Here is a 57671-nt window from a genome sequence, read left to right as displayed (position 1 = left end):
TTCACCGCCGCGACATCGCCGAGAATATAGAGTGTCACGATACCGGCATCGATTTTCTCGTACGCCGTAACCCGCACATCTGCCGTCTTTGCCGCTGCATCCGCTGCTGCAATAAGTGCGGGCAGCCCATATGTCTCAATCATGCCCAGCGATTGCAATGGCTGTTTCCTGTTCATATTGACTCACCTACGCTTTCTCACAGCTTAATCGGTTTCCCGGCGATTTCCGTCACCACCTCGGCGAAGGCTTCAGCTGCAGCCATGCAGGCGGATTGACTGCCTGTCAATAAACCACCGGCGAAGTTCGTTTCTGTAGGCGGTCCATAAAAGGTGCACAGCCTCACATCCGCAGCCTTCAGTGCGGCATCTAACCCGCAGACCGCTTCAAGCGGCGGTGCAATTAAGTAAGCTAACGGTTCGCCCTCCGATATATGGGCAATGCCGGATAGATAAGAACCTGTTCTGGAGATGACATGCGCGTAGTAAGCATGCGTTCCTTCCGCATTCAAGGCATAGAAGCAAGCTCCGCTCCGCATCAGCTCTACTGCCGCTTCTAATCCGCTCGTCACTTCGGCCGGCGATGCGCCGCCAATCATGCCGATAAACTCCCCCGACAACGGGCCTGAGGCGTGTGAGGAACCGGCATAGAACGACTTGGCATACACCACTTCAACTGCCGCTTTCTTCGTCGCTTCGTCCATTGCGGTATAACCCACATCATCGATGGTAGATGTAAGGAGCCCGATGCTCCGTATGCCGGGTCTGAGACCCAGCTGTGCAGCCAGTCCAGCATCTACATTCGGAATGACCCTGACAGACAGCGGAATGGCACGTATAGGTCGCCGTTGCAGCTGTGGTTGCGATGGCCGAATCACTTCACTCACCTCCAAGCTTGCCGGTGGGAAGTCACCGACAGACAGAAAGAGCCTAGGATGAAAGCGTGCTCCGCGCGCGCTCCCTGCCTAGGCTCCATTGCCTAACTGACTATGCTTTTGTTATCAAGATATGCCTGTGGCTGCGGCCCTATTCCTTCACCGAGCCCATGACCAGTCCTTTTACGAAGAATCGTTGCAAGAACGGATAGACAATGAGAATCGGCAGCGCGCCGATGAAGATCTGTGCCGCATTGATCGTCTTCTGAGACAATAAATCCATCTCCTGCTTGGAGAAATTCATGGAGCTCATATCCCGTGACACGATAACGGTCTGCAGGTAAGAAGCGAGAGGATATTCGCCTTTGTCACTAATATACAGAATGCCGTCAAACCAAGAATTCCAATGCCACACCATCGCGAACAGTCCGAGCGTCGCCAAGGCCGGCAGCGAGACAGGCAGATAGATGCGAAACAGGATGCCAAAATGACCTGAGCCATCGATCAGCGCCGCTTCCTCCAGCTCCTTCGGCACACCGCGGAAGAAGTTCATCAGCAAGATAATGAGCCACACGTTGACGATTCCCGGCAGCACGAGCACCCAGAAATTATCCATGAGGTGAAGCTTCTGGATGACGATGTAGAAGGGCACAAGCCCACCGTTGAAAATCATCGTGAACACGAACAGCCATGCATAAACCGAGCGTCCTTTAAACTGCAAGGTTTCCTTCGAGAGCGGGTATGCCGCCAGACAAGCGACAGCTAGAATGCCGATTGTGCCGATAACGGTACGCTTGACCGAGACCCACAGCGAGTGAAGGAATACCGGGTTATCGATGGTTTTGGTATAGGCGACCGTCGAGAAATCGACCGGCCACAAGCCGACCAAGTTGCCGTCAGCCGCCGATTTCGCGCTGAACGAAATCGCGAACACATGAATGAGCGGTATAATGCAGGCGAGCGACAATAGAACCAGGAGACCGGTATTGAAGATGTTAAATACGCGATAAGGCACCGTTTTGTGATACATCTCTCTGCCCCCTCCCTAGAACACCCGGTAATTGGCCCATTTGGAGGCTAACCGGTACGAAATAATAATCAGGATCATGCTGATGACGGATTTGAACAGCCCCACTGCCGTCGCAAAACCGAACTGTCCATCGAGAATCGCGGTACGAAAAACGAAAGTATCGATTATATCGCCTTTATCCAGCACCAGCGGATTGTAGAGGTTGAAAATCTGATCGAAGCCCGCATTGAGTATGTTGCCGAGCGACAGCGTGCCCACCACAATCGCGATCGGAATCAGCGATGGAATCGTAATATGCAGCGTCTGCTTCCAGCGGCTCGCGCCGTCCATCTCTGCGGCCTCGTAGAGCGAAGGATTGATGCCGGCCAGTGCGGCCAGGAATACGATCGTGCCGTAGCCGAATTCCTTCCACACCTCGGACACGATGACGGTGAAACGGAACCAGTTGCCATCTCCGAGGAAGAAGATCGGCTTGATCCCAAACAGCTGACCCAGCACGCGATTGACGAACCCTCCGTCGGAGGAGAGGAACTCCACGAGGATGCCCCCGAGAATAACCCACGAGAGGAAATGGGGCAGATAGACTAACGTTTGCACCGAGCGGTTCAAGTGCCGCTGGCGGATTTCATTAAGCAGAATCGCAAACGTAAACGGCGTGATCAAGTTGAAAATGATTTTGAGCAAGGCGATAAAAAAGGTATTCCAGATGACCTGCAAGCTATCCTCGCGTTCAAACAGCGCTCGGAAATTATCAAGCCCGATCCAATCGGATCCGCTGATGTGCAGCCATGGCTTGTAATCTTGAAACGCCATCACAATGCCGCCCATCGGCAAGTAGTTGAACACGATGAGAAACACAAGGGCAGGCAGAAGCATCACATGAAAGTACCATGTTCTTTTGAGATAACTAGTCATCATGTACCTCCTAATGCGATTGTTAAGTTATTCCAGCGGGACGCAACTCCCCGCACCAGCCAGCAAGTTTAAAAAAAGAGCAGCCGGTTGCCCAGCTGCCCCGGAGTCGGGTTATTTGGTGCTCTTGTACCAGTCGTTGACTTCTTGCGTCATTTTGTCGCCGCCAGCGGATTTCCAGTCTGCGACGAATTGGTCGAAGCTGTCCAAGCCCTTCTTGCCATAGATAATTTCGTTGAAGGTTTGCAGCTCGATCTTCTTCAGGTAGTCCAGCTTGGATTGCATCGTTTGCGTCGCCGGACCTGTGAACAAGTCCTTGAACGAGATATCCGGCTGCGATAACAGCACTTTCGCTGCAGCAGGCGTTTCCGGCCCGTAGTTATTCTTCACTTCTTTCTCCAGCTTCGTCGATGCCTCGCTTCCGTCAGCCAGCTTCAAGAGTGCTTTCATCTGAGCATCCGGAATACGCGCGCCGTCTTTCACGAGCCAATAGCGGTTGATGTTTACTTCGCCGCCAGGGATTTTGTCTAGATACAGCGGGTTGTTGTTAGCGTCTAGATCGTAGTCATAACCCTTGAATACGCCAAGATCCCAATCGCTGCCCGTTTGCGGATCAGCCAGATGATCAAACAGGTAATTCTGGTAGGTGAAAATCGCTTCCGGATGCTCCATGTCCTTATTGATCAGCGTTACGCCGCTCGTAAAGTTTGTGCCATGGCGTCCTGCTTTGCCGTCCGGTCCAGTAGGAAGTGCATATGGCTTCCATACTGCTGAAGGTACGTTCTTCGCTGTGTCCAGCAGCGGCCAGCCGCTCATCCAGTAAGGTCCCGGAATGATGCCCGCTGTTCCTGCAACCGCAGGCTCCGCAGTCTTATTCTCATCCCAGATCGCTGCCTCGCTCGGAATATAACCTTTATCACGCCACTGCTTCAGCTTCTGCAGCGCTTGCTTGGAAGCCGGATTAACGGAGCCCCACTCCAAGCTGCCGTCAGCCGCTTGATTCCATTGTGCCGGGATTGTGCCGTAAGCGCCGAAGATCCAAGATGGATCGCCCATCCAAGTATTCATGGTCGACTTGAAGCCGATGGACAAAGGTACCACTTTATCCGGCTTCAGACCGTCCGGATTCTGATTCTTGAACGCATCCATGATTTTCTCCAAATCATCGAGCGTCTTCGGTGCTTGCAAATTCAGCTTATCCAGCCAGTCTTGGCGGATCCACAGCAGGTAATCGTGGTTGTATGCGTAATCAAGAACCGGAATGCCCATCTTCTTGCCATCGCGGATGTAAGGATTCCAGACGTTCGAGTCGAGGTTCATCGCGGTTTTCCACTTCTCGTTCGCATACTGGTCGAACAGCTCGCCTACATCGCGGAACGCGCCGGTTTCGATTAAATCCTGTGCCAATTGAGAGTCGCCGACCGTCACGACATCCGGCAGATCCTGACCGGAAGACATCGACAGTCTGAGCTTCGTCGCAAAAGCATTATTCGTATCGGTTACGGACCAGAGCGAATCGATCTTGATCCCCAGCGTATCTAGTGCCCACTTGGTAGAAACGTTATTCTCGATAGATTCACCGTTCTTAAATTTCAGTGCAGGATCAACGCCCCATACAGTAGAGATGGTAACGGCCGGGTCGTATTTGTCTTTATATGCGCTCTCCGGCTTCGCCTCTTCGGTCGTGTTCGCTGCTGTGTTGTTCGTCGCATTGCTCTGCTCCGTGGAAGCCGCATTCTTGTTCCCGTTAGCGTTGCCGCCGCTCTCGTTATTGCCGGAGCAAGCCGCCAAACCGGAAGCCATCAGCATAAGCGCGGATGCTGCGAATATCCCCTTTTTCCATGTGGTTGTCATGTTCTTCCCCCTACGCGTTGATGTCTTACAAGATTAATTATAGGGAAGTATAAGTGCCGAACCTATGATACTTAGCGAAGATTTCTGCACCTTTGCCAACCTTTCTGCACGCTTAGTCCCGATATTCATTCGGTGTCATGCCATAATGCTTCTTGAACATTTTGCTAAAATATTGCGGGTTCTGATAACCCAGCTCCGAGGTAATCTCGTAGATTTTCTTATTGGAATGCTTCAGCAGGTAGAGTGCCTTCTCCATCCGGATCCGAATGATGAAATCGCCAAGACTCTCTCCTGTCTCGCTCTTGTAAATCTTCGAGAGATAGACCGGATGCAGATACACTTTATCGGCAATCGTTTTGACCGAAATATCAAGCCCAATGTCCTGCGTAACGAGCTCCTGCACCTGCTTAATCATATGGCTCTTCGTGTAGCGATCCGATTCAGACATTTCTTGCTTCAGCTTCTCCAGCGAAAGAAGCGCCCATTTGCGCAGCCGATCCGGTGACTGCAGCACGCTCTGATTCAGCATGAGATCGAACTCCAAACCTTCAATTTGATGGCTCAACAGCCCTTGCTTATGAACGAGGTAGAGATAAGCATTCGTGATGCAGAGATACACTTCGTACAGATGCTCCATCGTAATGAATGCTTTCTCCGCTTCCAAATAACCAAATACTTCGCTAATCTTCTCTTCAGCCGCCGTCCACTGCTTCGACTCTAGCAAATGAATGAGCGTTGGGGGCTTATATAATGCCTCAATCGATTTCACCGAATAACGACTCTCCGGGTAATCCTCTTGAAACAGAATCATTGCCTCGTTCGTACGTCCATGCTGGAGCAATGCACCAAGCGCGCTGCGATAAGCGGCCGAGAGCTTGCTCGGAAATTCGAACCACGGGCTGACGACAATGGAGATGTCGCCTTTGAGATGGGTGCGCACCTGCATGCCGACTTCACCAGCGAGCTTCTCCATCTCTGCCCGCAGCGGCCTGATCTCACCGGAGATCAGGAGAACGAGACAATCGTGAGGCGCTTTGCTGTGCCATACGTGAAACGATGAACCCAGCACTTCTTCGGCGATATTACCGACCGCAAATTCAATGAGCCTTACCGACTGCGGATCATAATCGGCAAAATGGCTGCCCAGCTGAATCAGCATAAGGAACGAAGGCGCGTCCAAACTTATCGGAAGTGCATACTGACGGAGTTTTTCACCGATGGTCTGACTCGATAGCTGCCTGCCGAGCAGCAGATCGCTCATGAGGTTTTCTTTGAGCACGGATTGATCCGACTTCATATCGTAGAGCAGCCGGTGATAGCGGTCGGCTTCCTCCCACTCATCCTTGAGCGATTCGATTGCTCCCAAAATGCTACGCATAAACTCATCATCATCTACAGGCTTCAGTATATAATCGGACACCTGCAGCTGGATCGCCTTCTTCGCGTATTCGAAATCGGAGTAGCCTGTGAGCAGAATTCGCCTCATATCCGGCCAACGCTCGCTTACCAAGCGAACAAGCGCAAGACCGTCCATCTCCGGCATTCGAATATCGGTCACGAGGATATCGATCGATTGACTCTCCATAATCGCAATGGCTTCCATGGCAGACGCCGCCGTATAGACAGCACGAACGTTAAGCGCTTCCCAAGGAATCGTTTTCTTTAAGCTTTCTGTCACATAGGACTCATCGTCCACGAGCAAAATTTCAATCATGCCCTCCGATCTCCTTTCCGTCACTGTGCTGTTTGGGCCAATGCAGCGTTACGATGAGGCCGCCATGCTCGCCATTGGTAATCGTCATTCCCGCTTCTTCACCATAGCGCAGCTGCAGCCGCTGATTGACGTTCCATAATCCGCAGCCGGTCTCTTCGCCCATGGGCTCATCTAACTTATTCATGAGTGATCGGATCCCCGCTTCATCAAGCCCTTTGCCGTTGTCCTCGACGCGAATTTGGATTTCTCCGTCCTCCTCCTTCGCTGTGAGACGAATAATGCCTTCACCTGCTCGGCCTTCGATGCCGTGCAGGACGGCATTCTCCACAAGCGGCTGAATGAGCAGCGGCGGAATGTCCAGATGGCGCAGCCAAGAGGGGAGCTCCACCTCAAAATGCAGCCGGTTCATACGAAGCCGCTGAATCTCCAGGTAGCTCGTCACAAAATCCAGCTCCTCCGCCAGCTTGACTTCGCCTCGCTCCTGCCTCGTGGTATAGCGGTAGTAGGCCGATAGATTTTGAGACATGGCCACAATCGCCTTGTAGTTCTCTAATTTCGCCATGCTCGATATAAACGAGAAACAGTTATAGAAGAAATGCGGATTGATTTGCGATTGCAGCTGCTTCAGCCGCGCTTCCCGCACATGGATTTTCTCTAGATAAACGGTACCGAACAGCTCCTGAATTTGCGCTACCATGGAATTGAACCGCATGAAGACGTAGCTGAATTCGCCATTTCCTTTGGGCACGAGTCGAACGGAATAGTCCTCTTGCTTGAGCCGTTGGAAGCTCTGAATGAGCCGCTTCATCGGTACTTGAACCTGCGCGTACAAGAGATAAGCCATCACGCAGCCCATAATGAGCAATGAAACCAGCGTGGCATAGAACAAATGGTTCGACTTCTGAATCGGGCCAATGACGTCGCTATAAGGGATATAGTCGACCAGGTACCACTGCGTCACCGGCGACTGCTTCGTATTGACCAAATACTTGATGCCCTTCAGCTCAATCGTCTGATTGCTGATATCCATCAGATGCTGCTGCTCCAGCTTGCCTACCAGCTCCTGCGCCACGCTCCGGTCTGCCGTGTTGTTAAAAATCGTCCCTACGTCCTGCTTGTAGAAGAACGGATTGCGCCTGCCGTCGCTGTTGAATTCATCCAGCATGCCAACGATATTGCTGCTATTGAAGCGTACCTCGATAATGAGATCGGCATCCTCAGGCTGATTCATCGCATAATACGGCGTAACGGTTAGCAGAGAGAATTCGTAGCTGTTCGTGGCATCCGGCGAATCCTTCCTCACATGCCAGCCTTGCTTCAGACGTTGTTTCAGCGCCGTATCGTCATAGCTTCGCACATCATTGACGGTGATGACGCGGCCAAGTCTAGGCGAGTATATGTAAAGCGAGCATTTCCAGTTGATAGAGCTCTCCTGCGTGCTTATCTTCTGTTGAATTCGTTTCACTAAATTAATCATATCGAGGTCCAGAGAACCTCCTCCGATCGGAGCCATGTCCCTCAGCTCAGAAATATCAGGATCGCGCACGAGCAAATTCGGCCATAACGTGACAGAGTCCATATTCGCGTCCACCTGCGATTGGAAGAAGTCGAGCTTGCTCGTATTCGACTTATTGAGCTCATTTCGCAGCACATCCGTGCTCGTCTGATTGGAGAGGAAATAGAGTCCTGCAATCAACACGATTAGCACTGCCAGTGTGATGACGATTTTGCTGAACAAATTCATTCTTGGCATTGCGCGTCCCATCCTTGCCTTAGGTGTAATGACATGCTTCAACATTATAATGGAGCCGCGGCTTGGTTGTCTCCAAGCTTGCGAATAAACGGGGAAGAGGATTCCCCTTCAAACCCGTTGCAGGGCTGAGAGAATCCTCTTGTTGGGCTAAGTTACCTCGTCTAGCAAAGCGTTGCCTAGTAACCTAGTTCAAGAAACCTTCCAATGCAATGGTCGGCTTCATATCCGCCTGCCAAGCACCAAGATTGTAGCCGCCGTTGTAGCCGGGAGTCGCCTCGGGCTCCCAGTAGAAGACGCCTAAGCCTTTGCCGCCCGAGATGCCCCGAATCTTGGTTTTGATATCGGTAATGAAACTCTTTGCCGTTGACGGTGAGCTGTAAGCCATGCCGATTTCACAAATCATGACCGGCCCCTTAAGCGATGCGCGTAGAGCATTACTGCTCCCACATTTATTGTAAGCGCTTAATCATGATGGCTTATAGGATGTTATTTAAAGATTACCAATGTTTTCATAAACAGCTGCGTGCTAGCGTTTGAGTACGTTCCAGATCACTTGGGCAGCCTCAGCTCTTGTTGCCGGTGCTTGCGGCGCAAATTTGCCAGCCGTTTGGCCTTGAATAAGCCCGAGTGCAGAAGCTTGGTCGATGGCTGTTGCAGCCCATGCCGAGACGTCGGTTTGATCGGCGAAAGGTTCAGCGGATTCCACTTTGGTCGGCGAAGCGTTTAGCACTTCATAAGCTCGCATCGTTAACACGGCCATTTCTTCCCGTGTGATCGGGTTGTTCGGGTCGAATGATTCCGCGCTTCTACCGGTAATGACTCCAACTTGAGCTGCCTTTGCCACATAAGGGGCAAACCATGCTTCTGCCGGTACGTCGGTAAACGACACCGCTGCGCTTGAAGTGGCAGCATCCGTGAGCTGGAGCTTCAATGCTTTCACAAGTAAGGCTGCAAATTCTGCGCGTGTAATCGTACGGCTAGGCTCGAAGCGGCCTTGAACCGTGCCATTCATGGCTTGTTTGGCCGCCAACTGGCGAATGGTCTTGTAAGCCCAATGCTGTGGCGACACATCCGTGAAGGATTGCTCTACTTGCAGCAGCGCGTACTTGCTGAAATGGTGAATATCTGCCGTGATGCTACCCGTTGCTGCTTCTCGAGTGCCTCCGATATATTCCATTTTGCCGTCATCTGCAAGGTAGAAGATACCGGCAATTTCTGGATCGGTGATGCCTGCAGACGAGAAATGAATGGTGAGTGGTTCTTTGAACTGTGTCAGGTTCGTTTCCTTGCCGTCCTTCAAACGGATGGACAGCTTGAATGCGTATACTTGGCCGATCAGCGTGATGTTCGCCTGGTTCTGTTTCTCTAAGAGATCTGTCTGTTTGCTGACCGCATCCTTTTCCAAAGGAGCAAGTGTCAATGTGATCGTGCTGTCTGCCGAACTGCCTCCAAGTGCCGCCAGCTGCTGGAACACCGATGACGGAATGGTCAGCGTGAACTTCTCTGCATTCAGAGTAAGCGGGTGAGTTCCCAGCAGCTCTGCCGTTTGGGACGGAAGGGTTACGGTCGTCTTGCCTATCGGAAGAGCGACTTCTACCTTACCTTCAGCGTTGGCGGACAAGCCGCTCGCCGTGATGGTGAATACTGCTGAATCGTTTGTTGAAGTTACCGGCCCTATTACGGGGCCAGCTTCTTGAGCTGTTTGTACCGTTGTTGACGGACCTGTTGATGTCCAAATCTCATCATCCAAGCTCGCTTCCACTTTGAAGCTATAGGCTGTATTCGCGCTTAGACCCGTAACGGTGTATTCCGTTGCGCTTCCGGCGGTTACCGTGGTCAACAGTTTCCCGTCCTTGTAAATCTTGTAGCTGTTAATTTGATTTGCATCAGCTGCACCTGTCCAAGTCAGCTTCACGCTGCTGGTTCCAACATTCGAAGCGGTTACTGCCTTCGCCTCTGTCCACCCGGCAACAGGCGTTTCCCTATACAGCTCGAAGGAGTCGATCCAGCCCCAAGTATCGGCAGGCGCATCCACCGTTAGTCCAATAGTGACTTGACCATTCGTCACTTGAATGCTGCTGAGCTCTGCATCGTTCCAATTCTGCCAGCCCGTGTTGACGATATTGTCGCTTTGCACCGCTTCTGCACCGAAGTCTTGGGCAGACAGATGAATGGCATTGTCCCCGCCTCCGCCGGAAATCTTCGCTTTGAGCAGATAGGTGCCATTCGTTAAGCCGGTAACAGTTTGCGACATCGTGAAGTCAAATGCTGCGCTTGCATAATAATTGACCGCTTTCGTGCCTGCATATGCATTCGCCGCATCCGTCTTCACTTTTGCTGCCTCGGTTGCATCTGTGACGGTCCAGCTTGCAAAAGCTGTGCCATCCTCGAAGCTGCCGTTATGCAAGAGATTACGATTAGTCGTTACGGTAACCGGAACCTTCACAGCAAGCTCTGTACCTGTTATCTGTCCATCGATCACGAATGTACCGATTCGGCTCAAATCATCCTGTTCGATTGCGGACCACTCTACAGCCGCCGGCTCAATACTGCCATCGTTGTAGAGCACATCTGCTGCTGCAGGCAGCAGCGTCGATACCGTTTCTGCCGATTCATTAACCGGGACGCTGATCCCCTCGGGGTTCTTGGCTGTCAGTGCGGTCTTCGTATCGAGATCCCCCGGCTCGAACTGAAATGCATCTAGCGATGGCAGAACATTGCCTTGAAAATCAAACAGCGCCTGATTGTCCCACGATGCGCCTTCGCCGCTTTTCCAGCCTGCCTGGTAGTGACCTTCACTGTCCTTCGGAACCGGAATCCAAGCCGGCTCCCAGTAGAAGACACCTGCTCCTTTACCGCCCGGCACATGCGCTACCGTGTTCATCACGGTGGTGAGCACTTGCTTCTGCCCCTCTACCGTTGCAGGGAAACCCGCTTCATCCGCTTCCTTTTGCGTGAAATTGTTCGGGTAGCCATCGCCGTCCTCAACTGTAAATCCGTAGGAGGTCTCGGCAACGATCACTTGCTTGCCGTATCTGTCCGCCATATCGTTCAGGTTATCCTTCAGCGTCTGGAACGGACCATGCCAGAACGGATAGAAGGACATGCCGATGACGTCATAATCGACATCCGCCGTCTCCATCGCGTCGAAGAAGCTGCGGAACACCCAGTTATTGCCGCCCTCAGCCAGATGAAGCATGATCTTAACCTTATGCACCGCAGGAGTTGTGTCGCGCACCGCTTGAATGCCCTGTTTCAGCAAAGCGGTCAGCTTGCTATAGTCCGAAGTGGAGCCGTCCGGAAGCAGCATGCCCGGATTGATTTCATTGCCGATCTGCACCATGTCGGGGTAGGCATCCACAGCCTTCAGCCCGTTCATGACGTCTGCCGTGTAATCATAGACGGCTTGCTTCAGCTCGTCGAAGCTCAGATTCGTCCATGCCTCCGGTTTCACTTGCTTGCCCGGATCTGCCCAGAAATCCGAGTAATGGAAGTCGAGCAGCAGCTTCATGCCCTTCGCCTTCACTCGCTGTGCCATCTCTATGATATGGGCTTTGTCATTATAGCCGTCTGCATCTACCGGATCGTTCCAGATGCGCAGCCGAACGTAGTTCACGCCATGATCCTTCAGAATGTCCAGCAAATCGCGCTCGATGCCGCCCTCGTAATACTTGCCGCCGGCATCTTCAATGGCTTGAAGGCTTGAAATATCCGCACCTTTGATAAACGGTTCATCGGATGGGACCGTTGGTTCCTCTGGCTCCTCCACCTTCACCAATTCCACATCGTCAAAAAAGCCCCATTTTCCCGCCAAACTATTCACCTCGAAACCAATTGTCGCTTGTCCGTTAGTAACTTGGATCTCCTCGACCGTGTAAGGCGTAATCGTGCCCCAGCCGCTGTTGGTGATATCCGTTGTCAGCTTCTCACTGCCGCAGAAGTTGTCCGCGTACAGCTTGAAATTGTTATTGCCGGCGTCTCCGGAAGACCATGCCTTCAGCGTGTATGTACCGTCCGTAAGTCCGGACACCGTCTGGCTCAGCTTGAACGCGTATGCACTGCCGTTCCAATAGCTCGCCGCGGATGCTCCACTGTGCTTATCGCTTCCCGAGATGGAAAGCGTCGAGGCCGGCCCCGGCTCCGAGCCGTCAAATGATGTATAATCCCAGCCATTCAGTCCATCCTCAAACCCGGGATTTGTCAGCGCATTCGCGGCAGCTGCCCCTGCTTTCCCCGGAACAGCAACAGCCGAAATGATCATAGAAAGAAGCATAATGACGGCGGTCAAGGCCGAGAGCCCTTGTCTCCACCGGTTCAAACGAAATGGATGATATGAACGATTCAATCCAATTACCTCCCCTGATGAATGTCCTACACCTTCAATTATAGGGAAGGGCTGCTGCGGAACGTATGGCACGAAACGAACATATCTACAGTTTTGACAAGCAGTTGTGTTCGGCATCTGGCAGTCCGTAACTCACACAATACGCATCTGGCATATCTCACTTTAGCGCTCGCTGGAGATTGGTTTGTTTGATCGCTGAGAGTTCGACTTCGGAACTCTCGGCTTTCCTTAACGCCCCAATAACAATAAAAAGCCGAGCATCATAAATGCTCGGCCACCGCTTAGCGGAATCTTGGTTATCATTCTAGTCTATCTCGGCTAGTCTATCTCGGGCTACTGAATAGCACGAATCCCCGGCCAATGCAGCCAAATATCAGTCATCGGCGCTCTCCAATCCTGCTTGTGTTCGATATGAGAGACTCGGAAAAAAATCGCATATCTCGTATTAGGGGATGCGTTCGCAGCGACGGTGTGCGCGAGCTGATAGTGAACGAGAAACACGTCACCGGGTTCTCCTATCGTCTGAACCGGTTCCGGCAGCTCGACTGGAGGCATGCCATTAAACAAAGCATCCGGTGTATGCTCGCGGAAATATTGCTCATAGGTCGTATGCGTGCCCGGCCAGACCGTAAAGTTCCCGGCAAAAGGTTCGCGAACCGGACTAAGCAGCACACCGACTAGCATCGAGAAATTGCCGATCGTCCCTTCCTTGACCCCATTGGTCGGCGTGTACATGCCGTCCAGGTGAGGCCCGTGAATGGTAGGCGGATCCTGCAGCGTAGGAAAACGCAGGGCAATCTGGCCGCCGGTAATCGGATGGGACATCCCTTCACCGAGCAGTTCTTCTACGTAAGCCTTAATCGGTGTGTCGTTATACAAACCGGTAATCGGCGGCTTGTCTGAGAGCTCCGGACAGTAGGACTGCGCTCGAAATGTAGGCATCAGCTCCGGCGGCATCCCTTGGCCAACGGAGTGATTAATATGCTTTACAGCGTGGTCAGTCATGACTTTAGGAATGGCGCCTTTGATATGAATATAACCTTTGGTGAGCATGGACTGTTTCTGTTCGTACGTGAGTTTCATTACGATAGTTCCTCCTTATCGCGATTCGTTTCACGAGGCCCTTCTTACACTTCCAGATTTATACATGTCGCCCTCGATACCCATCATAAAGGACTAGCGGTGTTCTGCCAATAGTATAGGCATTATTTATGATAATCACAGTCCAACGAATGGTCATCCACCATGCCGCAGGCTTGCATATACGCATAACAAATGGTCGAGCCGACGAACTTAAAGCCGCGTTTCTTCAGATCCTTGCTCATGGCATCGGATTGCGGAGTAGTTGCCGGAACCTCGCTCTTAGTTGGCCATTGATTCCGAATGGGAACGCCGCCGATGAACTGCCAGATGTAGCTATCGAAGCTGCCGAACTCCTCACGAACCTTTAAGAAACATTTTGCATTCGTGATGGCCGATTGGATCTTGAGCCGATTTCGAATAATACTGTCGTCCGTCATCAACTCGGCCACCTTGGCCTCGTCGTATGCCGCCACTTTATGGGGATCGAATCCGTCGAACGCTCTTCGATAACCCTCGCGTTTCTTCAGCACGGTATACCAGCTTAATCCAGCTTGTGCTCCTTCCAGTACCAACATCTCGAACAATTTCTGATCCTCATGCTCAGGAACTCCCCACTCATAATCGTGGTAATCGATATATAAAGGGTCCTCATTGACCCAGGCACAACGTGCTGTCATATGCTCTAGCTTCCTCTCGTAGTCGGCGCTCAGTTAAATGTGTCGCTCGTTTGTATGCCAAAATCATAATCAACCGTATTCCTCTCCGCCCATACAGCCGACAGTCGATATCTATAATACCCCGGCTCCATAGGAAGGCTATAACGAAATTGATTAGGTTTGCCTAGCAATACTTGCTGGCCATCGTCCGTGTACATAGTTAATGTAAACTCATCTGGATGAATCGGAAACTTAACCGAGATCGTATCACTCCATATCGCCTTGATTGCTTTATCTCGGATCATCTTGTTGTATGCAGTCGGCTCAGGTGGATCCGAACAAACCCCGTCTGTTTGCGAGCCGAACCAGCAATAATGAGCTGCTATATAATCAATATTGAAACCTTCTACGGTAATTATCGGCCTCACAGGTTCATCAGGCAATTGCGAGCCGGATGAACATCCCGTCAGCATAATAGCCAGCAAAGAAGCACACAGCACCAAGAACAACTTCCGCCTCATTCCCTCTCCCCCACACTACTCAGGTTGTCTTCTCATTTAGAGACGCAGCTCCGGCCAAAAGGTTACTGAAACAACCCATTGGATCACGGAGCAAGTTTGGGAGTGCACTAGGCAGCAAACTCTATTGCGCATATAGGAATGTTGCATATTCTGCAGCATTTTCAAGTAAATCAGGAGGTTTATAGAGGAATGTTGCCTATTATGCAACATTCCTGCTCCAAAGCAACTGCTAGAGGTCCCATGGCCTTTAAATGCTGCATTTTCTGCAACAAATTGCCGCTTGAGGCCATTGGTGAGGTTCTAATGCTGCATTTTCTGCAACATTACACTTGTTGAACTGCCGTCTCACACGAAAAAGTCCGCCACCTCATGTGTGCTCCACACTTGTGATGGCGGACTTTCTACAGAAACAACTTAAACGCCTTGAATCACGCTGCGAATGAAGGCTACTTCTTCCGCATTCAATGGATTGCCGGCTCCTTGCGCGTTGGACTCTACCTGCTTCGCATTCTTAAAGCCTGGGATGACGCAGGTGTTCGGAGATTGAGCAAGCGCAAACTGAATCGCTACCCGCACTAAGTCTTGGACTTCCATACCGAATCGTTCCTTGATCGGTTGAAGACGCTCGCGGATCTCCAGCAATCGCTCCTTGGTATAGGAGGAGTTGGAAGCCCGAATATCGCCTTCGCCGAATTGCGGCGGGTTCTCCGGATCGAATTTGTCGAGAAGCAGTCCCTGCGCAAGCGGCCCGAACAATACCATCCCGATATCCTGCTCATCTGCCCATTGGAACAGATTCGTTTCGGGCTTATCGAATTGATTGCCGAAAGCATTATAGTGGAACTGCAGCACATCCGGACGCGTAACCGGGCAGACGCGCATAAAGTCGCTGTATCCGTAACCGGATTGCCCGATGACGCGGACCTTGCCTTCCTTTTGCAATTGACGCATCGTATCGGCCGCTTCTTCCAGATACAGATCATTGGGTCCGAAATTCGTATTATGGAAGAAATGAAGATCCAGATAATCCGTGCCTAAATTCATGAGCGACTGCTCTAGCTGATGACGGATGTGAATCGGGTGCATCGCGTTAGGCGCTGTTCCGCGGAACCAGCCGACTTTGGACGCAATCACGACTTGATCGCGCGGAACTTCTTGCAGAAAACGTCCGAGAACGCGCTCCGAGTGGCCGTCTCCATAGACATCTGCCGTATCAAAATGATTGATCCCAAGTTCAAAAGCACGGTTCAAACCGGCAATTGACGCATTGTCATCATTACCTGTCCAACCTACTGCCTCACCGTCACGCCACGAAGGTCCGCCGATTGCCCAGCAACCTAAGCTTACTTCGCTAACCCGTAAACCGGAACGACCAAGAACACGATACTCCACTGGATCTACTCCATTCATCAATTAGATAGGATTGGTTTGAACCTCATATGAAACTATATACAAGTTGCAGACAGCTTGGAAGTACGCACTTTATGTTCAGCTACTTCCTTTAAAGTAACTACCCGTGGAACGAATGAAATCCCCAAAATGCAAGATTTACAGATTACCCTTAGTTGCTAACAGCGAGAGCCATTGAGGTAATGCCGCTAATGGATTCATGCGCCAGTTACAGAAGTTTGCAAGCTCTTGCTCGGATAGATGCTCTCCTTCGTCTGTTGAATCGTCCACCCAGAATGAACCGTCCTCCTCAACCATTTCTTCGATTCGTCCAATGCTCAGATTGGCGGAAATCATCGCGTTCATCAAGTCCTGCATGCGCCACTTATAGGTGGGTACATCGCCGTGCGGACCTGTGAAATCGTAGGGCCTCTCTACTTTCACGGTATCTCCCACTGTGATGCCAAAAGGACGCATGAACGGATGGATATCGAACATCAGATATGTACCACAGGGCTTAAGTACGCGCTCAATGTTGCGATACATCGTTTTCAGATCATGAATCCAAACATGAACGCCGTTTGAGGTGTACACGAAGTCATATTCATTGCTATTAATTGTAGATAAGTGCATGGTATCCTCGCAGATAAAGTCAATATCCCAGTTATGCGACTTCGCGATTGCAGCAGCATGTTCCAGCTGATTTTCTGAAATATCACATGAGGTCACTTTTGCCCCCATTAAATGAAAGGCGAATACGGCATGATTGTCGCCGCTTGATGGAACCAGCACCTTTTTGCCACTTAAATTTGGTATAGCCTCTTGCAGCATAGAGTAGGTCACACGGTGAAACGCTGTCTCCGGGGACCGAATAATCTTTGCTATGGCTTCCGGTGTTCTGTATTTCAAATACCAAGTCTCCGCCCAATGATTCCAACTGTCTTTAATTACGTTCACTGGAATTCCTCCTTTGTTGCCAAGCTTCGTTTGCAAATGAATTGCATTTATTAACTTTATTTGGATAATCAATCCAATGATTATACTTCGCTACCTAAGAAAAGTTTCCTTCCAGTAAAGCCCCGTTCGTATTCGAACGGGGCTTTACTGCAATAATTCCGTATGGATTTCCTGCTTCTGGATAAAATATGCAAATCAGCCATCCAATCCGATCTGCATCGTTCAGTAATAGAGGAGGAGTTCGACCGTGAAAATATCACCTACAGGAAATGCGCAAGCAGACTTGTATCTCGATATTCAGGAAAACGAACAGCTGTTTAAACGAATCTTTCTGAACTGCTCAGACGTCTCGTTTCGAGAAATCACGGCGGATGGCAAGGTGCGACTGCTCTTGATTTATGCCTCTGGCATGGTTAGTACGGAAGAACTCAACATGAATATATTAAAGCCGCTCTTCTACGAAGGGCTGCCGCAAGGGTTGGATTCCGTTGTCAGTATCTCGCAAATGCTCGAGCAATCGCGGATCTCTTTATTGCACCTCATGACGATTTCGAATGCCGGCCAAATCGCAGAATGCGTCTTGCGTGGACATGTAGCAATCCTGGTTGATGGCGAAGCGTCGGCTATTGTAGCAGACGTCTCCAATTTCGAATCTCGTACAATCGGCGAACCCTCGGAAGAGGCGACGCTTCGCGGCTCCAGAGAAAGCTTCACGGAGCTGTTGACCACCAATACGACGATGATGCGACGTATTTTCGCCACGCCGGACTTGAAGATGGAGCAGCTGACGCTCGGCAAATATACGAAAACCGAAGTCGTCATCACTTATATTGAAGGCGTCGTTGACACGTCCGTTCTGAACGAAGTCCGCAAAAGGGTCGAGCGCATCCGCATTGACGGCATTCTGGAATCGGGCTATATCGAAGAATCCATTGAGGACACGCACTTATCGCCTTTCCCGCAACTATTGAGCAGTGAACGACCCGATGTCGTTGCCGCAGGGCTTCTCGAAGGCAAAGTGGCGATCTTGACGAACGGAACGCCGATCGCGCTTGTAGTGCCCATGACATTCTGGGCCGGCTTACAGGCGCCGGACGATTATTTCGAGCGTTTCCTATTCGTCTCGCTTAACCGATGGATTCGCTATTTGTTTGTCCTTGTCTCTGTTTTCCTGCCATCCATCTATATCGCGCTGACCAATTTCAATCCGGAGATGGTTCCCGCCAAGCTCATGCTGAGCATCGCCGCCCTGCGGGAGAAAGCACCTTTTCCGACAGTGATCGAAGTGTTCATGATGGAATTCGTATTCGAAGCGCTGCGGGAGGCGGGAATCCGTCTCCCTCGGCAAATCGGCCCTCTCGTCAGCATCGTCGGCGCCTTGGTTATTGGGGAAGCAGCCGTTCGGGCAGGTATCATATCTGCGCCGATTGTCATTATCGTACCTGCTGCCGGCATCTCATCGTTCGTCATTCCAAGGTACAGCTTCAGCTTCCCCATGCGTCTTCTCCGCTTCCCGATGCTGATACTCGCCGGTTTGTTCGGGCTGTTCGGGATCGCGATTGGAATTATCGCCATTCTCATTCATTTAATCCATTTACAGCCGTTCGGGACGCCCTATCTGTCGCCGGTTGCTCCGCTCAAGAAGGGAAGGCTCAAGGACGTGCTGCTGCGTTGGCCGCAAAAGCTGACCCGAAACACCGATCCCGTTCCCGAGGGGGATCACCTATGATTAAGACCGTTGTTCAAATTGGTTTCGTCATGCTCTTCATCGCGCTAGTCACAACCGGTTGTTGGAATCTCGAGGAGCCCGATCAACGAGCCTTCGTTATGGGCACGGGGATGGACATGAACAAGGATGGCAAATACATGCTCAGCACGCTAATTGCGATACCATCGGGCATCGGCGTACAAGAAGGAGGCAGCTCTAAGAAAAGCTTCCAGGTATTGAGCGCTACGGGCAAGAACAACACGGATGCGGCGCAGAAGCTGCAGGCACAATTATCGCGCACCTTGTTTATAGGCCATCGCGAAATCGTTCTGATCGGAGAGAAGATGGCCGAGCATGGCATAGCTGATTGGATCGACGAATATTTTCGAAACCCCCAATCGGAAGCCAGATCCAAAATTTTCGTGGTGAAGGGCACGCAAGCAAAAAATGTCTTCCAAATCAACTCCATGTTCGATCCCTATATCACGTCAACGCTCTATGACGAGCAAGCCACGCTAGGGCTCAGAAATTTCTATTTCGCTGCCTTTATGTATGATGCCTTGGGCCAAGGCACGCAGCCCTTGCTTCCGGTGCTCACTATGAATCGGAGTAAGCACTATGTCTACTCCGGATTCGCGGTTTTTAACAAAGACAACGGCCTCAAGCTGGCAGCCTATTTGAATCCGGAGGATGCCTTCTATACGAATTGGATCAGGAGAAGAATCAACAATTACTTCATGACTGCCACAGTTCCCGAATTTGGGGGGACGTTCAGTATAAAGCTTAGATCCTTAAATCGGCGAATTCAAACAAGCGTACAAGGTAATCGAGTGAAAATCGATATCCTGCTGTCTGGAGGCGGCGTTCTCGTTGAGAATAACACGAGCTTGGACCCGTCCTTGGTGAGCCATCTCTTGCTGATCCAGAAGTCCTTAAATGAACAAACCTTGAAGAAGGTCGAGCAGGTAGTCGACAAAGCGCAAAAACAAATTAAACTCGATTTCTTCGGATTTGGCGAAATCGTGCATCATCAGCATCCCGCGCAATGGAAATCGCTGCGACCGAAGTGGAACGTGATCTTTCCGCAAGTCGAGGTGTCGGTACGCGTCAATATCCAATGCAAAGATCTGGGTGAAAGCAATGCTTCCATATACCGCTAATGTCAGGAGGGATGCACTTGAGAGAGATGAAATTGTCAGGCGTGCAGGTCATGTGGACTTTCGCGACGGTCGAAGTCGTGCTGTTCATCTGGGGAATGATTACGCCAACGATCAATCTAAACAAACAGGACGCATGGATAGCCATGCTAACCGGCGGCGTTGTGGCGATGGCTTTAACTGCGATCATCGTCCGCTTGTGCATGCTGCATCCCCGGCAAACATTGGTCGAATTTAGTCAGGCTATTCTCGGAAAATGGCTGGGAAGGGCAATCGTACTCCCTTATTTCGCCGTGTGGTTTGGGCTGAATGCGGCCGCGCTTCGCTTGTTTGGCGATTTTATCCATCTCATCATGCTCGACAGAACGCCGGTTTGGCTGATCATGCTGCTCATGACCGTATTAATGACCTACATCACGTACTCTGTTGGCATTATGGGTATCGGAAGATTTTGCGAAATCGCCGGACCTATTATGGTGCTTACTCTGATTGTGGGCTTTAGTCTGAATATCGTCGATATTAAGTGGCATTATATCCTGCCCATCATCACTGATTTCGGAGTGCTCCCCATTATGAAGCATTCGATTCAAACGGCTTCTTTTCTGGGCGAATCCTTGATCTTCTTCAGCATCCTTCCTTTTCTGGAGCACCAGCGACAAGCCTATTCGAAATCGCTGATTGCCGTTGGCATGACCGCTGTGCTGGCTTGCCTTGCAACGACTTTGGTCCTGCTCGTCTTCGGGCCGGATGTATCCGCTAGGATGCGATTTCCGTACTTTATGCTCGTACGCTCCATCAATCTTCTTGATTTCATACAAAACATGGATATCTTCGTCATCTTCATCTGGGTCTTCGGCCTGTTCGCCCGTATCTCGTTATATTTGTTCATCACCAGCTACGAGGCGGCACGCTGGTTCCGCGTGAAGAATTGGCGGTCATTCATTTGGTTCGGAGCTCCGACGATGTTTATTATGGCGCTGTTAATCCCGAACGAGGCGATCTTGAAGTCCGTAAATCTGTATTGGCAAACGATCGCCTTCCCTATCTGTTCAATCGGGATTCCTCTTCTGCTTCTGCTCGTTTCAGCCTTCCGTAAGAAGAAGACGGTGCAAACGTAACCTGCGATAGATGAATTGGCGAAAGGCGGCACTAGTGTGCTGCCTTTTCTCTTTCCCGTACAATCTCAAGTATCCTATCATAGGCAATGTCGAAGGCTTGCTCTTGACTGACTTCAATGTCCGGTATGACGCCTGTTCCTTCCCAATTGCTCTTCGTTACCGGATTAATCGCCCTGCCTTTCGGAATAAACACCTCAAAGTAATGATTGAGGCGATGAACCTCGCCTGGATGAGCCCCGCCGCCAGTAATTTCACCAACCACTGTCGCTCGCTCGATGGCTTGAAGGTCATAAGCAAATTCTTCGGATGCCGAGAAAGTCTGTTTACTGGTGAGTACAAATACAGGTTTATGCGGTCCGAAGCGTTTGCCGGAAACGTACGGCGTGCTCCAGAACGACTGCGTAACGTCAGCATACCTCCAATAGAAATCATTCAGGTGCACGGGAGTCTCACTTAGCAAATAGCTGGATAGGAATGTAACCATATAAGGTGACCAACCGCCGCATTGTCGAAGGTCGATGATCATTCCGCTCGTATTCGCTAGGAAGTTCATAGCACTCACTGCTGTTTCACCTGCTAATTCTGGCGGAGCAAGTGCATGTAGATCCAAGTATCCGATATTTCCTTGGAGTCGTTCCACCTTATAGAAACCGTAATTATCGAAGGCCAGCTCTTGCTTCCTAAGCTCCTCGTTCAATGTAGGCTTATCTTCAGCTAATTTAAAACTCATATGTAAATGTCTATCTTTGCTTATCAGCTGCAGCTGCTTTGTAATCACCTCACAAAAGTCAGCTGTTCCCATGCCAGAGCCTTCAAACTGTAAATTCCTCAGCGCCTTACACATTTCTATTGCAATGTCAGGATAGACGTAAAATTCTAAAAGCTGCTGTTCAAGGGCTGTGATCGTTTCCTTGATTACCTGTCCGTCTATATCTAAGTTGTGGGCCAATGGATACACCTCCGAAAAATATAGTGATTATAACAGCACTTTAAAGTTACTATAACAGATATTTTATTTCAGTTATATACTCTTTGTTTCTAAGGAATTTCACTAGTTAGTACAGCCTAGTATTAATAACAACAGAAAAAACGACAGCCAATAACGGCTGCCGTCTCTTCGTGTTATTTATTCAAATATAACAGAACATCACCAATGTAATTCTCCAGAGGTTGTGCAGTGTCTACTTTCATGCATTCCAGGTGTGATGGCTTCTTGGCTCGGTTGATTACCTCTTGCCATTTATCTTCAGGTATATCGACTGGACCAATCTGCGTAATCATTTGCACGCGATTCCTCAACCGATTGTTAAGCTCATGAACGTCATTTAATACGCACTCGACATACTTGTATTTCGCATTATGTTTGTCCGCCAATGCCGTTCCATTCGCAACCAACACTTCGTACAAGCAAGGACTATCCAGTATAACGCTGTGACCTTGCGAGAGATAGAAATCAACTAACGTCCATTCTATATGATAAGCCACTCCGCCCGTACGCTTGGGATCTACTTCGAGACTCTCTAATTGCAGTCCCTCTAATAATCCGGTTTTTACGATATCATGGTCTAGAATAACGGCTTTCGTGAACTTCGCAATTTCCCTGGCAAGCGTGGATTTCCCCGACCCCGGAAATCCAGACATTTGTAGAAAGAACATGTTTACACCTCCGTCTGCGCTTCTATCCTTGATTGCCCTCGACAGCGATAAGCAGCACCGCAGCAGCCAGACCCAAGCGGCGGTCAAGCTTGTCCTCGTGATCCACGGAGAAATCAAGGTTTAGCTTCTGGACGAACGGATTGAAATTTTGCTTGAACACCCCAACCTTGGTGCCGTTCACCTCTACGTTGTAATGCTGAGGAATCAGATTCGTCAGAAATCTTCGCAGAAGCGCGAGCAGCGCGTTATCTTCCTTAACCAATCCGATCTCGGACTCACTCGGACTCAATATCGCCCATTCATCCTTGAAGATCGACTTCATCCCTTTGCGACGCAAAGAACCGATTTTGTTCCCGGTCTCGACATCGACTACATCGAAGGTTGAAGAAAAATCAATGACGCTTCGCGCTTGAATGGTGATCAACTCTTCTTGCATCGTTTCATCCCCATACAACCGGATGTCTTCCTTGAGCTTAAAGGCTTTCATCTTCGAGAACAGAACCGGTCTCTCATCGATGTCGAAAATATCGATTTTGGCGCCGACCAGAGAAAGGATCTGCTTTCTAACTACGTATTGATGATGATTGAATTTCGGATTCAAGTCCTCGCCCCCTGTATGATGTATGACTCTTACTGATTGTATCAGCAAATGGTAGTTTCCGGTATATGATTCATCCGGAGCGATTTACATAACCTTAACATTCGTAATCGAAACTTCCCTGCCTTTCGGACGTTTAACCCTTTCGGAGGTGAAAATCATGAAAAACAAAATCGCTAAATACCTGCCTATCCTTGCTGTCGCCCTCTCCCTTACCCTTATTGGTACGGCGTGCAGCAACAACAATTCCGGTGAGAACGCTTCTGCAACGAATGCTAATGCTGCCGGTAACAACGCCGCGGCAACGAATTCGGATGCCGCCAACAATGCTTCATCGGCAGACGAAACAGTTACACCGGAGAATGCGCCTGTTGCAATGTCCGGTGTATTCAACGGGGTGAATGACGACAAGACCATTGAAATCGAAACCGGTGTCGGTGCGGTCTCCTATAAGGTCAGCAGTGAAATTGCCGATACGGTAGCCAAGTGGGAAAAAGGCACGAATGTCACGTTTGAGTACAAGGAAGACACGATCACCAAAATCGATAAAGAGTAAGACTGTGATCATTATGAATTCAAAAAGGACCATGGAGCACTTCTCCATGGTCCCTTTTTGTCCCGCATCTCCTTTGTCTTCAACCTACTTTGGCACCATGAGCAAGGGAGAATAATACCGTTTGCTCTCGATCCATTCTTAATCCTGCAATGGTGAGTGATTTGAAATCCACGCCTTCCATCTTGGCCCCTCTTACATCTGCACCTTGCAGCTTCGCTTTGGCCAGTATCGCCATCGTCAGATCGCAATCTCTCAAGTCGGCCTTCTCCAGATTAGCTCCTGATAGGTCTGCTTCATGGAACTTAACCCCTCGCAAATCCTGCCTCGTTAAAGAAGCGAGCCGCAAATTCGTATAGGACCAGTCACCTTTGATAATCGAAATGCCATCCATAGTCGAGCCGGAGAAATCCGAACCTGTCATTTTGCATGCATCGAATTTCGATACAAACAGATTGGCACCGTTAAAGCTGCAATTCTCAAATGCGGTTTCATTATGAATGGAACCATTCAGCGCTGCTCCGCGAAAATCACATTCTATAAACCGGCAGTTGCTGGAAATAATTTCATCCATTGATCCATTGGCAAATGAGCACCGATCAAACGTACAACTGATTAGCTCACCATACCTTAAATCCTGTGTACCGAATTTCACGCCTGCATATTGCTGATTGCTATACTGGAACATGAGTTGCCTCCGTAAACTACGTATTGTGTCTCATCGTAAAATCACCTTTTTACTATAGCATACGGAGGTCAAGTCCGATTAGTTTACAGGCTGTGTTTTCTCTTTCGTTATCCGATTAGTTGGACGTTTTAGATCTAAGCCGACTCCAATACGCCCGATTATATAGCTGCCCCACGAAAATTGGTTAAGGACAGCCACCGTACCCATTGAACCTCCAAGAGCGAAAATAAATAGAATACTTGCGCCAATCATGTTGTTGGGCAAATCTAAGAAATGATCAACAACAAACAGCACTAATGGATGGATTAGATAGATACCGAACGAATACTGGCTTATTCTCACAATAAAGGATGGCATTACTCTTAGTTTAGCCGCAATAATTAGCAACATGAACACGGTGCTCAATGTGAAAAAAATCATATCAAAGCGCTTAGAGGATATAACAGGAATAATATCGCTCACTAAAAGATAAATGGCAGTTAAACCTGTAAGCGCGACTAACGTGTAGATATAATATTGATACCTTCGCAACCAATCCAGGCATTTCATATAATGGATACCCACATAATAAGCGACTACAAAATAGAAAACCCAGCCGATAAAAGGCATCCTGTAGAACGTATCCCAAATATAGATCGCGGTTGGATGATTAGGCGGGCTGATTAAGTTAAAGAAAGCAAGATAGAGAATGTTTACCGAACCGGCTATAAGCAGAATCCATTGTGGACGAAACCGGTTGAACACATATCGGACGAAAAACATATGCAGCAGATAGAATTGAAAAATAATAGCTACGAAATAGGCGGATGTTTCCCCAAGAACGAAGCCCTTAAACAAATTCACTACTAAAGCTGAAATATCCCCGTTCCCACCTGTAGCAAACGTGTTCTGAAAGGAATAGATGATTACAAAACACGTATACGGTATTGCGATATAACGTAGTCTTTTTCTCAAAAAGCCATGTGGAGTGTGAGTGGGGTATGCATTTGCTAATACGATCTCGGAAATGAGGATAAATGCAGGCGTGCCGAAAGATAATAGCAACCTTAACCCACCAAAGAACCAGCCATCCGCGACGTCAACGCTGTGTAGGAAAACGATACTCAAACACGCGACAGTTCGTATCAAAAATACCTCTTTCAAGCTAACTTTCCCCACTAATTCGCCTCTTTTCCTATTGATTCTCGTTTATCGTATACGAAATGTATCAATAAATCAGGATGATGTAAATAGAAAACTATGAATTCCCTTGTTAAAATTATATAAATAAGAGGCTGCCCATTAGGACAACCTCAGGAGTTACCTTATTGTTTCGTTTTATTGTAGTGAATCTCAACATTCTCATTTCTTAAAATCATTTCATCATGCTCCAATTCGATTTCGTATATGGAGTTGTTTATTACTATTTCGTTGTCTGACTTCCATTCATAGGTCATTGTGGCGTTTGAATCTTTAACTAGTTTGACCGTGCTGTCATCCTTCATTTCATTTACATAGTTCCCTAAAGTGATTTGTCCTTCTTTAACTTCCAAGTAATTGAAGTGAGACAATGGTTCGTCACTACCCGCTCGTTGAGAAGCTTGATCGGATATCCAATTCCCTAGAATTTGAGATTTATGATCTGTCGAACAGCCAGTCAACACAATCGATACTACAACTACAATAACTGTAAGGAGAAGAGTCCTTATATTTTTCATTTCCAGCTCCTAACGATAGTTCGATTCTTATTGCTCCCAATGCTGCACGCAGTCCTTCGACATTATTCGTTTGAAACTGAATCGAATCATGCGGATTCTGTTTAATGGTACCTGTGTCCACATGCTGAATGATTGCGTCCTCCATTTATTTGATTAGTTCTCGTTAACGAAGCATTGCCATTCAGCAAAGGCCATATAGTTTAGTTAAGGACGCCACTTGAATACGAAGGAGTGCACATGCTGTGAAAAAACACATTGCTGCAAGCTTGTTGTGCGCACTGCTGCTGTTTACGTCCGCCTGCACCTCGGATTCTTCCACCAACAAGGATCAGCCGAGCTCGAACACAGCACCAAACACAACGCCCGATAACGCCAATAATGAGCCTACGACAAGTCCTTCTGACAACACAACCAATACGGATACGGTCAAACCTGATGATGAACCGTCATCCACAGGTACCAATGATCCGGCAACCGATCCATCGGACGATCCATCCACCACGCCTACCGATGATCCAGCAACAACGCCAACACCGGATCCGGATCCAGACCAGACTCCGACCTTCCAATCGCCTTATGTCTTTGAATATCCCGATGCCGTACGAGGCATCTATGTTACGGGCTGGTCAGCAGGCGGAGCGCGCATGGAATCTCTGCTGAAGCTCGTCGATGACACCGATCTGAATGCCATGGTTATCGATATCAAAGACGATGATGGTTATATCACCTTCAAGCCTGAAGGCGAATTAAACGCGAACGGGCAAGCCTATATGCGAGATCCGGATGCTATCGTCAAAACGCTGCATGAACACAAGATCTATCCGATCGCGCGTATCGTTGCGTTCAAGGACACTGTCCTGGCCAAGAAACATCCAGAGCTCTCCTATGTGCTGGACGGCAAAGTGTGGCGGAACGGGAACGGTGACGGTTTCATCAATCCATTCTTAAAATCAAACTGGCAATATAACGTGGATGTGGCTATTCTGGCTGCCAAGCTTGGGTATCAGGAAATTCAATTCGACTACGTTCGATTCCCTGAAGGCTTCGAGAAGAAAGATAAGGTCCTTTCCTATTCTATGGGGGAGTACAAAGATAAGAAGCCAACCAAATTCATTGAGCAAGAGAAAGCTTATGCGGAAGAGAAGGCTGCTTATGAGGCGGGACTCCCTTCCCTTCAGAGTGCTTATGATACGGCAACCACTACCTATAACGGCGATAAAACCGATGAAAACAAGAAGGCGCTGGATGCCGCCCACAAGGCGCTCAGCGACTATAAGAAAACATTACCGAAATCGCCGGACTTCAGCGAGAAGGCACGTTTTACGCAGCTCCGCGTCGATGCCATTACGGACTTTGTTCATTTTGCGAAGGAGCAGCTCAAGCCATACGGGGTCAAAGTGTCGGTCGATATCTTCGGTTATTCCGCCACGCTGCCCGAGGCGCCCGGCATCGGACAGAACTTTAGCCGGATATCGGAGAATGTCGACGTCATCTCCTCGATGATTTATCCGAGCCATTGGAGCGATGGGTATTTCGGCATTAAGCATCCGGATACCGAGCCTTACCGACTTGTCCAAGAATATGCCAAACGCGAGAAGGAGAAGCTCAGCGCACTCGAATCCCCTCCAATATCAAGGCCTTGGATACAAGACTTTACAGCCTCCTGGCTGGCCAAAGGAAGCTATGTTAAATACGGCAAAGAGCAGGTGGATGCGCAGATTCAAGCCCTTCACGACGCCGGAATCCATGAATATCTCCTCTGGAATGCCGGTAACAAATACACGGCAGGCGTTAACTATACTCCTTAGCGGATAAGGTCCCGTTCGAATGCGAGCGGGGCTATTCTTTTGCCGGTCGGCCCTAGGGGCTGTTACAGATGCTTCGTGCAGTTGAAGAGCGTGCATTCCCACTCTTCATTGCGATGAGCGATGATTGTTAAGGAAGTATTATGCATGTATGTGGATTCGAATCGCTGTGGCATGAGCCGCTTCAGTGATAGCCCAATTAGCGCTCCATGGCTAACGATTAATACTCGCTTATCCCGGTGAGTGGCGGCAACTTCTTCCATATAAGCCGCTCCCCGCTTCGCCACGTCATCGAACGCTTCGATGCCAAGATCTAGGGAGCTCCAATTGGCGCCCCATCTGGCTACTCGTTCTTCTTCTGTGGTTCCTTCGATCTGCCCGCAATTAATCTCTCTAATCCGGTCTTCCGTAATTAACGTGTCAATCCCTAAAGCGCTGCGCACTGCCTCGGCGGTTTGCTTCGCTCTGGTTAGCGTACTGGAGATAATGATGTCCCAGCTTTCGCCTGCAAGCCTGTCGGCTATGGCCTTCGCTTGAATCATTCCGGTTTCGTTAAGCGGGATATCCGATATTCCCTGCGCCTTGCCGAGCTCGTTCCAATCCGTCACGCCATGTCTGATAAGCCCGATTGTAGTCATGCGATCACCTTTCTTTCCAGTCCAATATGAAAAACAGCAATCTCCGGTGAACATGCTAACCGAATGGGAATCTTCACCGTGCCTAGCCCTCGAGTAATGAAGAAATTTCTACGTTCGTCTACTCGCTTAAGCCCAACATGATAATTTTTGTAAGCCCCTAGTGTACGATTCAGGAATCTGATCTGACCGCCGTGCGTATGCCCGACGAGGAGCAGATCGTAAGGGACCTGTTGTTCTTCGATTAACTTAATGATGCTTGGAGAATGTGCTAGCAAGATTATGTAGGGAAAGCTGCTCATCTCCTCCCTAGTCATGGTTAAGCTTTCATTGCCATATATGGAGTTATCGAATCCATAGATGAGTACTTTCTGATTCTTCATAGCTGCGGTTGCGCCATGATTGGTTAGAACGGATATATTCTGATTCTGCAATCTTTGAATAATTTGTTCATACTCTTGGTCCGAGTATGACCTTTTGCGGAATCCTTCCATACACTCACGCTCGTAATTGCCGGGGACAAAGAATAGCTGCGGACAATCTATCTTCTGGACTTCCTTAAGAACTGCAGCTAATTGCTTCTTCCTTGATACCAAGTCACCGGTTATCACGACGATATCTGGCTTCATGCGGTTTACTTTCTGACTCAATGAGCCATTGATGAATCCCGTCCGCCCATGAAGATCAGACAATTGAACGATGGTAAGGTTTGTGTCAGAATGCTCCCCAAGTTGACAATGGGAGTACTTCAACCAATAAGTCTGAATGAAAATACTAAGGAGTAGTAATACAGCTATTGATCCTATGATAAGCATGACGAAGTGCCCTTTCTTCGATCAACTCCTATTTATATTCCGTGGCATTGATCAAATTCCCGTTGATATCATAGAAGTCCAAGCAAAAGGCCCAACCTTCATCCGCAAAGTTTGCAATTTCAACATTGGCTTCCTCTAACTGCTCGCGAAGTGCATGGGCATCTTTTGTCCTAAAACATAGTACAGGCATTTTCTCTTCTCGCTTAGAGAAATACATCTTCATGCTCTCATTACCATTCGTTTTCCATAGCAGGAAAATAGGTCTAGCATGTTGATCTGATGAAAGTGAGAGAAAAGCCATGTCATCATGATCAGGTTTGCCTTGAAGATTGAATCCAAGATGAGTAGTGTACCACTCAATGGACTGTTCCAGATCTATTACCGGGATCTGAATGTGGTCTAAGAATTCCAGAGATTGTTTAATCACGTTTATATGTGCCCCTTTTATAAATGAAATGTTGTTCTAATTCTCGCCGCGACTTCCTCTGGACTCAAATTCGTATTGTTGATTTTCATATAATTCACATAGTCAATTTCTCCGTCCAACGAGTTTAATCGGTGCTGTTCCACTGCACTCCTCATTCGCTGCTCGGATTGTTCTACGTTCCGTTTGGAAGGCTTGTGCTCCAGTCGATGAGGCGTCTTGTTACGCTCGATTCTCTCGTCCATATCGGCCTCAAGTTCAACGAAGTAAACTTCTCCGCCTACTTTTTCAAAAATATCGCAAACAGTCCTCACATAATCCCAATCCGCTTGCTGATCGAAAGCCCATACATACGTGAAGATCAACCCATGCGCGTCACTCTTGGCAACGGTTTCGAATATCTTCTGACGAAATAGATTCGTTAGCTCCCACATCTCAGGCGTAAATCCCAGTAACGGAACGAGCAATTCGATGGTCATATGATTGTGAAATAGCTTCAGCTCTGTGATCTTCTCTAACTCCTGTCCAACGGTCATTTTGCCAACTGCCATCGGCCCGAATACTAGAACAAGCTTCATTGTGTCTCCTCCTCGTTCAACCAACCTTCAATCTCAGCTTGTTGCTCCGCATAACGCCTTAGGGCGTTCATCGTTCCGATCACTTGCTCCGTCCCCATCTGCTGCTCTTGTTCATCCGTGCACTCCAGCCATAAGGACCGTTTGAAGTTATATTCCAGCCAACCCAGCATCCCTGCATAACCGTTATCTAACACGACTTTCCAATTTGCCTCAATGGCTCCGGCTTTCTTCTTATAGCCTCTTAAGAACGCCTGGAATTTGTCGCGATCTAAGTTTCCCGCTTCATCCGCTGACCAATAAATAGCAGTCTCGATTAGATTCTGCATGGGATTTATTGCTCCTGAGGCTTCCCAATCAATAAGAATGGGTGAGTCTTCCTTCCACAACACATTCTTGGAATCTAGATCCGCGTGACTGATCACGATGTTGGATGCCAGCAACTGCGCCGCATGGTTCGCCTTTGCGTTCCAGTCGTATAGCTGATCCACGACACCTCTAGCCAAGCTTACCCACACTGACTGATTGCTTTCGCCTAACTCTATATAGTAGTTCCAATCCGTCGCATGCACACCGCCGATGCTCCCATTTGCCTCGATCCCTAGCGAGGAGAAGTCCGTCTTATGGAGATCGCCGAGAATCGCACCTATTCGTTCAGCGTGAGTACTTGTTAGTTCATGCGGCCCCAGACTTCGTCCCTCTACCCAATCGAATACGAGAAAATAGTAATCATCTACTTGCTGCACGGAACTGCCGTTAAATCGCTTGGCCGGCAATGCAGGTACGTTAGTGGCTGCGATTGCAGCGATGTTTTCGGAATGAATCATATTGAACATCGCGGTAGGTCGGAGCATGATTTGCGGATTTAATGCTTTTATCGCATATTTCCCAGTGGTGGTTTTCAGTGCGTACATGCGATGTAACAGCCCGCCTGCCACCGGAACAGGCTGACTAACCAGCTCTCCTAGCTTCAACTTCGTACACAGTTTTTCCAATTGCCGATTGCCTGTTCCGTCTGCCACAATGACACCCTCCCAGAGGCGGCTGTTTGACTTCGAATCCGTTACAACTCGCATGGTAGTCCATGCAGGTACATCGCTTTGCAATCTGTATGTTTCTTTAATGTATCCATCGTTTTAGGATTAGGAGCGGTATAGATGATTGGATAGTCTATTTCGTCGTATTCAGTTCGTATAGCAAAAGCCAGCTTCTCCTCATCTAGCGAGAATTCAGCATGTATGCCGGCCTTATTACCTCGTGCATCTAAGCGAATCCATCTCTCTACCGATGTTAAATAGACGGCGTTCAAGGCATGAATGCAGTACCCCGTATCCGGCGTATCACCTAATGTAAGGCGTTGATAACAAAATCCAGTCGGAACTCCATTGCTCCTTAACAACGCACAGAGCAGATTGGACTTCGCATAACAGATGCCTTCTTTATAGTGAAGTGCTTCCGAAGCTTTGCAAGTGATCCGGGAGCTTTGAATATCCCATGAATGCGAGATTTCATCTCTGACATATTCATAGGCTCTCCTCACGAAATCCGCCTCGTTTGAGGATAAGGCAAATAGTTCGGCAGCTAGTTCCTGAATAGCATGGTGCTTAAAATCCACTTCATCTGCTTCCAGTACATAGTCCTCTATGGAGTTCGACTCCGGTATCATGTTCATCTATGCTCACCCTGCTTGTACCAACTAGGTACGACACTTTCGAAATGGGTATGATCGTCCAGCAGTATACGAATACGGTCCATCATCGAATCGAGCTGCTCCGGGACGACCTTAAGCGTCCACGTAATCGTACCGAATATCGTCATTGCCGCATACAGCGCATATAGCTGCCAGAAATGCGCTGGAACATTTCCGTCGAAATACCCATCGATTTGCCCAATGGAGAACGGAATGCTGACTTCACGGCTAAAGTAAGCGATTTTCACAAAGTCATGATACGGGTCTCCCCAGTCATACCGATTGAAATCAATCGCCGCGACATACGCCCCATGATGGACGAGAAGATTGGCAGGATGAAAGTCGTCATGCTGAAACCTGTTCGGACGCCCCTCCAGCAGCGGTAAATGCTTCTCCACAAAGGCAATAATAGCCTCTTCCTCAGGAGCCTTAACCCCACAGCGGAAATATTCCTCCATATGACGTTTATGCTTCGCGGCCCTGTGCGTGGCCCACGCTTCCGTGTCCTCCGGTGCTTCCACCTCGTGCATCATAAGCAGTTCCCGACCGGCTTCGGCGCCTACTCGGTACTGTTGATCAACCGTCATCCGTGGCAGCTCTTCCAGAGCATCCAAACCCTCGACATATCGCAAAACCATATAACATCGATCAAGCACTTCGATCATACCGAATGCAATGGGTTCGGAAGTGCGCACGCCGAGACCATGAATAAGACCGACTGCCTCGAACTCGCGGCGTTTGGATTCGGACTGATTGTAAGTCGCAGTACGCAGAACATAAGCCGGTCTGTCGCCGTCTTCGTAAACGAGATATTTGCCATCATAAGAGAAACCTTTATGTATCTGTGAAACAGCCGTCGCTTTCCGCAGCTGCGGAATATGTTCGATTACTTCATCTATGTTCATCGGAGCACTCCTCTCTAGAAACGTAGAGGCAGCTGATCGAAGTGATCGCTGCCTCCCTAGTCGGTAGTACCAAAACCTTCCAACTTATAACTATTAGATTATCTTACAGTCGTTCCCATGTAAACAATTAGTTTCTATTTTCTTTGATAGAGTTGTTCCTACCCAAATACTCGTCTTGCCGTAACGAATCGCGTTTTCCATTGCCCGGTAAACTCCGCGATGTGGACGCCAAGCTTGTCCGAATAGGTGTGAAGGATTTTGCCATCCCCTGCATAGATGCCAACATGTCCGATATCGAGACCGCGTGCGCTGAAGAACATTAGGTCGCCTTTGCGCAAGTCATCTACTTTCACTTCCTTCCCTTCCTTCGCTTGGTCGTAGGAGAGACGCGGCAGATCGACCGACAGCACCTGTTCAAACACATGCTTGACGAAAGAAGAGCAATCGAAGGTTTTCGTTTGGTTTGGACTTGCGCCGAATTCATAATGGGTGCCGAAGTAGGTTGAGCCAAATGCGATGATTTGATCGGCTTGCTTCATGGTCAAGCTCGGGCTTGAGTAGTTGGTGTACTTAGGTTTAGCCGACATAAATCCAATTGTCTTGTCTACCGTCTGTACCTCCAGCCAGTTGGCGTCGATTTCGCGAATGACATGAATCCGTTGGCCCTTCGGAAGCATTCGGATCACAGACGCCTCATTCGTTGAATTCGGCAGCGACCTAAGATTTGCACCGTATGTAATCTCTGTTTCAAACGTATTCGCAGACGAGATCGAGATGGTCTGGGAGTAGGCATGCCACTGAACGACATTCCCCAGCAGCTCACTAATGAACCGCAGCGGAACCATCGAAGAGCCGTTAATGACTTTACCGGGAACGGGAAGCGCCAGCTGATTGTTATTCTTATAAGCAAACATAGTACCCATTTGGTAGGTTATTAGGTTGCTTTCTTTAGTAGCCGTCACCGTGTGCTTGGGCTCGTCCCAGCTAACTTTAGCACCTTGTGCTTCGAATATCGGACGTAACGGGACATAGCTGACTCCGTTCTCAATTACCGGCTGAACCGGCAATACAAGTGGCTTCCCATCGAGCAACAAGGCCGGCGATTGTTCATTCGCCGCCGCAAACACGCTATTGGTTTGAATCACGGTCAGGAGTACAAGAAGAGACATGATTGTTACGCGTTTAATGGGTTTATTTCCCAAATTAATGACACCCTTTCCTTATGATGTACTAATTAGACGCAAGTAGGGGGTGAATTGTTCTGATATGAATTATGAACTTATCTTAATAAATAAATGGCCGATTATTTCGGCAGGGTGGACAACTCTGCAAAATAGTCCAAAACGACCTCACGAAACTCCACAGCCGCCCGCGAAATGTACCGACCCTTGTTCCACAGCAAAGCGATCTCCCGTACCAATTCGTGATCCTCGATTTGGAGATAGTGGATATGTTCCCGCGAATGTCTGGCTGTACTTGGGATGAAGGCTATGCCAATTTCGGCCTCTACAAGATCACTCAGCCTTGCAGGCTCATCGCCTTCATACACATACTTAGGCAGAAATCCGGCCAATTTACATAAAGAATCCACGAAATCGCGAACGCCATAGTCTTTCTTGACACCAACGAACCATTCATCTCTAATCTCTGGCAATGAAATGCTGCTCCGATCGGCCAGACGATGACCTCTGGGAACAGCTAATAGAATCGGGTCAATGAACACAGTCTGACACGCTAAGTCGTTATTCTCTGGTATAGGGGGCGAAGTTAAACCAAAATCGACCTCTCCTCGATGAAGCAGCGTAACCATCTTCTGCGTGCTAACCATCTGCACATGAAATTGGATATTAGGCCGTTTCTTGCGAAATTCTCGCAGGATATTAGGCAATGTACTTGCAGTCGTCACCGCCAGCTTGAGCGTGCCATATTCCGGACTGGTTAAATCCTGAATCTCCTGTTTCCCCTGTTCCAATTCGAATAAAGCCCGCTCCGCTCGGCGAAGGAATTTGCTTCCGAATTCATTTAACTTAAGCTTTCGCCCCGTTCGATCGAACAGAGGAGCACCCAAATCTTCCTCGAGACGTTGAATCGTCTTACTTAGTGACGATTGCGTAACATGTAGACTGCGTGCCGCTTCCGTCACATGCTCCTGCCTGGCAACTTCAAGAAAATAGTGCAACTGAAGAAGTTCCATTCTATGCTGATCCCCCAATCATTCCTTTGAGTCAATGAAATCATACCATGAAATGCGTTGGAGTAAATATAAGATCCACGGTAAGCTAATGAAAGGAACACTCAGGGAGGAACTTCATATGAATGCCCGCAGCAGGTGGCTGATGACAGCCGTTGGACTTGGAATCCTGTTAAACCCCTTAAACTCGTCGATGATCTCCGTTGCGATTACAAGACTGCAGCATGAATACCAATTGGATTTCACTGCGGTTTCTTGGATTATTTTCGCTTTCTACATTGCAAGTGCTATCGCTCAGCCCGTCATGGGCAAGGCCAGCGATTTATTTGGACGCAGGAAGATCTTTCTTGCCGGTCTGGTTGTTTCTTTCGTCATCTTCTTACTTGCTCCACTATCGCCTAATTTCGGATGGCTGGTCGTATCCCGCGTTGCGCAAGCCATCGGTACAAGTATGATGGTTGCGGTTGGGATGGCCATTATCCGTATTCATATTACAGAGAAACAAGCGACTGCACTGTCTGTTCTGTCCATCTTCCTATCCGGAGCGGCAGCCATTGGACCTTTTGTGGGCGGGGCTTTGATTGAGTGGTGGGATTGGCCTGCGATCTTTATGGTCAATATTCCGTTCGTGGTGGCGAGTTTTATAACCGCTTGGCGGACGATCCCTAAGGACGAACCGACTTCTACCGTGGGACGACGCAGCTTGACTATTCGAGGATGGATGACGTTGATCGATGCGCCTGGAATCTTACTCTTCACAGTTGGCTTGATCGCGCTGCTCGTTAGTATGCTGGCAGTCAAATCATCCGGTCATATCGCATTATGGAATATCGCTATGGGCTCGCTCGGCCTTGTGGCGCTGGGAGCTTTCGTACGACATGAGCTAAGAACGCCGTCACCTTTTATACCACTGCGTACGTTCGCCAAATATCCGGCTCTGACTTGGGTCAATGTCCAATTCATACTCGTTAACTTGCTGTTCTATGCGCTCTTCTTCGGATTCCCGTCTTACCTGCAAACGGTCCGTCATGTCAGCGAGCTCCATACCGGGATTCTTATGCTAACCTTAGGCTTGTCCTCGCTCGTTATATCTCCCATCGCAGGACGTTGGATCGAGAAATCCGGACCATGGCCGTCACTACTGTTATCTGCACTACTGATGACATTCGGTTCCGTATGGATCGTGACCTTAAATCAAAATTCCCCGATTGTCAGCGTGGGCTTGGCATTAGCCGCATTCGGGGTCAGCAACGGAATGAACGCCGTAGGCATGCAGGCGACATTGTTTAACAGCGCTCCCAAAGAAATGATCGGTGTGGCTTCAGGCCTATTCAATACATCGAGATACCTGGGGACCATTCTATCCTCATTGCTGACAGGCATCGTTATGGGGGACCGGTTCAGTGCCGGAGGTTTTCGAACGCTCGGGATTATTCTCACGTTCATAGCGCTGGCTTTGTTAGTCATGAACCTGCGACGCACAAAAACGCCTCATCCTGCTGAAGAGCCAGGCTGAGGCGCTTTAAGCTATCTATTATTGCTCGACGGTTATTTCATATTTCTCGGCAATCTTCTTCAGATATTGCTCGACGTAATCATAGTCTCCAACCTTGTCGCTGGCTATGACGACCGTGTTCTCCATGCCTCTGACATGCAGCTTGATCACCTTCACCTCAACGGTTCTGAGCAGCTTTCTTACCGACTCTCTCGCCAATTCTAACCGCTCAAGCTTGCTGTACTCGATCCTCTTAGGTGCGCTATCCTTCTCCAGCTTCAGCACCATTTCCCCCGCGTCCAAGTTGACATCCACTGCTTTGAGCAATTCGATCAACCTCCTGGTTTGCAACAGAACTGGTAAACCCGTCTTATTGGCCATTGTATTCAACCAACTCTGCATATATGCCTCTATTTGATTCCCACATTGTATAGAGTATATTATGGATACAAATTCAATATGCGGGAATTGAGGTGCAACAATAATATGGAGTTCATTCTTTATCTATTTCTCATCTTATTCCTCACGAAGATCTTTGGACATCTCTCCACGCTGATAGGGCAGCCTTCCGTACTTGGTAGGTAAACTAATCGTAGGCATCCTTGTCGGTCCGGCAGTCCTTGGGTGGATCGAGAATAATGAATTCATTCATTACACGGCGGAAATTGGCGTTATCTTACTCATGTTTATTGCAGGCTTGGAGACCGATCTTGAGCAGCTCAAACAAACGTGGCGGTCTGCTTTTGCCGTGGCTGTCGGAGGAATTATACTGCCTTTTCTGGGTGGTTATGCCGTAGCGGACGCCTTCGGCCTCGATTCGAACTATGCGCTCTTTATGGGGCCGTATTTAGCGCAACATCGGTCAGTATTTCGGTGCAGGTGCTGAAGGATTTAAACAAGCTGAACTCTCGCGAAGGGACAACGATCCTCGGAGCAGCAGTCATCGATGACGTCATTGTTATCATTCTGCTGGCAGTTATGATGAGTTTCCTGGGAAGCGGCAACGATATCTCAATCGGGATGCTAGTTAGCAAAAAGCTGCTTTTCTTCATCGTGACGCTCTTCGTCGGTTGGCTGATTGTGCCAAGGTTCATGAAGCTATTCGCGCGTATCTCGGTTACGGAGCCAGTTATCACCATGGCGCTTGTGGTTTGTTTCGGTTTTGCTTATTTTGCGGAACAGATGGGGATGGCTGCTATTATCGGTTCTTTTGCCGCTGGCATCGCAATTTCCCAAACCTCGTTCAAGCATACCGTAGAATCCAAAATCGAACCCATCGCGTACTCCATCTTTGTGCCTGTGTTCTTTGTCAGTATCGGATTGAACGTGTCCTTCGCTGGAGTAGGGAATCAGATTGGCTTTATGGTGGCTTTAACCCTTGCTGCCGTTCTTACGAAACTGCTGGGCGGGGCACTCGGAGCAAGAATAACGGGAATGAATGCCCGCTCGTCCTTGGCCATTGGGTCAGGCATGATCTCCCGAGGAGAAGTTGCGCTAATCATCGCAGCCACAGGTTTACAAGCTTCATTGCTTCCGGAGAAGTATTTCACCTCTGTTGTCATTAAGATTATCTTAACAACCTTGATCGCACCGCCATTGTTAAAATATTTCTTCAGTAGAACCGCAGCACAAGGAGGGGCTCACGATAGCAGCAAATGATATTCTCATCGGGATTGACGGGGGCGGAACGAACACGCGAGTGTTAGTTTGCGATCTTATGGGGAACGTTCTTGCTTATTGCGAGAAAGGGGCTGCTTCCCTCCATAAAGATGCATTAGCAGTACAGAATGTACATAACGCTATTACAGAAGCGTTGGCGCTTGCTAATAAAGAGCGGCATCAGGTGGCAGGAACTGCCGCAGGGATTGCTGGATACGATGCCGCATCCGATCTCGAATGGGTGATCCCTTTAACCGATATCCCCGGCTTATCCGGTCCTCGGTGGCATGTAAACGATGCCGTGGTAGCTCACTATGGCGCATTATTAGCAAAGCCCGGAATTGTTGTAATCGCAGGTACAGGTTCTATTATCGTAGCGATTACCGAAGATGGCCGGTTTATAAGAAATTACGATTTCCATCACTACGCAGCAAGCGCTGCTCGATTCCTTGCCTACGATGCCGCTTATGAGATGCTTGCAGGTCATACCGATGAATCGGACGAAGAACTCATGAAGTCCATGCTGCAGCATTGGCATGTACAATCGGCAGCTGAATTCTCCGAGCTGGCACGAAGTGGTTTTATCGATGACCGTCAAGAGCGCGACAAGAAATTCGGACAGTTTGCACCGACGATTACCGAAGCAGCCGAGCAAGGAAGTTCTCTCGCGATCCGAGTTTGTGACCGGGCGATGAACCAAATCAAAGTTGGCATTGAGCTTCTGGCTGCCTCTTTCTCAAGCGATACGGTTGAGGTTACGTTGATAGGAAGCGTCGCGAACAGTCCTTATTTCTCTCATACGTTAAGCGGCATGCTCTTAAACGGATCAAACAGAAGGTATCATCTTGTAGAACCAACGCTTCCTCCTGTTGCCGGAGCTGTTCTATATGCGATGAATCAGCTGCAGATTCCCATTACACCCGACATCATTCACAACTTACAAAAGAATCCCTAAATGAAGAAACCCCCGCTCATTTATTGAGCGGGGGTTCTTGCTGCAGGCAGTCGCTATTTCACCATATTTACCGGATAGTAAGCCGGGATTGGTTTCGTATAATTCTCTCTTGCGAATTTGATTTGGTTAGGCGTCCATTGCGAATAGAACAGGCGGGTGTCATGATCATCGCTGAGCGCGAGCACCTCAGGCACCGTCGCCCAGTTGGTCAGCGGGTAGCTCGACGCCCGGGAATGGTAGTTATGCATCGTACGACGGCCGTGCGTACAATCCGCTCTTCCGCCCTTGCGCGTATGATAGGTCGTTATATTGTACAACACGGCGGTACCGGCTTGCCCCCGAATCGGGATTTCCCGGTAAGCTTCCCCCTGCTTCTCCTTCGCTTCATCAAGCGACGAGTACATATGGCTATTCGGTACTAAGCAGAACGCCGGGCAGCACTCGTGAACATCCGACAAATAATAGATGACGCACGTATACGTACTGATATAGGGATTCTCCGGATCGTAAATCTTCCCGCCTATCGTGCCGTAATAGCTGATATCGCGGTGAAAATTCATCTCGCTGTTGCTCGCTCGGTCCGCGGATACATCCCGAAAATCAAATTGAGCAAAACGCGCTTCTCCGAGCAGCACTTCCTGAATAAGCGGAAAGATCTTCGGATGACGAATGAATGGATCCATCTCAAGCGGATGCTTCTCGAGGAAACTGCCTGTACCGACTGCGCCTTCAATCGGTTGATGCCAATGCTCCGGAGACTCTTTCAAAGAAGCCTCTACCAATCCGTTTAAGTAGTCCAGTTCCTCCTGCGACAACGCATTCGGAATGACGGCGAAACCATTAGCCTTGTAGTGCGCCAGAATCTCTTCTTTGGTCGTTTGTACAGCATTCGTACCCATAAACCATCAGCCTCTCTTTCATAGCCTTGTTAGATGATTAGGACCGCAATACCCACTCGTAGAGAATATCAGGCAAATTTTCTTCATTTTCATGACCTCTGGAAATAACCGTAAATCCATTCTTCTCATAGAAGCGCTGTGCGATTTCATTGATTTCAAACGTATACAACGTTAATTTACCGCTCGATTGTTCTTTGGCTTGATCTAACAAGGTTTGACCGATCCCGATCCCTTGATGATCAATATGAATATAGAGCTGACTGACTTCACGCTCATTGAAAGCAATGATTCCTACGACTTTCTCATCGATAAGCGCTACTTGAATATGAAACCGCTGCGGCAATATCTCGTTCAGAAAGTAAATGTGGTCCTCCACACTGTGGAGTGCCTGCTGCCCGATCGCCTTCTCCTTGCTCGCACGCCACATTTCTATCGTTTGCTCGGCGTACTTGGCGTTGTACGGAGTAATGCTAATAGGTTGTTGCATCGCGGTCGGATTCCTCCTTCATCGAGCAATTCAACAATCATTATATGGGTCATGCCCGTTAGATATAACTCAAGACTTGTTCGGCATTTCGCTTCATATCTTCCGTGCGTTCCCTAAACGCACAGTAGGCGATATGGTCCAGCCCAATGTGAATGAGGTAACAGAGTAGATGTTCCTTCATTTGTGTTGGCTGGCCTCCGCGCTTGTCCCAGTGCTGATCCAGCATGGCTTGCAAGTCGATTCCTTGCCACTGCGGATACCAAGGCCACCAATAAAGAAACCAAGCATGGTCGTAGAGAGGATCACCGTATAACGCGTTACCCCAATCGAAAACCCCGGTTAGTTTCCCATTATTCACCAACACGTTTCGGTTCAATAGATCATTATGGACGATTCCTCGAATGTCCGGGAGCTGCGAGGCGAGTATACGAAGCTTTGCTACGCCGGCATCGAAGATGCTTGCCTCGCGCGGCGAAGTATCTAACCGTTCGCGCCAGCCGGCAAGCCTCTCCCTTGGCTCAGCTACCGATAATAACTCAGCCCCCCAGCTTGGACCCGTTCCCTCCGGACGCCAAAGTCCAACTTCCTGTGTACGGGTAAGATCTTGCGTCTGAAGCTCATAGAGCGCGTCGAACAATTGCGGGAGGACAACGCGCATTTCCGATTTGTCCAGCTCATCGAGATGCTTCTCGCCTCGCACCCGCTCGGATACGGCGAAGAATCCGTTCTCCGTCTTCCCCACCTCTAACACCTTCGGAATCGGCAGCGCAGCCGTGGAGAATGTCCCCATTGCACGATCCTTCTCAAAGTCTTCTACATAGGCGCCGAATCGAATTATCATTTCATGCCCATCGAGCGTAAAGGAATAGGCTTTCGACCAAGCACCGGACGCCAGAGGAGCGAGATGCTCAGCACGGCTGCCGAAGTGCTCCATCACAAAACGGTTCGCGAAATCCATCGTGATCCCTCCTTATATGGAACCTCTCAAACTCCAAAAGTTGAAAACATAATTAAAACACAGGCGCTAAGATCAACAAAGCAGCAATAATAGTCAAACATTGAGTTGCCCTTTTAGGCAGCTTTTCTCTTCCCTTGCCTGTATACCATCCGCTAAACTGAAGCTTGTTTCTGTACAATACAAAAATGAATATGAAGATGCCAAGCATAATCGTCCATTCATTATCGTTCGCTATACCGATTTCATTGTAGATTGTTCTTATCAAGTATCCAAAAACAGCCCCAAGAACCGCAATTAATAAAACAATTCGAAGTAACTCCAGTATCACTCTAAAAATAGTAATCTCCCCAGATCACGATGGATTAATAGCTCAGTGCCGGTTGCATGATATAGTGAAATGCTCTCTTAACAAAGTCGTTGGAAGGCGTCGACATGGAAAGAATTCTGTGGCAAGGAAAAGATGGTGCAGCAAGAAAAGGTTAATCGGCTTCCTCCTTGAGTTGTACAAACTACACGACAAACCGAAGTCTTCTGAGAAAAAAAGTATTTTACGTGTATAAAATGCATTTGAAATACGGATAACCAGCCGTTTTCATTAGAAAGAAACGCATAAAATGTACGAAGTACACGTCATATGTCATTTGAGACAAGAAAATAGCAAATGTATTGTACTCCTTACACGTCATTCCTGTATATTTTGTAATCCAACAAGCACAACGCAGGTCTATATGTTCCAATTTATTACAAACGAGATAAAAGGGGAAGCCTTTCGTGTCTTGATTTTAGACTTACCACCCGTTACTACAACAACTAAAAAGGAGCTACCGCGTGCAAGCTCCTTTTCAGTAGTCTATATTCTGTTGCGAGATCGATACAGCAGGAAAATGAAGAACGGCGCGCCGATCGCAGAGGTGAAGACGCCGACGGGAATATCGAGGGGAAGGAACAGCGTTCTCCCGATCAAATCCGCGGCCGCCACGACAATTGCGCCGAACAAAGCGCTGACAGGGAGCACTCGGCCCATGACAGGCCCGACCAAACGCCTCGCCGCATGCGGAGCTATTAATCCGACGAACCCGATAGCGCCGCCAATCGATACGGCAGAGCCGGCCAAGCCCACGCTGAGAAACACGAGCAGCAGCCGATGCCGCTGAACGGCGGAGCCGATACCGGTGGCAATCTCATCGCCTAACAGCTGGACTTGAATGACTCGCGTATGGAAGTAGACAGCCGCTCCAAGCGCAATCGTCCAAGGCAGCAGCGTCCACACATGCTCCCAAGACGATCCATAGATCGTTCCCATCAGCCAGATATAAGCGGAAGTAGCGGCGTACGCTTGGCTGAACGCCAGCATGAACGAAACGCCGGCCGATAGCAGCGACGACACGCCTATACCGACGAGAACAAGGCGCAGCGAGCTCGCTCCGCGTTTCCAAGCGAATGCATAAACAAGCGCAGCGGCGCAAAACGCGCCAATAATCGCCGCAACGGGCAGCAGGCGGATGCTAAGAGAGCCCGACAATGCAGTAATAAATACGACCGCTCCGAACGAAGCCCCTCCCGTAATGCCGACAACGTCCGGCGCCGCAAGCGGATTGCGGATAATCGCCTGCAAAATGGCACCAGATAAAGCGAGAGACGCGCCTGCCAATATCGCAATCGCAAGACGCGGAGCGCGGAGCGACTGCACGATCATTATGCTTTCTTCCTCCCCGGTTCCCCATAATGCGCGCCAAGCCGTAAGTGGACCATACATGGATTCCCCCACCATCAAGTAGGCGGCTGCCACAGCAATCAAAACGGATGCCAATCCGACTGTCGTCATCATCGTCGGCCGGTGCAGCTTGACGGGAAGACGGTTTGCCGTGGAAAGCTTTCCGGATACCATCATTCCTTCGCACGCTCCTTCCGGGCAATGTAGATAAAGAACGGCGCGCCGATCGCGGCCGTCATGATGCCTACTGGAATTTCGATCGGGTAATGAAGGAATCTCGCGGCAAGATCCGCAAGCACAAGCAGCGTTGCTCCCAGAACAGCGCTGAACGGAAGCCGCCACCTATAATCGTTGCCTGCGAAACGCTTCGCGATATGCGGTACGATAATGCCAACAAGTCCGATCGGTCCCGCCACGGCTACCGCGCTGCCCGCAAGCAAGATGACGATTACGCCGGCCACCGCCTTCACGATGAGTAAATGTTGACCCAGTCCCTTTGCCGATTCCTCCCCAAGCGCAATAACGTTCCAATGCTTGGACAGAACAAACGACAGTGCGATGCCGGCGGCCATATAAGGCACGGTCGGCAGCAGCATCTCGGTCGTGCGTCCCGCGACGGAGCCGCTCAACCAGAACAGCACTTCCTGCAGGCCATTCTCGTTATGGGCAAGCATCCCCTGCGTTAACGAAGAGAATAGAGCCGTTAATGCCGCACCTGCCAATATTATTTTCAATGGAGACAACCCCTCGCGCCCTAGTGAGCCTAACGCGAACACCATACCCGCCGCTAACGCCGCGCCGCCGAAAGCAAACCACATCAGCGCCTCCGTATCCCGGATTCCCATGACGGTAATGGCCGCCACGACGGCAACCGACGCGCCGGCGTTGATGCCGAGCACGCTCGGCGAAGCGAGCGGGTTCCTCGTTACGCTCTGCAGCACCGCTCCCGCCAGAGCAAGCGACGCGCCAACCGCCGCGGCAATCACTGCCCGAGGCAGTCTGGCCGTGCGGACGACGACTTGTTCCATAATCGTCTCGTCATAGCTTGCGAAGGATGCTGCTAGATCCTTCAAGCTAATGGATACAAAGCCAAAGCAGATGCTGGAGACGACGCTGAGCAGTAGTAGAAGGCAGCTTGCGATGAGTCCCGCGCTCCGGTAAACGTTCATTTTCGTATGGATATCCATGCCCGATTCCGCTTCCTCCCCCACACGTACATACAGCAAAAGAATGAGCCCAATCGGCTCATTCTTCCGTTTTCCCTTACATATATCGGCCCGTTCTTATTATTCCAAGCCGAAGTGGAAGTAGAGGTCGTCCAGCATCAGCTTGGCTGCAAGCGCGCCTCCCGACAGGTTCCAAGTAACGGAGTTGACTTTGTAGTAGTGGTTATTTTTGACGCCTTTCAGGTTCTTCCATAGCGCGCTGGACGTCCACGTTTTCTGATGCTGCAGAACGGCGCCGTCCCCATCCCAGTCCGTGGTGAAGTCGAAGATGTAATCGCCGTCAAGCAAGGATACTTGCTCCTGCGAGTTGACCGCAATAAATTCTTGGCCTGTCGCCAGCTGTGCTTTAGGCGTCGAGAAGCCCAATTCCTTGAAAATTTTATACGCGAAGCCCGCATTGTAAGCGCGTGCCGTGCCGTTCGGGTTGACGCGGATAATCGAAATCGCGGAGCCTTTGATGCTCGCAGGCAGCTTCTTCTTGAAATCGGCCACTTGCGCATCCCAGTCAGCCATGAACGCCGATGCCGCTTCTTCTTTGTTGTATACTTTGGAAATGACTTGCAGGTTCTCCTGCCAAGCGGACAGATCGTCCATGATGATCGTCGGAGCGATCTTGCTCAATTGCGGATAAATTTTTTCGTGCCGCTCGATCGTGCCGATAATGACGTCCGGCTTAAGTGCCGCGATCGCTTCCACGTTCGGCTGCGTCTCATCGCCAAGCGTCTTCGTGCCGATCAGGCTCGGGCGGATATATTCATAGAATGGCTGTTGGATATAGGATTCCACCGCGCCGACAGGCTTAACTTTAAGCAGGACGGAGATGTCGACCCCGCCGTTGAACAGGACGACGACGCGTTTTGGCACATGATTCAACTCCGCGCTGCCCAGCCGGTGCTTGAACGTCCGCTTGGTTTCCAAGACAGCCGTGGAAGAAGTGCCGTTCCAAGTCACCCATACGCCCAGCGATTCGCCTACGAAACGTAAAGGTACAAGCACATTGCCGTTTGAGTTCATCGGACCCGCGTCAAGCGAAACCGCGCTGCCGTTAATGTAGGCCTTCTTGCTGCCTTGCGTCAGCTCAATTGTCGCACCGCTTTTTTTAATCGTTGCTTTTTGGGATTTGGCGTCATAGGAAACCGTACCACCAAGCGCTTCGGCGATTGCGCGGTACGGTACGAGCGTGCGGCCGTTCACGACGCGCGGACTTGCCGAATAGCTTTGTTTTTTGCCGTCAATCGTTACGCTGATCGTTTTTGTTGCCGCCGCTGCGGCCGTTGCAGGCACAAGTGCCATGATAAGGCCGATGCAGAGCATGAATGCGAGATATTTTTTGCTTGATACCATTGTTGTTTCACCTTTCTCTTTATGAAAGTAGTAGTACGGTCTTCACTTCCCGGAACCCTTGGTAAAGCGAATAATCGAGATCGACAAGCTTGGCTTTATCCCAATTCTCGGCATGCACCGCTTCGAGCAACCCCCGTAAATCAGCATTCATCTGATTCAAGCGTTTGGATTGTTCTTGCGGCATGTCGGTGCTCAGCGACTTCCAGATGGATGCCATCCGTACAGCCTGCGCGATAGCTTCTTCCTTGTTGTCCGATTCCACCGCGTCTTTGAACGTCTTGATCAAGCTGGTCATCTCCTTTGCCGCAGCCGCCGGATCATCAATCTGAGCCGCCTCTATCTGGTCAAGAGGATCACCCGACGATTCGGCCGACAAGGCTTCCTCCGCGACAGGCTTGTCCACTTCTTTCGGTCCGCCGGACTCGGCAGTCCCGCAGCCGGACAAGAGCAGTCCGATAAACAACAGGAGCGTTATATACCTTACCGTTTTCTACAACCCCTTACATTTGTCGATGAGAATCATTTTCATTACCTATTGTACCTATCGATCTATTTGATTCCAATGCACCACATTGTCATTTTTTTTTGGACAAAATCTTCATTTAGCGACATCAACAAATTTACTTATTGGCTGGCAGCCCCAAACCTGTTAAACTTGTAATTGATAATGATTATCAATTAAGCGCTAATTACTAATGAAAAGGATTCAACTTCATGTCAACATCCCACTATTTATCCTGCTATCCCTTATCGATAAAACTCATTCATTTCAAACGCAGCTTTCGTTCGGAGCCGATGCATGCCGGAAGCGGATTAATCGTCATTGTCCAAGGAGGAAGCGGCCAGCTGTTTCTGCGGAACGGCATTTCGAGCGCAATCAAGGAAGGCGTTTTTTTCTTCTTTCATCCGGGGGAAGGAAGCTTCGAGCTGATGACCGATTCAATTGGCACCTTGAAGGTGGCATTGATCACGTACAGCGCACTGCATATCGGCGAAACGGAGACAGTTGGAGGGAAACTTCCCTCCATAACCGGAAATGGAACGATACATCGAGCAGCTTCCGCGCTCACCGAATCGCAGCTGTCGCTGCTGCACCAAGCGATGACGGAAGAGAGCGAGATCGGCATGCTGAGAAGACAGCATGCGTTTCTGGAGCTCCTCTTGCATCTGCATGCTCATCAGCAAGCACCTGATCGGATCGGGCACGATTCGATCCAGACGACGATTGATTATATGGAACAGCGGCTATCGAAGCCGTTTCAGATCAGCGAGCTGTATGATCGGCTCGGGTTCCTGTCGGACGATCGCGTTACGCACGGCAGTTATATGGATCATGCATTCGACCGAGTCGTCGAGCTGGACCCCGAGCAAATTCTTGTTATATGGAGCGATGACGCCTCCATCCATGAATTCGCTGCCGACTCAAGATGGCAGCAGCTCTCAGCGGTGAAGGGGAACAGGGTGTATTTCCCCGACAGCCTGGAATGGGACCCTTGGGGCCCCATCGGCAGAGAGTATATGATTAAGGCGATGGTTCGGTTCTTCTGCAGGCTGTAACGGGCTGATCCATGACCTTCTTAACCGGAATACCTGCCAGTCTCATTTCAATGGCTTTCATCTTTACTTCCACCGGGTAACTGACTCTTGTTGCCAATGCAAAAACACCTCCAAGTTGTCCTCCACATCTTACGACATGGGGCCTTTCACTTGAAGGTGTTTTAATTTGTCTCACGTTATGGGGTCAGTCCCCCTAGGCTTACAGATAACCATTAACCTCTGCGCCGGTTAAGGTGAATGAACGTGACCGCCAGCGCTAGCACGAGCACTGCCCCTTTGATGATGTCCGTAGTGTAATATTCCACGTTCATCATCGTCATGCCGTTGACGAGTACGCCGATCAGGATCGCGCCGAAAAAAGTGCCGATGACGTTCGGACGTCCCGCACCGAAGACGGAGTAGCCGACAAATACGGCGGCGACCGCTTCCATGAGCATCGGCGCTCCGGCATCGACTTGACCGTTGCCAACCCGGGCGGTGAACAGGATACCGCCGATCGCCGCCAGCACGCCGGACGCGACATACGCGAGTGTTCGAACGCGTTTGACGCGCAAGCCGGATAAGCGGGCCGCTTCCTCGTTTCCGCCCATCATGATCATCTGCCTGCCAAGGCGCGTGTACTTGAAGAACAGATGCGCCGCGACGACTGCAATCACCATGAGAACGACGGGGAACGGCACGCCAAGTAATTTGCCTTGACCAATCCAGAGAAATTGCTTCGTGATTTCGCCGGGCGCCTTGCTTCCGTCCTGCATCTGCATGTTGCTGTAGATGGAATAGCCCTTCGTGTACGTCTTATGCACACCACTAACGATATACATGACCGCCAGCGTGGCCAGCAGATCCGGAATGCGAACCTTTACGATTAGAAAAGCATTGATCAGTCCGATTAGAGCTCCGAACACGATCGGTACGATAATGACGACGGCGAGCGGCATTTGGTACCAAACCATCATCGTCGCCGACAATACGGTTGCCAGCGACACGGTAGACCCGACGGACAAATCGAAGCCGTCGACGGTAAGCGAGATCGTCACCCCGATGGCGACGAACGTCACGATGGAGATGGAGCGCAGAATATCCGCGATATTGTTGTACGTTAGAAAATATTCGTTATAGAGCGAGAAGAACAGCAAGACGATTCCGATGAAAATAATCGCTCCATACTTAAACGAGAATTGCAGCAGCCGATTGTTCATAACATTTCCTCCTTACCTGCACTCGCAAAATAAAGCAAATCTTCCTGCGACGCTTCACCCCGCCGGAACGAGCGGACGATCTTCCCGTCGCACAGGACGAGAATGCGATCGGCCAGACCCAGCGCTTCCGCAAATTCACAGGTTAAATACAAGATGCCTTTCCCTTGTTGCGCTAACTCCCCGATGATCCGGAAAATATCTCGCTTCGCGCCGATGTCTACGCCCTTCGTCGGCTCGTCGAACACAAAAACACGCGCGTCCGTGCTCATCCATTTGCCGATTGCTACCTTCTGCTGGTTGCCGCCGCTGAGGAACGCCGTCGCGATATCGGGATGCGACGCCTTGATGCCGAGCCGCCCGATCACGTCCGCCCCGTGGAGTTTCTCCTTGGCGCCGGAGATAAAGCCGAACTTGCTGAGCGAGCGCAGAATCGGCAGGCTCAAATTGTGCAGCACGGATTCGCGCACGAGTATCCCTTCCTTGCGCCGTTCCTCGGGCACAAGCACGATTCCCGCTTCCACGGCATCTGCCGGCGAACGCAGCACGACCACCTTGTCGGCAAGCGAGATGCTGCCGCCATCTGCGACGTCCACGCCGAACAACAGTCGTGACAGTTCGGTCTTGCCGGCGCCGACAAGACCGACGACCGCGACGATCTCGCCGCTGTGTACGGTCAGGTCCACGCCACGCACGCGACGTCCCGCTGCCAACCCGCGAGTCTCCAAGATCGGCTCTCCAATAACCGCTGGCAGTTTCGGATACTCCTCCTCGAAGCTCTTGCCGAGCATCGCGCGGATGACGTCAGCGATGGTTGTCGCGGCTGCCGATACGTTCAAGACGACGCCTCCGTCCCTCATGACCGTGATCCGGTCGCTAACCCGAAACACTTCCGGCAAGCGATGCGAGATGAAGACGATGCCGATGCCGGCCGCCTTCAAGCCGTCCATCAGACCGAATAACCGGTCGGCTTCCTCTATACTCAGCGGTGCCGTCGGCTCGTCGAGAATGACGAACTTCGCATCTTGAGCGAACAGCCGCGCGATAAGCACGAGCTGCTTCTCCGCCAGCGTCAACTCCGACACGCTGCTGTTAATATTGATGCCAAGCCCGAGCTTATCCAGCACCTGCGCGGCATCCTGCTTCAGTTTGCTCCAAGAGATCCAGGCGCTGCCTTCTGAAGCGGCCATGCGGTCGAGCATAATATTCTCCGCGACGCTCAGATGCTGCACAAGCGACGTATCCACCTCCTGATACACGCAGTGGATGCCGTTCTTCTTTGCGTCCGCCGGCGAGCGGATGATTAGCGTCTGGCCATCGATCTCGACCGTGCCATTGTCGCCCGCGTATGCACCGGATAAAATCTTCATCAACGTACTCTTGCCGGCCCCGTTCGCGCCGAGAAGTGCGTGAACCTCGCCGCTTCGCAGCTCGAAATCGACGCTCTTCAGCGCCGCGACGCCTGCGAAAGACTTACCGATGCCATTCATGCGCAGCATGCTCGCCGTGCTTGCAGCTTGTCCATCTACCATGATCGCTCATCTCCTCTCAGAAGCTCTTCCAGATAGAACAAAACGGCGCGGAAGCTCCGCGCCGTTTCCTGCTGATTCTTCATCATTGCGTATCGCTATGTCGCTTATTACCAGCGCTTATTTCGCGCCTACCGCTTGCTCCAGCTCTTTCAGATAATCCGTGTTGCCTTGCTCGCTCTTGCCCCAGCCTTCGACGTATTCGCCAAGATCGGCTGTCGTTACTTTCTTGTCCGTTGGCAGCGAGTCGCGGCTGACGAATACCGGTTCAATCTGCACCGTCGCGTCCGTCTTGTCGCCATTCAGCTTCTGGTAAAGGTAGCGCGCTTGCACTTGGCCGATGGAGGACGGATCAGCGCCTGCCGATGCAACCCAAGGGCTGGTCGGATCTTGAATGAGCGCAAGATCCTCGTCGCTAAGATCGATACCATAAACTTTGATTTCCGTGCGTCCGGCTTGCTTGATCGCGTTCGTAACGCCTTTCGCGAATTCATCCCAAGCGGCCCAGACCGCCGTAATGCTGCCTTTCTCCGGGTACTTCTTCAGAATCGCTTCCATTCGCGTTTGCGCGTCCAGCTGCGCTTTGCTTGCATCGCCGAATTGCGCAATTTCCTTGATATCCGGATTCGCCTTCAGGAATTCAGCGTATTTGATTTGACGGGATTCCATCGGCGGGAAGCCGGCCACCCATACTTTGACGATGTTGCCTTTGCCGCCAGCGTCTTTAGCCAGCGCCGCAAGCGACTTGTCTGCCAACAATTGGTCGTTCTGAGCCAGGCTCGTTACGCCGTCCACGGTCAGTCCGGAGTCGAAAGCGACGACCGGGATGCCAGCGGCGACTGCTTTGTTCACGCCGTTCGTCAGCGCGTCAGCATTGCCGTGGTCGAGCAAGATACCGTCGAATTTCTGGTTGATCGCCGTATCTAGATTAGAGACCATTTTATTCAAGTCGTTGTCGGATGCCATAACGGTTACTTTGCCGCCGAACTTCTCGACTTGCTTCGTTACGCCGTCGACATATTGGGCCGAGAACGTGCCTTGATTGAATTGCATGACAAGCGCGATCTTCTTGCCCGCAAGTGCATGCTGCGCCGTCTCGCCGGAGGATGCCGAATTATTCTCATTCTTATCTTTGCTGCCGCAAGCGGACAGCACGAGTGTCAACGCGAGGATGAGTGCGAGCGTGAGGCCCGCGTGTTTCCGGATGTTCATAATATTGTTGCCTCCCTATTTCTTGTTCTCTTCAATTAGAATGTTTTTACTATAAAAGCAAATTCCGAGTATGTCAATCGGAAAAATAAATTCTACATATTAAGCGCCTTCCACACAAAAAAAAAACGTCGCTTTGTGCGACGTTTGTGTGACAAGCGTTTACCACTTCCCTAAACTGCCTCAATTCCTATACCTAATAACGGTCCCCGCGATCAAGTCATAGACCGTCTGTCTGTTTCTATTCAATAACGGACTAATCAAATATACGAGTACGAGACCATAGACGGTCCCCAATAAGGAGTAGATTAAGGCATCGGGGTAGTCGGTAGGAATGACCATATGCCAGATGGTAAAATGGGCCAGCTCCCACGGGGCGAATTTTAGCGCAGAACGCAGCAGAGAGGCTCCGAAGCGAACCGGGTTACCATGCCGCCGGCTTGCGACCACAATCCCCATTCGTCTTTTCCCCCATGTTGCATGCACGCTCGATCCCTCACATATTGCAAAATAAAGGTATACAGGGAGCGTAATGAATAAGAACCCACTGCTCTCCGCCAACCATGGGGAGGTCGTAAACAACGGCGTCAACCAAGGACGAATGAGAAAAGATAGGCCGATTAGCAGAACGATATAGCCGGATATAATCACGTAATCCCAGAGGAAAGCGATTAGTCGGATGCCTAACGGTACACCGTTTAAGTTTCCACGCGCCCACGTGAAGCGACTATTCATCTATTAGCCGTCCATTATCATGCCATTGGCCGTACATCTTGTTCGCTTTGGTGTTGGCAATGAACTTGTCTAATCGGCTCAGAAATAACTCCGGCTGATCTTTATAGCTTTGAATGGTGTCGATGCGAATTCTCTTGTACAGGTCCGGAAAAGCCAAGAAGTTCGCATAGGCTGTCGGTTCCTCTCTCAGCCTTTGCTCGATAACCTCATCCATGCGAAAAGATTCCGGGTTCATATCCGGAAGCACCTTTCTTCCTTCGTCTCGCATGAATCCTAAACGTTCGAGCCGGCGAACGCGTTCTTTGTTCAATTCCGTCCATGAGCTCTTTTTGCTTCTGGGGGATAACCTCTGCGCCACCTCGGTTTCCGATATTTTCTTCTTAACGCCATCTATCCAACCGAAGCACAATGCTTCCTCGACGGCATCCAAATATAACACGACATCGGGAGTTGGCGTCACGCTAACCACGACCCAGCACGATTTCTCAATCGTACTATTCTCCAGTAACCACGCCCGCAGATCTTCTCTCGATTTTGCCGCAAGTAAGTTTGTCATTTCCATAAATGTTTATGACTCCTCTTGTGAAGATAATGATCCAGCAGCGCATAGATGATGCCAGCGGCCCCGAAGATCAGGATTGCCGTGCTCAAATTCAAACCATATTCCTGAATAAAACGATCATTATACAACTGATTGAACATCATAATTCCACCAATTACACCTAATATGCCATAGAATAGCACTCGCAAGAGAACACCTCTCACAAGCTTACTAATGAGTAAAGATATAGGGAGCAAAGTTACGGGATAGAGAACACATGCGGTAAGAAACATTAACACGATGAAGGTGAAGCCTATATTCTGAAAGCCATAATATTCCGTTGTCGTTATTTTAGATCCTTCTAACAGTTCGAGACTTAACGCTGCTGCGGTGAACAAGAGTATGAATATCATCCATAGCACCAAATACCTTAGTACCTGCAATGTAACACCACCAAATTGAGCTAATAGGCCATAGTTCCTGTAATGCTAGTTCAGCAAGTATTTAATGACAGGATGCGAGATTAGGTTCCGATCCCGGTAAGTTGAGGTTATGACGTCATGGTGTTTACTCAAGATACCATTTTGCAAAATAACCGGTTTAAAACCTCGCTCGCTGGCTCCGTTATAGGTAAACAACACGCATTGCTCCGCCGCAAATCCTGCAAGGATGACTAGTTCCACTTCATGCTTCAGCAGCACTTGTTCCAATTCTGTTTGCCAGAAGGCATTCGAGCTTTCTTTGCTTACAATGATGTCTGTGTCTTGAACTTGAATTTCCGGAACCGTGTCGAATACATCTCGATTTGACTCCGTCATCCCTTCAATGTCGTGAATGTGTATGACGAGCTGATGATTGGAACGAAGCGTATCTGACACATAGTTGATATATTCACTGGCTCTTTCTATCTTCTGCTTGTCTAAACCCTCTAGGTGGATGGTTTGCATATCAATAATTAGGAATCCAATTTTCATCGATGATACTCCTTTCATTCTCATGAGTCCTGACGCCTTCCAATTATACCAAATTTGGGCCCATGTATAGGGAAACAAACAAGGCAGCCAATCCAAGTGATCGGCTGCCTTTGCTGTTGTCGCAAATTAATCATGTCTCAAGTGCTGTAACGTTTGAATGAATATTTGCTCCACATGATCATCATCTAATGAGTAAAATACCGTTTTCCCCACTTTACGCCTCTTTACGATACGAAGGTTTCTTAGAAATCGAAGCTGATGCGAAATCGCGGATTGCCCCATATCGAGCACTTGTGTTAAATCATGTACGCATAACTCGCTCTGAGATAACGCATGAATAATCTTCACCCTAGTGGCATCCCCTAGTGTCTTGAATAAATCGGCCATCGCACTGGCAGCGGACTCATCCACTAAATTCTCTTTCACGACTTTAAAATCAATCTGAGTCCCGCTGCATGATTCGTCGCAGGTTTCTATCGTAAGTTTATCGTCCAATTCATTCCACCAACCATTGAATATGATGTCCTTTATTATAACATAGCAGCCTGCTGATTGTTGCAGCTCGCCGGATGGAGGAATTACATTTGACAGAAAAATAATTCCAACATATCATATGAATACATACTCATATATTGAATTAAAGAGGTGCACTTATGAAAGAAGCCCGCTCCAATGGACTCTCGTGCGATAATTGCGCATCAGGTCATGACCATGCTCACGAGGATAGTCACGATCATTCTCATACCCATGGTCATGGTCATGGTCATGGTCATGATCATTCACATGAACACGGGAATTCCAAAATGGTGAAACTGTTGATCGTCTCTGCGATCTTCTATGGTGTCGCTTATATCTCTGGAGATCAGGTAAACAACGGTATCCAGATCGCGATGTATTTGGCAGCCATTGCTCTGAGCGGCTATCCGACCTTTCTACGCGGACTAAGAAATCTATTGGCATTGCGATTTAACATCGACACCCTCATGACAATCGCATTGATCGGAGCCGTTGCAATCGGAGAGTGGAAGGAAGCTACGCTCGTAGCTATTCTCTTCGGCTTGAATGAACTGTTAGAAGGACTTGGGATGGAGAAAGCCCGTCGGTCGATGGAGACACTCCTTCAAGTTGCTCCTAAAGAAGCGGTGAAACTTGAGAATGGCCACGAAGTCGTCGTCCCGATCACTTCATTGACAGTCGGTGACCTGGTAATCGTGAAACCCGGCGAGAAGATCCCATCTGATGGCGTTGTAGTCGGCGGCAAAAGCTCGGTTAACGAAGCCGCAATTACCGGAGAGGCATTACCGATCGAGAAAGAAAATGGAGAGCCTGTTTATGGTGGAAGCATCAACAATGAAGGCGTCCTTCACATCCGGATCGAGAAAGCCTACAGGGATTCTTCCCTGGCGAAGATTCTGCATTTGGTCGAAGAAGCCCAAGAAACGAGAACACCGACTGAGCTGTTTATTAATAAATTCGCGAGGTATTATACACCGATCATTATGATCATCTCGGCGCTCGTCCTTCTGATTCCTCCCCTTCTCCTAGGCGGAGATTGGAGCAAATGGATCTACCAAGGCTTGGCGGTCTTAATCGTCGGATGCCCTTGTGCACTTATTCTCTCTTCGCCGATAGCGATTGTAGCTGGCATAACTCGAAGCGCGCGGAACGGTATTTTGATCAAAGGCGGCGTCTTCCTAGAGCAGTTAGGCCAAATCGATACCATCGCTTTCGACAAGACGGGGACGATAACCAAGGGAGAACCGTACGTCGAGAAGATGATCGTATACGAGGAGCAGCTATTCTTAAAAGTCGCAGGTGCCATCGAAAGTTCTTCTTCTCATCCACTGGCCAAAGCAGTCATGAAGAAAATTACGGAGCTTGGAATCGAGGTCCCTGCACCTGATGAAATCCAGACAATTTCCGGCAGAGGGATCACAGCCCTTGTACAAGGAAAGCCATATTGGCTTGGAAATGAACGAAGCATGGAGCATCTTACTATTCCAGCCGACGTCCAAGCTCAAATGAATGAATTGAAAAATCAAGCGCTCACGTTAGTTCTACTAGCTGACAGTGAGCAGGTACTGGGCATGTTCGGCATTGCGGATGAAATTCGAGATGAAAGTACAACAGTCATATCAAAGCTTCGTCAGGCCGGCATACGTAACACAGTCATGCTCACCGGAGATCATCAGACGACCGCAGAGAAGGTAGCTAAATTCGTTGGTGTTACTACAGCTTACGGCAATCTGCTGCCCGAAGATAAAGTGAATAAGATTAAAGAACTCGCGCTTAGCGGAAAAGTCGCTATGATTGGGGATGGCATCAATGATGCACCCGCGTTAGCGACGGCTCAACTGGGGATCGCCATGGGCAAAGGAACGGACAGCGCGATTGAAACGGCGGATATCGTGCTCATGCAGGATCATCTGGGCAAGCTGCCGGAGGCCATATCCGTGGCCAAACGAGTCAATGCGATCATTCGGTTTAATATAGGCGTTGCACTCGGATTGAAGCTGGTCGCCTTGCTGCTTACCATTCCGGGATGGCTAACGCTGTGGATTGCTATTTTGTCCGATATGGGCGCTACCATCTTCGTGACGTTAGTGAGTCTGACGGTGCTGATGGGTACAAAGAAGCAATGAACAACTTAAGATACGGTCTTTTTCAGCATATTTACAATTTGTTCCTTGGAAATCAAATGTACATGAAGGAAAATAGATCCAATTTGTCGAAATATGACATTCGTATATTTCGAATATGAAATTGTACAAAACAACCAACAGGAGGAACACAAGATGAAACGCATCAACTTGAAGTCAGCAACTATCGGATTTATTGCAGGAGCAGTATTTTTCTCTGGGGTTTCGTTCGCTGCCACAACATCAACAATCCAAGTATCGTTTGATAAAGTTAATTTCTGGATTAATGGAGTCAATAAGACTGTGCCAAGCGGAAGTTACAATAATAACGGAACTGAGGTTCCAGCTTCGTTTATGTATAAAGGAACGAACTACCTCCCAATGAGGATGGTCGCTGAAATGCTAGGTAAAGAAGTTACTTGGGACGGTAAGACTACTTCCGTATTCGTTGGTAGTACAAAGGGCGATGGCGTATACTTGTCTGACCTTAACCCAAAAATCAGCAAAAACGCAAACTCTGTCCAAGTGAATAAAAAGATGTTATTAGGTGGACAAGTTTATACAAATGGCATTTCGATTTCAGAATACGCTGTTACTGACATAGAATATGCACTGGACTCCAAATATAAAAAGTTTAGTGGTCTTGTAGGTCTAGGTGAGGGAATCAAATACGACAATTATTCCAACGCAAGAGTTGTTACAATTATAGGTGACGGTAATGAGCTTGCAAGTTACACCTTATTGGTAGGATCAAAACCACAAGAAGTCAACGTTGATGTGACTGGCGTGTTGAGCCTAAAAATAAGTATCAAAGACCCAGAAGACCATTACGACACTATATACAGCACAGTCGATATCGTTAACCCATTTTTATTAAAGTAATTATGAAACGTCCTACTAAGTAGGGCGTTTTTTTTCTTCCTTTTGAACGAGGCCACTGAAGAACGTGCGAGGGATCACCTGTCACTCGGCTCGACAATGACGTGTAAGGAATACAACACATTCGCTACTTTCTATTCTCAAATGACGGATGACGTGTACAAAGTACATTTCATAAGTCTCTTTCAAGTGAATATAGCTGCTTATCCGTATTTCTATTGCAGTTTATACACGTTAAGTCTCTTTTTTCTCGGAAAGCATCGGGTTATCGTGTAGTTTGTACAACTCAAGGAGGATGCCAGAAAACAATTCTATATAAACCCCTGGCTCTGACAAGAAAATTGAAAGTCTCTGCCTTCTTCAGTAATGATGGGG

At 49.4% G+C, this 57671-nt stretch carries 54 protein-coding genes and 2 pseudogenes (1 of these 56 running past the window's edge); 11 read left to right on the top strand and 45 right to left on the bottom strand.

Annotated features, from left to right (window positions below):
• The 14 genes and pseudogenes from BLW29_RS15600 to BLW29_RS15535 form a co-directional block, all read right to left on the bottom strand.
• Window positions 1-176, bottom strand: partial view of a BMC domain-containing protein gene (locus BLW29_RS15600; RefSeq protein WP_090981118.1) — the 5' portion only. The gene continues 151 nt to the left of window position 1, outside the view; the window shows 176 of its 327 coding nt (coding positions 1-176); its start codon is at window positions 174-176; its stop codon lies beyond the left edge, outside the window.
• 20 nt (window positions 177-196) lie between these two features.
• Window positions 197-874 carry an ethanolamine utilization microcompartment protein EutL gene (eutL, locus tag BLW29_RS15595; RefSeq protein WP_371264724.1) on the bottom strand — a complete coding sequence of 226 codons (678 nt, stop codon included), beginning with the start codon at window positions 872-874 and terminating at the stop codon, window positions 197-199.
• Between the two features lie 148 nt (window positions 875-1022).
• Complete coding sequence (locus BLW29_RS15590) at window positions 1023-1901, bottom strand: carbohydrate ABC transporter permease (protein WP_090981116.1); 879 nt, start codon at window positions 1899-1901, stop codon at window positions 1023-1025.
• Between the two features lie 15 nt (window positions 1902-1916).
• Complete coding sequence (locus tag BLW29_RS15585) at window positions 1917-2816, bottom strand: ABC transporter permease (RefSeq protein WP_090981114.1); 900 nt, start codon at window positions 2814-2816, stop codon at window positions 1917-1919.
• A gap of 111 nt (window positions 2817-2927) precedes the next feature.
• Entirely contained in the window at window positions 2928-4667 is a 1740-nt protein-coding gene (locus tag BLW29_RS15580) for a type 2 periplasmic-binding domain-containing protein (RefSeq protein WP_256208652.1), read from the bottom strand.
• A 112-nt stretch (window positions 4668-4779) separates the two neighbouring features.
• Window positions 4780-6381 (bottom strand): response regulator, encoded by a 1602-nt coding sequence (locus BLW29_RS15575; RefSeq protein WP_090981112.1) that lies wholly within the window; start codon window positions 6379-6381, stop codon window positions 4780-4782.
• On the bottom strand, window positions 6374-8134 hold the full coding sequence (locus BLW29_RS15570) for a sensor histidine kinase (protein ID WP_090981110.1): 1761 nt from the start codon (window positions 8132-8134) through the stop codon (window positions 6374-6376). Before BLW29_RS15570 ends, BLW29_RS15575 begins: the two co-directional genes overlap by 8 nt.
• A gap of 184 nt (window positions 8135-8318) precedes the next feature.
• Window positions 8319-8540, bottom strand: a pseudogene (locus tag BLW29_RS15565) (glycosyl hydrolase 53 family protein); the annotation flags it as partial.
• 120 nt (window positions 8541-8660) lie between these two features.
• Window positions 8661-12479: a glycosyl hydrolase 53 family protein gene (locus tag BLW29_RS15560; protein ID WP_177186652.1), complete on the bottom strand. Its 3819-nt coding sequence runs from the start codon at window positions 12477-12479 to the stop codon at window positions 8661-8663.
• Between the two features lie 333 nt (window positions 12480-12812).
• Entirely contained in the window at window positions 12813-13562 is a 750-nt protein-coding gene (locus BLW29_RS15555) for a phytanoyl-CoA dioxygenase family protein (protein ID WP_090981105.1), read from the bottom strand.
• A 122-nt stretch (window positions 13563-13684) separates the two neighbouring features.
• Window positions 13685-14239, bottom strand: coding sequence for a DNA-3-methyladenine glycosylase I (locus tag BLW29_RS15550; protein WP_090981103.1), 555 nt, complete (start codon window positions 14237-14239; stop codon window positions 13685-13687).
• Between the two features lie 29 nt (window positions 14240-14268).
• The gene (locus tag BLW29_RS15545) at window positions 14269-14739 is read right to left on the bottom strand and encodes a hypothetical protein (RefSeq protein ID WP_090981101.1); all 471 of its coding nucleotides are present in this window, start codon (window positions 14737-14739) and stop codon (window positions 14269-14271) included.
• Window positions 14740-15153: 414 nt separating this feature from the next.
• Entirely contained in the window at window positions 15154-16131 is a 978-nt protein-coding gene (locus BLW29_RS15540) for an aldo/keto reductase (RefSeq protein ID WP_177186651.1), read from the bottom strand.
• 156 nt (window positions 16132-16287) lie between these two features.
• Window positions 16288-17085: a class I SAM-dependent methyltransferase gene (locus BLW29_RS15535; protein ID WP_256208649.1), complete on the bottom strand. Its 798-nt coding sequence runs from the start codon at window positions 17083-17085 to the stop codon at window positions 16288-16290.
• Between the two features lie 247 nt (window positions 17086-17332).
• Between BLW29_RS15535 and BLW29_RS15530 the strand changes: the two genes are divergently transcribed.
• Genes BLW29_RS15530 through BLW29_RS15520 form a run of 3 tightly spaced genes read left to right on the top strand, consistent with a single transcriptional unit; the run spans window position 17333 to window position 21068 of the window.
• Window positions 17333-18814: a spore germination protein gene (locus BLW29_RS15530; protein ID WP_090981097.1), complete on the top strand. Its 1482-nt coding sequence runs from the start codon at window positions 17333-17335 to the stop codon at window positions 18812-18814.
• Window positions 18811-19953, top strand: a complete 1143-nt coding sequence (locus BLW29_RS15525; protein ID WP_090981095.1) for a Ger(x)C family spore germination protein — start codon at window positions 18811-18813, stop codon at window positions 19951-19953. Before BLW29_RS15530 ends, BLW29_RS15525 begins: the two co-directional genes overlap by 4 nt.
• 26 nt (window positions 19954-19979) lie before the next feature.
• Entirely contained in the window at window positions 19980-21068 is a 1089-nt protein-coding gene (locus BLW29_RS15520; RefSeq protein ID WP_256208661.1) for a GerAB/ArcD/ProY family transporter, read from the top strand.
• Window positions 21069-21099: 31 nt separating this feature from the next.
• Here the strand turns inward: BLW29_RS15520 and BLW29_RS15515 are convergent, their stop codons facing one another.
• The 3 genes from BLW29_RS15515 to BLW29_RS15505 form a co-directional block, all read right to left on the bottom strand.
• The gene (locus BLW29_RS15515) at window positions 21100-21798 is read right to left on the bottom strand and encodes a S41 family peptidase (protein ID WP_177186649.1); all 699 of its coding nucleotides are present in this window, start codon (window positions 21796-21798) and stop codon (window positions 21100-21102) included.
• A gap of 392 nt (window positions 21799-22190) precedes the next feature.
• The gene (locus tag BLW29_RS15510) at window positions 22191-22724 is read right to left on the bottom strand and encodes a P-loop nucleotide/nucleoside kinase family protein (RefSeq protein ID WP_090981089.1); all 534 of its coding nucleotides are present in this window, start codon (window positions 22722-22724) and stop codon (window positions 22191-22193) included.
• A 22-nt stretch (window positions 22725-22746) separates the two neighbouring features.
• Complete coding sequence (locus tag BLW29_RS15505) at window positions 22747-23325, bottom strand: LURP-one-related family protein (protein ID WP_090981087.1); 579 nt, start codon at window positions 23323-23325, stop codon at window positions 22747-22749.
• Window positions 23326-23482: 157 nt separating this feature from the next.
• On the opposite strand from BLW29_RS15505, the gene BLW29_RS15500 reads away from it, so the two are divergent.
• Window positions 23483-23878, top strand: coding sequence for a hypothetical protein (locus BLW29_RS15500; protein WP_090981085.1), 396 nt, complete (start codon window positions 23483-23485; stop codon window positions 23876-23878).
• Between the two features lie 79 nt (window positions 23879-23957).
• Here the strand turns inward: BLW29_RS15500 and BLW29_RS15495 are convergent, their stop codons facing one another.
• The 3 genes from BLW29_RS15495 to BLW29_RS15485 form a co-directional block, all read right to left on the bottom strand.
• Window positions 23958-24563 carry a pentapeptide repeat-containing protein gene (locus BLW29_RS15495; protein WP_090981083.1) on the bottom strand — a complete coding sequence of 202 codons (606 nt, stop codon included), beginning with the start codon at window positions 24561-24563 and terminating at the stop codon, window positions 23958-23960.
• Between the two features lie 78 nt (window positions 24564-24641).
• Window positions 24642-25721, bottom strand: coding sequence for an acyltransferase family protein (locus BLW29_RS15490; RefSeq protein ID WP_177186648.1), 1080 nt, complete (start codon window positions 25719-25721; stop codon window positions 24642-24644).
• A gap of 146 nt (window positions 25722-25867) precedes the next feature.
• Window positions 25868-26260 carry a hypothetical protein gene (locus BLW29_RS15485; RefSeq protein ID WP_090981078.1) on the bottom strand — a complete coding sequence of 131 codons (393 nt, stop codon included), beginning with the start codon at window positions 26258-26260 and terminating at the stop codon, window positions 25868-25870.
• Window positions 26261-26502: 242 nt separating this feature from the next.
• Here BLW29_RS15485 and BLW29_RS15480 point away from each other — a divergent pair, with 242 nt between their 5' ends.
• On the top strand, window positions 26503-28068 hold the full coding sequence (locus BLW29_RS15480; protein ID WP_090981077.1) for a putative glycoside hydrolase: 1566 nt from the start codon (window positions 26503-26505) through the stop codon (window positions 28066-28068).
• A gap of 62 nt (window positions 28069-28130) precedes the next feature.
• Here the strand turns inward: BLW29_RS15480 and BLW29_RS15475 are convergent, their stop codons facing one another.
• The 9 genes from BLW29_RS15475 to BLW29_RS15435 form a co-directional block, all read right to left on the bottom strand.
• Complete coding sequence (locus BLW29_RS15475; RefSeq protein WP_090981074.1) at window positions 28131-28703, bottom strand: histidine phosphatase family protein; 573 nt, start codon at window positions 28701-28703, stop codon at window positions 28131-28133.
• Entirely contained in the window at window positions 28700-29515 is an 816-nt protein-coding gene (locus BLW29_RS15470) for a metallophosphoesterase (RefSeq protein ID WP_090981072.1), read from the bottom strand. The genes BLW29_RS15475 and BLW29_RS15470 overlap by 4 nt, the downstream gene beginning before the upstream one ends.
• Before the next feature lie 28 nt (window positions 29516-29543).
• A complete protein-coding gene (locus BLW29_RS15465) occupies window positions 29544-29942 on the bottom strand; it encodes a VOC family protein (protein WP_177186647.1) in 399 nt (132 codons plus the stop codon).
• Between the two features lie 17 nt (window positions 29943-29959).
• Window positions 29960-30517, bottom strand: a complete 558-nt coding sequence (locus BLW29_RS15460; RefSeq protein WP_090981068.1) for an AAA family ATPase — start codon at window positions 30515-30517, stop codon at window positions 29960-29962.
• Complete coding sequence (locus tag BLW29_RS15455) at window positions 30514-31536, bottom strand: phosphotransferase (RefSeq protein WP_256208648.1); 1023 nt, start codon at window positions 31534-31536, stop codon at window positions 30514-30516. Before BLW29_RS15455 ends, BLW29_RS15460 begins: the two co-directional genes overlap by 4 nt.
• Window positions 31537-31577: 41 nt before the next feature.
• On the bottom strand, window positions 31578-32186 hold the full coding sequence (locus tag BLW29_RS15450; protein ID WP_090981065.1) for a transglutaminase-like domain-containing protein: 609 nt from the start codon (window positions 32184-32186) through the stop codon (window positions 31578-31580).
• On the bottom strand, window positions 32183-33109 hold the full coding sequence (locus BLW29_RS15445) for a phosphotransferase family protein (protein ID WP_090981063.1): 927 nt from the start codon (window positions 33107-33109) through the stop codon (window positions 32183-32185). Before BLW29_RS15445 ends, BLW29_RS15450 begins: the two co-directional genes overlap by 4 nt.
• 158 nt (window positions 33110-33267) lie before the next feature.
• On the bottom strand, window positions 33268-34311 hold the full coding sequence (locus BLW29_RS15440) for a stalk domain-containing protein (RefSeq protein ID WP_256208647.1): 1044 nt from the start codon (window positions 34309-34311) through the stop codon (window positions 33268-33270).
• Window positions 34312-34412: 101 nt separating this feature from the next.
• Complete coding sequence (locus tag BLW29_RS15435) at window positions 34413-35303, bottom strand: LysR family transcriptional regulator (protein WP_090981061.1); 891 nt, start codon at window positions 35301-35303, stop codon at window positions 34413-34415.
• Between the two features lie 118 nt (window positions 35304-35421).
• Between BLW29_RS15435 and BLW29_RS15430 the strand changes: the two genes are divergently transcribed.
• Window positions 35422-36816, top strand: coding sequence for an MFS transporter (locus BLW29_RS15430; protein ID WP_090981060.1), 1395 nt, complete (start codon window positions 35422-35424; stop codon window positions 36814-36816).
• 18 nt (window positions 36817-36834) lie between these two features.
• Here the strand turns inward: BLW29_RS15430 and BLW29_RS15425 are convergent, their stop codons facing one another.
• Window positions 36835-37122 (bottom strand): hypothetical protein, encoded by a 288-nt coding sequence (locus BLW29_RS15425; RefSeq protein WP_090981058.1) that lies wholly within the window; start codon window positions 37120-37122, stop codon window positions 36835-36837.
• A 159-nt stretch (window positions 37123-37281) separates the two neighbouring features.
• Between BLW29_RS15425 and BLW29_RS15420 the strand changes: the two are divergent.
• Window positions 37282-38454, top strand: a pseudogene (locus tag BLW29_RS15420) (cation:proton antiporter).
• The gene (locus BLW29_RS15415) at window positions 38402-39409 is read left to right on the top strand and encodes an N-acetylglucosamine kinase (RefSeq protein ID WP_371264727.1); all 1008 of its coding nucleotides are present in this window, start codon (window positions 38402-38404) and stop codon (window positions 39407-39409) included. Before BLW29_RS15420 ends, BLW29_RS15415 begins: the two are co-directional and overlap by 53 nt.
• 53 nt (window positions 39410-39462) lie before the next feature.
• Here the strand turns inward: BLW29_RS15415 and BLW29_RS15410 are convergent, their stop codons facing one another.
• The 7 genes from BLW29_RS15410 to BLW29_RS15375 all read right to left on the bottom strand — a co-directional run bounded on the left by BLW29_RS15410 (window position 39463) and on the right by BLW29_RS15375 (window position 46500).
• Window positions 39463-40308, bottom strand: coding sequence for a phytanoyl-CoA dioxygenase family protein (locus BLW29_RS15410; RefSeq protein WP_090981054.1), 846 nt, complete (start codon window positions 40306-40308; stop codon window positions 39463-39465).
• 37 nt (window positions 40309-40345) lie between these two features.
• A complete protein-coding gene (locus BLW29_RS15405) occupies window positions 40346-40795 on the bottom strand; it encodes a GNAT family N-acetyltransferase (RefSeq protein WP_090981052.1) in 450 nt (149 codons plus the stop codon).
• A 58-nt stretch (window positions 40796-40853) separates the two neighbouring features.
• A complete protein-coding gene (locus tag BLW29_RS15400) occupies window positions 40854-41753 on the bottom strand; it encodes a phosphotransferase family protein (RefSeq protein WP_090981050.1) in 900 nt (299 codons plus the stop codon).
• Window positions 41754-42603: 850 nt separating this feature from the next.
• Window positions 42604-43644 carry a FecCD family ABC transporter permease gene (locus BLW29_RS15390; protein ID WP_256208645.1) on the bottom strand — a complete coding sequence of 347 codons (1041 nt, stop codon included), beginning with the start codon at window positions 43642-43644 and terminating at the stop codon, window positions 42604-42606.
• Window positions 43641-44654: a FecCD family ABC transporter permease gene (locus BLW29_RS15385; RefSeq protein WP_090981046.1), complete on the bottom strand. Its 1014-nt coding sequence runs from the start codon at window positions 44652-44654 to the stop codon at window positions 43641-43643. The genes BLW29_RS15390 and BLW29_RS15385 overlap by 4 nt, the downstream gene beginning before the upstream one ends.
• A gap of 99 nt (window positions 44655-44753) precedes the next feature.
• A complete protein-coding gene (locus tag BLW29_RS15380) occupies window positions 44754-46037 on the bottom strand; it encodes a stalk domain-containing protein (RefSeq protein ID WP_090981044.1) in 1284 nt (427 codons plus the stop codon).
• Between the two features lie 19 nt (window positions 46038-46056).
• Window positions 46057-46500 (bottom strand): hypothetical protein, encoded by a 444-nt coding sequence (locus BLW29_RS15375; protein ID WP_090981042.1) that lies wholly within the window; start codon window positions 46498-46500, stop codon window positions 46057-46059.
• A gap of 251 nt (window positions 46501-46751) precedes the next feature.
• Here BLW29_RS15375 and BLW29_RS15370 point away from each other — a divergent pair, with 251 nt between their 5' ends.
• Window positions 46752-47594: a substrate-binding domain-containing protein gene (locus BLW29_RS15370; RefSeq protein WP_090981038.1), complete on the top strand. Its 843-nt coding sequence runs from the start codon at window positions 46752-46754 to the stop codon at window positions 47592-47594.
• On the opposite strand, the gene BLW29_RS31785 is transcribed toward BLW29_RS15370, so the two are convergent.
• The 8 genes from BLW29_RS31785 to BLW29_RS15330 all read right to left on the bottom strand — a co-directional run bounded on the left by BLW29_RS31785 (window position 47560) and on the right by BLW29_RS15330 (window position 54273).
• On the bottom strand, window positions 47560-47691 hold the full coding sequence (locus tag BLW29_RS31785) for a hypothetical protein (RefSeq protein WP_256208662.1): 132 nt from the start codon (window positions 47689-47691) through the stop codon (window positions 47560-47562). The two genes, BLW29_RS15370 and BLW29_RS31785, sit on opposite strands and share 35 nt — an antisense overlap.
• Before the next feature lie 115 nt (window positions 47692-47806).
• Window positions 47807-48793, bottom strand: a complete 987-nt coding sequence (locus tag BLW29_RS15365; protein WP_090980998.1) for an ABC transporter permease — start codon at window positions 48791-48793, stop codon at window positions 47807-47809.
• Window positions 48790-50322, bottom strand: a complete 1533-nt coding sequence (locus BLW29_RS15360) for a sugar ABC transporter ATP-binding protein (RefSeq protein WP_256208643.1) — start codon at window positions 50320-50322, stop codon at window positions 48790-48792. The genes BLW29_RS15365 and BLW29_RS15360 overlap by 4 nt, the downstream gene beginning before the upstream one ends.
• A 117-nt stretch (window positions 50323-50439) precedes the next feature.
• A complete protein-coding gene (locus BLW29_RS15355) occupies window positions 50440-51531 on the bottom strand; it encodes a sugar ABC transporter substrate-binding protein (RefSeq protein WP_090980996.1) in 1092 nt (363 codons plus the stop codon).
• 180 nt (window positions 51532-51711) lie between these two features.
• The gene (locus BLW29_RS15350; protein ID WP_090980994.1) at window positions 51712-52263 is read right to left on the bottom strand and encodes an RDD family protein; all 552 of its coding nucleotides are present in this window, start codon (window positions 52261-52263) and stop codon (window positions 51712-51714) included.
• A complete protein-coding gene (locus BLW29_RS15345; RefSeq protein WP_090980993.1) occupies window positions 52256-52825 on the bottom strand; it encodes a YdeI/OmpD-associated family protein in 570 nt (189 codons plus the stop codon). The genes BLW29_RS15350 and BLW29_RS15345 overlap by 8 nt, the downstream gene beginning before the upstream one ends.
• A gap of 467 nt (window positions 52826-53292) precedes the next feature.
• A complete protein-coding gene (locus BLW29_RS15335; RefSeq protein WP_090980989.1) occupies window positions 53293-53778 on the bottom strand; it encodes a cysteine hydrolase family protein in 486 nt (161 codons plus the stop codon).
• 126 nt (window positions 53779-53904) lie between these two features.
• A complete protein-coding gene (locus BLW29_RS15330) occupies window positions 53905-54273 on the bottom strand; it encodes an ArsR/SmtB family transcription factor (RefSeq protein WP_177186646.1) in 369 nt (122 codons plus the stop codon).
• Between the two features lie 158 nt (window positions 54274-54431).
• Between BLW29_RS15330 and BLW29_RS15325 the strand changes: the two genes are divergently transcribed.
• A complete protein-coding gene (locus BLW29_RS15325; RefSeq protein ID WP_090980987.1) occupies window positions 54432-56420 on the top strand; it encodes a heavy metal translocating P-type ATPase in 1989 nt (662 codons plus the stop codon).
• Between the two features lie 153 nt (window positions 56421-56573).
• Window positions 56574-57299: an NPCBM/NEW2 domain-containing protein gene (locus BLW29_RS15320; protein WP_177186645.1), complete on the top strand. Its 726-nt coding sequence runs from the start codon at window positions 56574-56576 to the stop codon at window positions 57297-57299.
• Window positions 57300-57671 lie beyond the last annotated feature (372 nt).

It is taken from the genome of Paenibacillus sp. CF384, from assembly GCF_900106745.1.
GTDB lineage: Bacteria > Bacillota > Bacilli > Paenibacillales > Paenibacillaceae > Paenibacillus_Z.
The sequence above is the reverse complement of the archived record's forward strand: the minus strand, read 5'-3'. Positions and strand labels throughout refer to the sequence as shown.

What these genes read in the sequence shown, in the direction of transcription:
- BLW29_RS15370 (WP_090981038.1), top strand. Translation starts at nt 46,752, where the DNA reads ATGTCAACATCCCACTATTTATCCTGCTATCCCTTATCGATAAAACTC.
- BLW29_RS15390 (WP_256208645.1), bottom strand. Translation starts at nt 43,644, where the DNA reads ATGATGGTATCCGGAAAGCTTTCCACGGCAAACCGTCTTCCCGTCAAG.
- BLW29_RS15545 (WP_090981101.1), bottom strand. Translation starts at nt 14,739, where the DNA reads ATGAGGCGGAAGTTGTTCTTGGTGCTGTGTGCTTCTTTGCTGGCTATT.
- BLW29_RS15460 (WP_090981068.1), bottom strand. Translation starts at nt 30,517, where the DNA reads ATGAAGCTTGTTCTAGTATTCGGGCCGATGGCAGTTGGCAAAATGACC.
- BLW29_RS15575 (WP_090981112.1), bottom strand. Translation starts at nt 6,381, where the DNA reads ATGATTGAAATTTTGCTCGTGGACGATGAGTCCTATGTGACAGAAAGC.
- BLW29_RS15550 (WP_090981103.1), bottom strand. Translation starts at nt 14,239, where the DNA reads ATGACAGCACGTTGTGCCTGGGTCAATGAGGACCCTTTATATATCGAT.
- BLW29_RS15580 (WP_256208652.1), bottom strand. Translation starts at nt 4,667, where the DNA reads ATGACAACCACATGGAAAAAGGGGATATTCGCAGCATCCGCGCTTATG.
- BLW29_RS15590 (WP_090981116.1), bottom strand. Translation starts at nt 1,901, where the DNA reads ATGTATCACAAAACGGTGCCTTATCGCGTATTTAACATCTTCAATACC.
- BLW29_RS15570 (WP_090981110.1), bottom strand. Translation starts at nt 8,134, where the DNA reads ATGCCAAGAATGAATTTGTTCAGCAAAATCGTCATCACACTGGCAGTG.
- BLW29_RS15350 (WP_090980994.1), bottom strand. Translation starts at nt 52,263, where the DNA reads ATGAATAGTCGCTTCACGTGGGCGCGTGGAAACTTAAACGGTGTACCG.
- BLW29_RS15585 (WP_090981114.1), bottom strand. Translation starts at nt 2,816, where the DNA reads ATGACTAGTTATCTCAAAAGAACATGGTACTTTCATGTGATGCTTCTG.
- BLW29_RS15405 (WP_090981052.1), bottom strand. Translation starts at nt 40,795, where the DNA reads ATGCAACAACCTATTAGCATTACTCCGTACAACGCCAAGTACGCCGAG.
- BLW29_RS15520 (WP_256208661.1), top strand. Translation starts at nt 19,980, where the DNA reads ATGAAATTGTCAGGCGTGCAGGTCATGTGGACTTTCGCGACGGTCGAA.
- BLW29_RS15385 (WP_090981046.1), bottom strand. Translation starts at nt 44,654, where the DNA reads ATGGATATCCATACGAAAATGAACGTTTACCGGAGCGCGGGACTCATC.
- BLW29_RS15500 (WP_090981085.1), top strand. Translation starts at nt 23,483, where the DNA reads ATGAAAAACAAAATCGCTAAATACCTGCCTATCCTTGCTGTCGCCCTC.
- BLW29_RS15510 (WP_090981089.1), bottom strand. Translation starts at nt 22,724, where the DNA reads ATGTTCTTTCTACAAATGTCTGGATTTCCGGGGTCGGGGAAATCCACG.
- BLW29_RS15320 (WP_177186645.1), top strand. Translation starts at nt 56,574, where the DNA reads ATGAAACGCATCAACTTGAAGTCAGCAACTATCGGATTTATTGCAGGA.
- BLW29_RS15380 (WP_090981044.1), bottom strand. Translation starts at nt 46,037, where the DNA reads ATGGTATCAAGCAAAAAATATCTCGCATTCATGCTCTGCATCGGCCTT.
- BLW29_RS15485 (WP_090981078.1), bottom strand. Translation starts at nt 26,260, where the DNA reads ATGAAAAATATAAGGACTCTTCTCCTTACAGTTATTGTAGTTGTAGTA.
- BLW29_RS15495 (WP_090981083.1), bottom strand. Translation starts at nt 24,563, where the DNA reads ATGTTCCAGTATAGCAATCAGCAATATGCAGGCGTGAAATTCGGTACA.
- BLW29_RS15345 (WP_090980993.1), bottom strand. Translation starts at nt 52,825, where the DNA reads ATGGAAATGACAAACTTACTTGCGGCAAAATCGAGAGAAGATCTGCGG.
- BLW29_RS15365 (WP_090980998.1), bottom strand. Translation starts at nt 48,793, where the DNA reads ATGAACAATCGGCTGCTGCAATTCTCGTTTAAGTATGGAGCGATTATT.
- BLW29_RS15445 (WP_090981063.1), bottom strand. Translation starts at nt 33,109, where the DNA reads ATGAACATAGATGAAGTAATCGAACATATTCCGCAGCTGCGGAAAGCG.
- BLW29_RS15435 (WP_090981061.1), bottom strand. Translation starts at nt 35,303, where the DNA reads ATGGAACTTCTTCAGTTGCACTATTTTCTTGAAGTTGCCAGGCAGGAG.
- BLW29_RS15335 (WP_090980989.1), bottom strand. Translation starts at nt 53,778, where the DNA reads ATGAAAATTGGATTCCTAATTATTGATATGCAAACCATCCACCTAGAG.
- BLW29_RS15450 (WP_090981065.1), bottom strand. Translation starts at nt 32,186, where the DNA reads ATGAACATGATACCGGAGTCGAACTCCATAGAGGACTATGTACTGGAA.
- BLW29_RS15400 (WP_090981050.1), bottom strand. Translation starts at nt 41,753, where the DNA reads ATGGATTTCGCGAACCGTTTTGTGATGGAGCACTTCGGCAGCCGTGCT.
- BLW29_RS15470 (WP_090981072.1), bottom strand. Translation starts at nt 29,515, where the DNA reads ATGCTTATCATAGGATCAATAGCTGTATTACTACTCCTTAGTATTTTC.
- BLW29_RS15410 (WP_090981054.1), bottom strand. Translation starts at nt 40,308, where the DNA reads ATGGGTACGAATGCTGTACAAACGACCAAAGAAGAGATTCTGGCGCAC.
- BLW29_RS15430 (WP_090981060.1), top strand. Translation starts at nt 35,422, where the DNA reads ATGAATGCCCGCAGCAGGTGGCTGATGACAGCCGTTGGACTTGGAATC.
- BLW29_RS15525 (WP_090981095.1), top strand. Translation starts at nt 18,811, where the DNA reads ATGATTAAGACCGTTGTTCAAATTGGTTTCGTCATGCTCTTCATCGCG.
- BLW29_RS15515 (WP_177186649.1), bottom strand. Translation starts at nt 21,798, where the DNA reads ATGAGTTTTAAATTAGCTGAAGATAAGCCTACATTGAACGAGGAGCTT.
- BLW29_RS15360 (WP_256208643.1), bottom strand. Translation starts at nt 50,322, where the DNA reads ATGGTAGATGGACAAGCTGCAAGCACGGCGAGCATGCTGCGCATGAAT.
- BLW29_RS15555 (WP_090981105.1), bottom strand. Translation starts at nt 13,562, where the DNA reads ATGAAACTCACGTACGAACAGAAACAGTCCATGCTCACCAAAGGTTAT.
- BLW29_RS15355 (WP_090980996.1), bottom strand. Translation starts at nt 51,531, where the DNA reads ATGAACATCCGGAAACACGCGGGCCTCACGCTCGCACTCATCCTCGCG.
- BLW29_RS15325 (WP_090980987.1), top strand. Translation starts at nt 54,432, where the DNA reads ATGAAAGAAGCCCGCTCCAATGGACTCTCGTGCGATAATTGCGCATCA.
- BLW29_RS15475 (WP_090981074.1), bottom strand. Translation starts at nt 28,703, where the DNA reads ATGACTACAATCGGGCTTATCAGACATGGCGTGACGGATTGGAACGAG.